Here is a 56,163-nt window from a genome sequence, read left to right on the forward strand (position 1 = left end):
GATCTTGGCCGACAGGCCGATGCCGCGGCCTTCCTGCCCGCGCAGGTAGATCAGCATGCCGCGCCCCGCGTGGGCGATGCGCCGCAGCGCGGCGTCGAGCTGCGCGCCGCAGTCGCACTGTACCGAGCCCAGCACGTCACCGGTCAGGCATTCGGAATGGATGCGGCACAGCAGCGGCTCGTCGCCGCCCAGCTGCGCCGGATCGCCCGCGATCAGCACCATGTGCTCGTTCGGGTCGCCATCGAGCCGGAACACCCGCGAATGGAAAACGCCGTGGCGCGTGGCCAGCGGCGCTTCGGCGAGCAGCACCAGCCCGGAGCTGGCATTTGCTGCGGAGCCCGGGATTGCTTCAGGAGTAAAAGGAGGGTTGGGGGTATTCACGATTCAGGGCCCAGTTGCCGAGTTCAGCCAGCTTGTAGTCTGCCGGATCGTGCAGCGTATGGGTACGCACATTCCGCCAGAAGCGATCCAGTCGCAGCCGGGCGTGCGTGGCGCGCGCGCCCATCACCTCGAAAATCCGGCTCGTGATGTCCAGCCCGGCCCGGTCTGCGGCGAGCTTGGCCGTCGCGGCCGCTTCGATGGCGAGCCAGAATTCGCCGTAATGGCGCAGCGTGTACGGGTCGCGCCGCGCCTCGCTGGCAGCGGAGAAATGCCAGGCCCGCGCCTGGCTGCGCGTGTAGTCGCCGGCTTGCGCCAGCGCGCCCTCGGCGATGCCCAGATAAATGGAGGCCAGAATCAGCTGCGCGAGCAGGGGCCGCAGGCAGGCGTAGGGCGAGCTGAGCGGGCCGGGGTCGAGCAGCAGCTCGGCATCGTGAACGGCCACCCGGTCAAAGCGTGCCGAGCCGCTGTCGGTCTGGCGCTGGCCCATATTGTTCCAGTCGCCGAACAGTTCGATGCCGGCGCGATCAGTGGGAACGACGGCGATCAGCAGGCGCTCGCTGCCTTCTTCCAGGGCCGACAGCAGCAGGCGGTCGGAATCCAGCGCGCCCGAGCAAAAGCTCTTCTGCCCGTCAAACAGGTAGCCGCCCGGCGCACGGGTCGCGACAGTGCGACGGTCGAGCGGATTGAGTGCATTGCCCCAGAACTGGCGCTGCGCGACGCTTTGCGCCTGCCAGTCCCGCCACTGCCCGTCGCTGCCAAACAGTCGCGTGGTCGCCAGCAACAGGTGATGGAAGGCGTAGACATGCGCCAGCGAGCTGTCCGCACGGGCGAGGATGCGCACCGTTTCCAGCGTCTGCCGCCAGCTTGCGCCGCCGCCGCCCAGCTCGACGGGGACGCTGATGTTCAAAAGACCGCTGTCCCTTAAAAGTTCGCGCTCGGCCTTCGGCGTTCCGCCGGCGAGATCGCGTGCGGCGGCGCTATTACTGAAACGGCTGGCGAGTGCTTCGGCTTGCGCGGCAAACAGGGGATGGGGCAATTCCGGTTTTGACATGGCGTATAGGGGCGTTGATGGATACCCGATCAACGCAAGAAACGGGCCAGCTAGAAAATGCAGCGAGACCGCCAGTTCATCACCATAAGTGCTTCCTGAGCAGCAGCACTTCAGCAAGTGTGCTGGAGAGCAGCCAATTGCTCCCCCCGAATACCAGCCTTACCCATCCCGGGTGAGTTGTGGCAAAGCCCCCTGCGGAATATTCAGGTTGGCGTCAATCGTGGACAGCCGTTTGTGGGGCATCACGCCCCGACAGAAGACCGGATTGCTGTTGCCGCCCTCACGGCCAAGCTGGCGGGCGGAACATCACCGACATTGGGGTGCAGAACGATCAGCCATCCTTGATCGGCCTGGGAAAGACAGCAACCCCGGCGCGGATAGCGCCCACCTGCCTGAGTTGGGCAGGCGCGCAATCAGACCGATGACGATGGGCATCTTGCAAGCCTTCATGCTGCCCATCTGAAAAATGACCAGGCGTTTCACCATCAGCCTCTGCGGCGTAATTCGCAGATTCGATCCCTGCTCGCTACACCTATAAAATCAGCGGGCCACTGTAAGATGCAGCAGCCCGCTTGTATTGCTCGTCACCAAGCGGGCCCAGACAGGCAGGCGATCAGTGCGGCACACCGGTCCAAATCCTGGGGTCACGGCGTCATGTGAGGCAGAAAAGGCCGCAGCGGCCTTGCTGCATGAATCGTCCACAACCTGTATGAGCTTTCCCGTCAGGACTATTGCCACATCAGTACTGAAACAAATTCGCTGACCGGCACTGCCGAGCCACTTGCTCAGGCATGCCCCCAGCGATTGACGCCCGGCCGATAGAACGCCAGCACTTCATTGCCGCAGCCCACGAACTGCATCCCCGCACACAAGGAACGCAGCAACAGGATGCCACGGCCGTGGGCGACGGTAGTCTGCACAGCCTCTTGCCTGCTCCAGCTTGCCCAATCAAAGCCCGGCCCGCTGTCCTTGACCCGGATTTGCAGCAAGTCCTGGCCTCCCTGCACCAGCCCTGCAAGATCAATCTCGATCCTGCCCTCCTCCAGTTGCGCCAGTCGCTCGGCTCTTTGCTGCAAATAGTCATCCATGCCGTTGGCGCTGTGCTTGAGCGAGGAGTCCATGCGCAGCAGGCCGTGGTCAACGGCATTGACGAACAACTCGGTAAGAATGAGGAAAACGTCGGACTGGGAATGGGTCAAGGCCTTGATTTCGTTCACAAAAGTCATCATGAACGGAACCGTATTGATATAGCGGAGCTCTTCAGCCCCCAGAACGAGACTGTAGCGCCACTTGCACTCCTCCAGGGCCAGCAAGGCCGGCATGGTAAAGTCCGAAAGTGCAGGCAAGGGCGAGACTCGCTCCAGTTCCACGGCATTGGCTGTCGCACCGAATGACAGGACCACCAGCGAAACATCGTCATGGTGAGCGCTACCCTGCAAAAAATCGGCAAGACTGTTCTGGATTGCTTCGACACGCAGCCCGTTTTTTACTCCGGACAATGCCAGCAAGACCCGCTCGACACCAAACGCCTCGCCACTGGGCGAACTGGCTTCGATCAAGCCATCCGAGCTGGCGACCACCAAACCGGGCTCTTCAAAGTAATGCCTGACCGGTACAAAATCCATGCCGTGACTGGGCACGATTCCCAGAGGCAAATTGGACGACTGCACCATCTTGATCGGCACACCGGCCGCATCGGTAATCTGCAAAGCGGGCATGCCGCCATTCCAGATCTCGACACACTGATTGATTTCATCAAGCGCCAGCAGCACCACAGCCACGAATCGGCCCACCGGCAGGACTTGGCGGATCTTGTTGTTCATTTCCGCAAGAATGTCGGAAATGCCATAACCCTTCTCGGTCATGCTGTAGAAGGGTTGTGTGAGTGGCAATACATTCAGCGCAGCGGTCAGGCCATGGCCAATTCCGTCGGCAAGCAGGACGTGCAGAACCTGGCCGGGCGTGCGTGCAGCGGCAATCAGATCACCGGAAAGGCTCTCCGCCGGAGAGAGCCAGTACTCGAGACAGGGGTCGGAGAGTCGCTCGGCATTGACCATCTGCTCGATCAGGTGCCGGGCAACCCTTTTTTCCTCTTCCGCCCGATCATAGTAATCGGCCAGCTTGCTGGATTGCTCGACAACCTGGCGATTCAGATCCAGCGTGCGACTGAAGGCCTTGAGTTTGGCCTCCAGCACACGAAAATTGACTGGCTTGTTGATGTAATCGTCAGCGCCCTGCTCGATGGCTTCGGCAAGGCGGTTTTCTTCGCCAACGCCGGTTACGAAGACTATCGGCACCCATAGGGCCCCAGCCTCCGCCTTGATCATGGCTGCGGCTTCCGGGCCGGACATGACTGGCATCATCATGTCCATCAGCACCAGGTCTGGTCGATGTGATCGCCAGTTTTCCACAGCCTCAAGACCGTTGCGCGCCTGAATGGCGGTATGCCCCAGCGCCTCGACAAATCGTGAAATCAGCAGAAGTACGGCGTCGGTATCGTCAACAACCAGAATTTTCATCAGATCGCCGGCGATCAGCGGATCGTGAAAATCTTGCCGAAACAGGCGATTTCCAGCACCTGCTTCACTGCGTCACGACAATTGACCAATGCCAATGTCTTGTTTGCAGAACCGATTTTCTCCTTGAGGAGCAGCAGCATACCCAGTGCCGAGCTATCCAGATAATTGACATTCTGGAAATCAACCAGCACTTCCCTGATTTCGGTGTTGGCGATCAGGGATTCACAAACCTGCCGGAATTCCCTATGAGCGCTGAAATCAAACTGCCCTGACAAAATCACACGTCCCGTACTACCTTCGATTTGTACTGTCGGCGTCATATCGATCAAAACCTCAAAAAAAGCAGATGTGTGTTTATATGTCTCTAGAAAGCGCTCACGAGCCTGTCTCGCCGGGCAAACTGTCACGTCGATCCAGGTTACTGCCGCTTACTAAGTTAGTATGCACGACTTGCAGAGGCAAGCGTATCGTGAATTCAGCGCCCTCGCCCAGCGTAGTGTCCACCTGAACGTCTCCACCCCAAGCTTGGACAAGATTACGGACAATGGCGAGACCCAGGCCCGTACCATCTTTGCGCGTTGTAAAAAACGGCTCGAACAAACGTTCCAGATCAGCCTCGGCGATGCCGGGTCCGTGATCCCGCACAGCCAGGCAAACCCAAGTTTCATCATTGCAGAGTCTAACTCGCAACTCCATGCCGGCGAAAGCAACCTGCAGGGCATTTTCGAGTAAATTACTGATCACGCCAGCCATTTCCTTGCGATTGACGCGAATCCAGCTTGGCTGCGGGCTTATTTCAATCACAAGACGGATTCCCGCCTGCTCCACAGCGGGTTGAATGTGCTGCAAGGTTTCTTCCAGAACCTCCCGCAAATCAAGCAATTCCACGGCCATCTGCTGACCGCGGACAAAGCGCAGCATGTTCTGGATCAGCTCTTCCAGATGCTGCAGGCGATTCTGTATCTTGCCTGCAACACGCACCCTGCCCTGCAACGGCAGATCAGGGAGCTCAAGGTGCCCCAGATAGAGCATGGCAGCAGCCAGCGGCGTGCGCAGCTGGTGAGCAAGCCCCGCCGCCATCTCCCCCATGGCCACCAGACGTTCATGGCGACTCAATGCATGCTGCATGGATCGATACTCCGTCATGTCATGCATCAGGATCAAACTGCTCTGCTCGCCCGGCACGGGGGAACACACAATCGAGAACCAGTGTTCAGCGGCCCCTGGCTTGCGGGCAAGCCAGAGATCAAACTCGGCAGTCGCAGTCATGTTGGCTGCCAGCCAATCCTGCCAGTTCATGCCATTGAACAGGGCCGGAGCAAACTCCCTAGCTGCACGATTCATGCTCACCACCAAGCCCCGCCCATCCAGCTCGATTACACCTGCAGGCAACTGCTCCAGCAAGGAAGTCAGCCGCCTTGAAAGAGCGGCCTTTTCATCCAGCTCGCGTTTGAGTTGACCATTGGCCAGCTGGAGCTGCTCTGTAAGCGAAACGACCTGTTGCTGCAGCTCGGCATATGACGATGAAAGCTGCCTGGAAGCTTCGGCAAAGAGTGAAAATGCGGCCTCCAACTCATGTGGATCAAGCTTTCCGGTCGGTTCTTCCATGCGCAGGCGTCCTTGTTGCGGTCATTCTTTTCGATTATAAAGAGGCGAGACGTCGTGTGAATGAGCTATCGGCGAAAGAAAAGCGATGTTTTCCTTAAACCATCCGGTTAAACTGCCGATAACAGTAAACTCTGATGAACGACCCTGAGCAAACCGGAGGTAGTTGTGTCTGATCTTCTAAAAAATATTGACGCCCGCACCAAGCTGGCAGGCACAAACAAGCTCGAAATCCTGCTGTTCACACTTGGGCTTGATCAACGCTCGGGCCGACGCGAGACCTTCGGCATCAATGTTTTCAAGGTGCGTGAAGTCATGCGCACTCCGGAAATTACCCAGGCACCGGAAATGCCCTCTTCGGTAGAGGGCATGGTCAGCCTGCGCGGCACGCTGGTCCCCGTGATTGATCTTGCCAAGTACGCGGGCATTGCCACTGAAAGCCGCCCGGAAATCATGATCGTTTCCGAATACAACGGGCACACTCAAGGCTTTCTGGTTGAAGCTGTCGACACCATTCTGCGCCTGGACTGGTCCGTCATGCGCGTCCCGCCCGACATGCTCACCATGCAGATGGGCGGCCTAGTCACGGCCGTTACCGAACTTGAAAGCGGCAAACTGGTCATGATGCTCGACGTCGAAAAGGTACTTGCCGAAACGACGGCTGGCGTATCGGAAATCGACGTCAACACCATCATTCAAGACAAGAACTTTGTCACTAAAACCGTTTATTTTGCCGATGACTCGGTTGTTGCTCGACGCCAGATTGAAATGACTCTTGACGCCATGCAGGTCAGGCACATGCACGCCATCAATGGCAAGCGCGCCTGGGATGACCTGTTGAGGCTGGCGCAATCTGCCGACATTCAGGGCAAGTCGGTCAAGGATCTGGTGCAACTGATCCTCACCGATGTCGAAATGCCCGAAATGGATGGCTACATGCTGACGCGGATGATCAAAAGCGACCCGCGCTTTGTCGGAATTCCGGTTCTCATGCATTCCTCACTCTCCGGCCTGTCGAACCAGAAGCTCGGGCAATCCGTCGGCGTGGATGGCTATGTCGCCAAGTTCGAACCGCACAAACTTTCCGAGACCATTGCCAATTTCCTGCTCAAGGATGCTTGAGTCCCTCCGGAACCAGCCAAAGATAGCGAGTACACATCATGGCCCAACAAGCAAACCTGCTCGAAAGTGTCGACGCCCGCACCAAGCTCGCCGGATCCAACAAGATGGAAATCCTCTTGTTCACCCTTGGCAGCAGGGAAATATTCGGCATCAACGTTTTTAAGGTTCGCGAGGTTTCACAAACCCCCAAAATCACCAAGACTCCCAATATGCCTCATGGTGTCGAAGGGGTGATCTCGCTGCGCGGCAACATCATTCCGGTGATTGCCTTGTCGCGTTTTGTCGCAACGCAGGATCCGGCAGATGGCGACACCACCAGCACCATGATCGTGACCGAATTTTCAAAGCATACCCAAGCGTTTCTGGTGCACGAAGTGGATCGCATCATCCGTGTTGACTGGGACAAGGTGCGCGCACCGGAAAGCATGCTGGCCGGCAATCAGGCACTCATTACCGCGATTACCGAGCTGCCGGATGGCAAGCTGGTTTCAATTCTGGATGTCGAGCAGATTCTTTCCACCGTCATCGGGGAGCCAGTCATCCCCGAGCTGCCCAAGGCAGCCATCGACCCGGACACCTTCATGTTCTTTGTTGATGACTCAATGGTTGCCCGCAAGGAAATCGTTGGGGTTCTTGACAAGATCGGCATCAAGTATCACCAGGCCAATAATGGCAAGGAAGCCTGGGACAAATTGCAAAATCTCGCCAACCGTGCCGTGCACGATGGCGAGCGCCTGAAGGACAAGCTGAAAATGATTCTGGTGGATGCAGAGATGCCGGAAATGGATGGCTATGTCCTGACCAAGTACATCAAATCGGATCACCGCTTCCAGGGCATCCCTGTTGTAATGCACTCTTCCCTGTCATCCAACGCCAACCGGGCCATGGGCTCAAGTGTTGGGGTTGATGCCTATGTGGCTAAATTTGACCCCCTGATTCTGGCCGATACACTGACCCCAATGCTTGTCGGCTAAATAAATATGAAAACAACAGCGCTGCATGCTGTTTGGAGTAAATGAGATGAATGATCAGAACATGCGTTTCCTCGTCGTGGACGATTTTTCCACGATGCGTCGCATCGTCCGGAATCTTTTGAAGGAATTGGGGTACTCCAATGTTGATGAGGCTGAAGACGGCCAAGTTGCCTTGCACAAGCTGAAAAATGGCGTATTTGATTTTGTCGTCACCGACTGGAACATGCCGAACATGACCGGTATCGAGTTACTGCGGCAAATCAGGGCAGACGCCCAGCTGAAGCATTTGCCGGTGCTGATGGTTACCGCAGAAGCCAAGAAAGAGAACATCATCGAGGCGGCAACGGCAGGTGCGAATGGCTACATCGTCAAGCCGTTCACTGCCGCGACACTGGATGAAAAGCTGAAAAAGATTTTCTCCAATATGGCCAAATAAGCTGAAACAAAACTGAAGCGCAGGAGAGAACTGTGAGCGACAAAGCCATGAATAGCGGTGACTCGGCAGAGCTGGAAGCACTTTTCGACAGCATTCTCGCGTCGTCCAAACCTGAGGAAGTACCGGCCGCACCGGCTCCGGTCCAGCAGCCTGTCGAGCAGCCTGCTGCTGCTCCTGCAGCTGCCGCAGCACAACAGGAAGAAAGCCACGAAGCCGATCTTGCCGAGCCCGCCAAGTCGATGTTCTCGCACATTGGCCAGCTGACCAGGAAACTGCACGACACACTCAGGCAACTGGGGCTGGACAAATCACTGGAGCAGGCCGCCTCGCAAATTCCGGACGCACGCGACCGCCTGTCCTATATCGCCACGATGACCGAACAGGCTGCCGAGCGCACGCTCAACGCCCTGGATGTCGCCAAGCCGCTGCAGGACAAAATTGCTGGCGACGCCGAGAAGCTCGCGGCGCAATGGGACAAACTCTACGCCAACCAGCTCAATGTCGATGAATTCAAGCAGCTCGTCGAACAAACCCGACAATACCTGCAAGCCACGCCCCGGCATTCCGAGCAGATCAATGCCCAGATGCTGGAAATCATGATGGCTCAGGACTTCCAGGATTTGACTGGCCAGGTGATCAAGAAAGTGCTTGGCATGGCCAAGGACATGGAACAGCAGCTGCTCGACTTCCTGCTGATGTTCTCGCCGCAAGGCATCAAGCAGGAAGACAACTCCCTGCTCAACGGCCCTGTCGTCAAATCCGAAGGGCGCACCGACATCGTAACGAACCAACAGCAAGTTGACGATCTACTGGAAAGCCTTGGTTTTTAATAAAGGCGCCATAGGAGAACTGGAATGAGTGACTTTGGCGGAATGGAAGACCTGCTGCAGGACTTTCTGACGGAATCGTCCGAGCTGTTATCGGAAGTCGACAACAAACTGGTCGAACTGGAAAAGCGCCCCGATGACCGGGCCCTGCTCAACGACATTTTCCGCGGCTTTCACACCATCAAGGGTGGCGCCGGTTTTTTGAATGTCGATCCGATGGTCAGCCTGTGTCATCGCACGGAAAACCTGTTCGACAAGCTGCGCAACGGCGAAATCACTCTTACCCCGGAAATCATGGATGCGATCCTCGCCGCAACCGGCGTCGTGCGCGACATGTTTGGCGCCCTGTCCCAGGGCCGCCAGCCGATCCCGGCAGATCCCGAACTGCTGCATGCACTGGACAATGTCCTGGAAGGCAAGCCGGCCCTGTCCGATGCTCCGCTGGTTGAGCATGTCCATGCCCCGGCCGCGCCCGTCCAGGCAGCAGCGCCGGCCAGCAAGCCGGTACCCGCTCCCGGCACTCCGGACTGGGATCTGCTCTACAACAGCCTCTTGGGCAAAGAGCCCCCCGCGCCTGCACATACCCAGCCAGCCATCAGCCCCGAGCCCATTATTGAACACGCGCCGGTTCATATACCCCAGGTCGCCCCAGTCAGCGCACCGGTCATTGCCGATCCGATGCAAACACTGAAACCGGCACCGGCCGCGCCACTGAACAAACCGGCGACATCCAGCCAGCAACTTGCGGCGCCGGAAACCACCATCCGGATTGATACCGTGCGTCTGGATCAGGTACTCAACCTGTCCGGTGAAATCGGTCTGACCAAAAACCGCCTGACCACGCTGCGTACCGACATCATGGCCGGCAAGATGGACGGCAGCACGCTCAAGGCGCTGGACGAGGCCATCGGCCAGCTTGACCTGCTGGTTGGCGATCTGCAGAACGCGGTCATGAAAACGCGCATGCAGCCAATCGGGCGCCTCTTCCAGAAATACCCCCGACTGGCGCGTGATCTGGCCCGCCAGCTTGGCAAGGACGTGGAGCTGGTCATCAGCGGTGAAGAAACCGAGCTGGACAAAACCATGCTGGAGGATCTGAACGATCCCCTGGTCCACCTGGTGCGCAACGCCGTCGATCACGGCATCGAGACGGCGGAAGAACGCGCTGTTAGCGGCAAGCCCAGCAAGGCGGTGGTCGAACTGTCCGCCACCCAAGTGGGCGACCACATCCTGATCGAAATCACGGACGACGGCCGGGGCATGCGTCCGGACGTCATCCGCCGCAAAGCAATCGAGAAGGGCCTGATCGACATCGAGACGGCCAACAGCCTGGATGACAAGCAAAGCCTGCAGCTGATTTTCCTGCCCGGTTTTTCGACCAAGGACCAGATCTCCAGCGTATCCGGTCGCGGTGTCGGCATGGATGTGGTGAAAACCAACATCCAGCGCCTCAACGGCCGCATCGACATCCAGTCGGTGGTCGGTGAAGGCTCGCGCTTCACCATTTCACTGCCGCTCACGCTGGCGATTCTGCCGGTGCTGGTGGTCAAGGTTTGCGATCAGCCCTTTGCCGTACCGCTGGCCATGGTGCGCGAGATCATCACCATCCGCCAGGAGCAGGTACAGGAGGTTTCCGGACGCGCCACCATCGTGGTTCGCGACGAAATCCTGTCAGTGCGCTCGCTGGCGCACCTGATCGGCTGGCAGGAAACCCAGCTGCCGCAGTTTGGCGTACTGATGCAGTCGGCCGAGCATTCCTTCATCCTGGCGGTGGACAGCTTTATCGGCCGCGATGATGTGGTGATCAAGCCCCTGCAAAATATCCGTCCGCGCGGCATTGCCGGCGCCACGCTGTCTGGCGATGGCTCCATCGTCCTGGTGCTGGACATGGAAGACCTGCTGGCATCCGCCCACGCGGACAATTCGGCAATCATGACTTCGCGGCTTGTTGAACAGTTTTGATATCGGGGCCGCTGCGCGGCCCGATCAGAACAAGCTGATATACTGACTGCAAGACATGGCACTTTTGCCATGCGCCTGCAACGCAATGGACACAAAAATGCAAGAACATGCATTCGTCGGGCGGCAGCCCATCCTCAATCGCCAGCAGCAGATCATCGGTTACGAACTGCTGTTCCGCCTCAACAAGGAATCCGTCTCTGCCGACTTCACCAGCGACATGCAGGCCGGTACGAATGTACTCGTCAACACCCTGTCGAACATGGGTACGGACTGGCTGGTAGGCAGCAAGCTGGCCTTCATCAACGTCGCCGAATCGATGCTGGAAAGCAATTTCCTGGAACTGCTGCAGCCCAATCGCGTCGTTCTGGAAGTGGTCGAATCCACCCAGCCAACACCTGAACTGTTGGAGCGCCTGAAAGAACTACGCACGCAAGGTTTTGGCATCGCGCTGGATGATTTCGTCCTGACGCCGCAAACCGTTCCCTTCATGGAGCATGCCAATTACATCAAGCTGGATATCCAGCAGCTGGGCATGCCGCAGATTCCGGGGCTGTCGAAGGAACTGCGCCGCTACCCGGCCTTGCAGGTCGCCGAAAAGGTCGAAACCAAGGATGAATTCAAGCAATGCCTGGACATCGGTTTCGACTGTTTCCAGGGCTATTATTTTGCCCATCCGGAAACCCTGTCGGCCAAGGTAATCAATCCCGGCTACGCCAACATCCTCAACCTGCTGAACATGTTGCGCAATAACGCCGAGATCCGCGATATCGAAAATGCGCTCAAGCGCGATGTAGCGCTGTCATTCAAGTTGCTGCGCTACATCAACTCGGCCGGTTTCGGGCTTTCCTGCGAGATCCAGTCTTTCCGCCACGCCGTCACCATTCTGGGTTATCAGAAGCTCTACCGCTGGCTGACACTGCTGCTGGTCACCGCCGGCGCGGAAACCGGCACCCCGCCGGCCCTGCTGAAAACGGCCGTGACACGCGGGCGCCTGGTCGAACTGCTGGGCGGGCATTTCCTGGATGGCCAGGAACGGGACAACCTGTTCATCGTCGGCATGTTCTCGCTGCTGGATGTCCTGCTCGACATGCCAATGGACCAGATTCTCGAAACGCTGATCCTGCCGGAAAACGTCTGTGATGCGCTGCTTCACCGCTCCGGCATCTACGGCCCCTTCCTGGAGCTCACCGAAGCCTGTGAAGATCCGGAAATGATCGAAGTGCCGCGTCTGTGCGAGCAGCTGCAGATTTCCCCGGAAATGCTCAACAAGGCACATGTGCAGTCGCTAACCTGGGTGGAAGAACTGGGGGTATAAACCACCAGCCCTTACTGAAAAATACCCACAAAGCCGTACCCGTCAGGGTACGGCTTTCCATTTCCGCATGATGGCCTGCTGCTGGCCACTGCGCTGTACCACCTCAAGACCGTGATCGAGTGCCGTGGAATAATCCTCGGCCTGCAAGCCATCCTTGTAAAAGGCCACAAACAGCGGCAATTCATCAATCACGCCCCAATCGCGGATGGCCTTGCGCTGGGCGGGCGGCAATGCCGCCAGCATGGTGGCCAGCGTGCCTTCCGAGAGCAGCATGAAGTCGATCTTGCCCTGGGCCAGCTGGCGGAAATTGCCCAGCTCGCTCGAGGATTCGACGCGCACCAGCCCCGGCTGGCTCAACATAGCATCCGGGTATTCATACCCCGTCGTCATGCCCACCTTGCGGCCGCGCATCGCGGCATACGATGGCGCCTCGGGCGGCAGACCAGCATGGCCAACCAGATGCAGCTTCATGATCAGAATGGGGCGCGTCGACCAGACGAACTGCGGCACACGCTCACTATTGCGCGCCACATCCAGCAAGCCGTCGTATTCCCCCTGCAGCGTCAGTTTCAGACAACGGTTGTAGGAGCCGCTTTCAAAGCGCGGGGTAATGCCGGATTGGGCGTAAGCGGCCGCCACCAGCTCCACCATGGCGCCGGCAGGCCGCCCCTTCTCGACCATGGCAAACGGCGGCCAGGCATCTTCGACGCAGATTTTCGGAGAGTCAGCACTGGCGACCGTGATGATCGCCAGACTCAACAAGGGCAAGATGCGCATGGTTGCAGCCGGAAGCAGAGAAACATTCCAGCATAGACGCTGGCGATGCACTCATGACATTTCGGTGACGACCGAATCAGGCAATGCCGCGTGCGCGCTCCGCGTGAAAACGCGCGACAAAGGCCGGGAAGGCATCCTGCTCGATCGCCGCGCGCATTTCCGCCATCAGCACCTGGTAGTAGCGCAGATTGTGGATGGTGTTGAGCTGCGCACCAAGAATCTCGCCACTGCGGAACAGGTGATGCAGGTAGGCGCGGCTGAAGTTGCGGCAGGTGTAGCAATCGCAGGACTCATCGAGCGGGCGCTTGTCCTGGCGATGAAAGGCATTCTTGATCTTGATGTCGCCATAGCGCGTGAACAGCATGCCGTTGCGCGCGTTGCGCGTCGGCATCACGCAGTCGAACATGTCGATGCCTTGCGAAACCCCGTAGACCAGATCTTCCGGCGTGCCCACGCCCATCAGGTAACGCGGCTTGTGCACCGGCAGCTTCGGCGCGGTATGCGCCAGAATGCGCGCCATGTCCTCCTTCGGCTCGCCGACGCTCAGGCCGCCAATCGCCATGCCGTGAAAGCCGATGTCATCGAGCCCGGCCAGCGATTCGTCGCGCAGGTCTTCATGCATGCCGCCCTGCACGATGCCGAACAGCGCATTGGGATTTTCCAGACGGTCGAACTCATCGCGCGAGCGGCGCGCCCAGCGCAGCGAGAGGCGCATCGAGTCAGCCGCCTGCTTGTGGTCGGCCGGATATGGCGTGCACTCATCGAAAATCATCACAATGTCGGAATTGAGGACCTTCTGGATGCGCATCGATTCTTCCGGCGTCAGCATCAGCTTGTCGCCATTGACCGGGCTCTGGAAACGCACGCCTTCCTCGGTGATCTTGCGCATGTCGCCCAGGCTGAAGACCTGGAAGCCGCCCGAATCGGTGAGGATGGGCTTGTCCCAGCCCATGAAGTCGTGCAGACCGCCGAACTGGCTGACCACTTCAAGACCAGGGCGCAGCCACAGGTGGAAGGTATTGCCAAGACAGATCTGCGCCTCGATTTCCTTGAGGTCGCGCGGCGTCATTGCCTTGACCGTGCCATAGGTGCCGACCGGCATGAACACCGGCGTTTCGACGACGCCGTGGTTCAGCGTCATGCTGCCGCGGCGCGCGCCGCCGCTGGTGGTTTTCAGTTCAAACTTGAGGCTCATGAATGTCCCGCAATCCGGATAAACAGTCCGGCGCAATATGGATAAAAGGGTATTTGCCCACAGCCCTTTACAAGAAAAGGCAGCAGAGCAATACCCTGGTCAGGCTTGCTTTTCCAGCAGCATGGCATCGCCGTAGCTGAAAAAGCGGTATTCGTTCTGCACGGCATGCGCATAGGCCGCGCGCATCGTTTCCAGCCCGGCGAACGCGGCAACCAGCATCAGCAACGTGGAGCGCGGCAGATGGAAATTGGTGATCAGGCGATCGACCACCCGGAACTGATACCCCGGCGTGATGAAAATATCCGTATCCCCTTCCGGCTCGGCCAGAAAACCGTGCTGTGATGCGGCCTCCAGCGCGCGCAGGCTGGTCGTGCCCACGGCGACGATACGCCCGCCCGCCGCCTTCGCCGCCTTGAGCCGTTCGACCACGTCCGGCGCGATGCGGTAACGCTCGCTATGCATGGTGTGCTCGGCAATGTTTTCGACCTGCACGGGCTTGAACGTCCCCGCGCCGACGTGCAGCGTCAGGAATTCGGTTGCCACGCCACGCGCGCGCAACTCCGCCAGCAGCGCATCGGTAAAGTGCAGCCCGGCGGTCGGCGCGGCAACCGCGCCGGGGTCACGGGCATAGACGGTCTGGTAACGCTTGGCGTCTTCATCATCCGGTGTATGGGTAATATAAGGCGGCAGGGGCAGCGTTCCCGATACTTCCAGCATGTCGAGCACCGTGTGCACACCATGCGGCGCCGCGGAAAAATCAAACTCCAGCAGGAACATTTCCTGCTGCCGCTCGACCATCCGGGCGGTAAAACCGCCCTGAAAATGCAGGATGGCGCCGGGCTTGGGCGACTTGCTGGCGCGAACCATGGCCAGCGCGCGATTTTCACCAAGCACGCGCTCGACCAGCGCCTCGATCTTGCCGCCGCTGGCCTTTTCGCCAAACAGCCGGGCCTTGATCACGCGCGTATCATTGAAGACCAGCACATCGCCAGCCCGCAGCAGATCGGGCAATTGTGCAAAGCGCAGGTCGGCCAACTCGGCGGCATCAACGTGCAGCAGGCGGCTGGCGCCGCGCTCGGCGGGCGGGAACTGGGCAATGAGCGCCTCGGGCAGCTCATAATCAAAATCGGCGATGTGCATCATGTGAAAACAGCTGGTAATAAAACTACGCAATGATACCATCTGTTACGGCCAGAACCCGCAGCCACATTAGCCCCGGCTACTACACAGCAGATGGGCGGCCCGGCCAATTGCAGGAAAATGCCGGCTTTTTCTGGACAAGTTCGGCCATCCTGCGGCAAACTCCCGCCGTTATAAGAAGATGACGAAGGGACGTTCACATGCCTGACCAGCAGTCCATCCTGGTATTGCATGGCCCGAACCTCAACCTGCTCGGCGTGCGCGAACCGCAACACTATGGCGCCGACACACTGGCGAGCATCAACGAGCGCCTGGTCGCACTGGGTCAGGCCCACGGCATCCGGGTCGAGTGTTTTCAATCGAACCGCGAATACGAGCTGATCGAACGCGTGCACGCCACGCTCACCGATGGCACCGCCTGGATCGTCATCAACCCGGCAGCATTCACCCACACCAGCGTTGCCCTGCGCGACGCCATTGCCGGGGTCAAGAAACCGTTCGTGGAAGTTCATCTCTCCAATGTGCATGCCCGCGAGGCATTCCGGCACCATTCCTATTTTTCGGATCTGGCAGCCGGAGTGATTTGCGGCCTGGGCGCCCGTGGCTACGAATTCGCCCTGCAGCATGCACTGGCTCAATTACAGACCGCTTCCTGACGAGAAGCGGCGTTCGAACTTTCTCACATTCAGTAGAGATAAGGGGTATTCATGGATCTGCGTAAACTGAAGAAACTGATCGACCTGGTCGAGGAATCCGGCATTGCCGAACTGGAAGTGACCGAGGGCGAAGAAAAGGTACGCATCACGCGCGTCAACCAGAATGTGGCCGCTTACGCCCAACCCATGCATTATCAGCTCCCGCCCGCCGCACCGGCTGCGGTTGCCCCCGCAGCCGCCGAAGCGCCCGCGGCAGCCGGCAACGGCCTGCCGGCCGGTCATGTGGTCAAGTCCCCGATGGTGGGCTCCTTCTACCGCGCCTCGGGCCCGGACAGCAAACCCTTTGTCGAAGTCGGCCAGACCGTCAACGTCGGCGACACCCTGTGCATCATCGAAGCCATGAAGCTGATGAACGAGATCGAAGCCGACGCTGCCGGCACGATCAAGGCCATCCTGATCAATAACGGCGAGCCGGTCGAATACGGCGAGCCGCTGTTTGTTATTGGGTGAGGAGTGAGGGGCTAGGAGTGAGGTGCAAAACCCGCTCCTTGCCAGCCGCGACATCGGCACACCTCACACCTGACGCCTCACACCTCACAGGCAGAAACTATGTTCGATAAAATCCTTATCGCCAATCGCGGCGAAATTGCGCTGCGCGTCCTGCGCGCCTGCCGCGAAATGGGCATCAAGACCGTGGTCGTGCATTCCGAAATCGACCGCGAAGCCAAATACGTCAAGCTGGCCGATGAGTCGGTCTGCATTGGCCCCAATCCTTCCCCGCAATCCTATCTGAACATGGCGGCTCTGATTGCCGCCGCCGAAGTCACCGGCGCCCAGGCGATTCACCCCGGCTATGGTTTTTTGAGCGAGAACGCCGATTTCGCGCAACGCGTGGAAGAATCCGGCTTTGTCTTCATCGGCCCGACCCCCGAATCGATCCGCATCATGGGCGACAAGGTGTCGGCCAAGGATGCGATGAAGAAGGCCGGTGTGCCCTGCGTGCCCGGTTCCGACGGCGCACTGCCGGACGACCCGAAGGAAATGCTCGCCATTGGCCGCAAGGTCGGCTACCCGGTCATCATCAAGGCCGCCGGCGGCGGCGGCGGCCGCGGCATGCGCGTCGTGCACAACGAGGAAGAACTGCTGCGCTCGGTGGAAATGACCAAGAGCGAAGCGCAGGCAGCCTTCGGCAACCCGGTCGTCTACATGGAGAAATTCCTGCAGACGCCGCGCCACGTCGAAATCCAGGTGCTGGCCGACCAGCACGGCAACGCGATCTACCTCGGCGAACGCGACTGCTCGCTGCAGCGTCGTCACCAGAAAGTGATCGAAGAAGCACCGGCGCCGGGCGTGACCGAAGAGCAGCGTCGCAAGGTCGGCGAGGCCTGCGTGGCCGCCTGCAAGCAGATCGGCTACCGCGGCGCGGGCACCTTCGAATTTCTGTATGAAAACGGCGAGTTCTATTTCATCGAAATGAACACGCGCGTGCAGGTCGAGCACCCGGTGACCGAGCTGATTACCGGCATCGACATCGTTCAGGAGCAGATCCGCGTCGCAGCCGGCCTGCCGCTGCAGTACACGCAGGACGACGTCGTGCTCAAGGGCCATTCGATCGAGTGCCGGATCAACGCCGAAGATCCGCTCAAGTTCATCCCCAGCCCCGGGCGCATCACCACCTGGCACACACCGGGTGGCCCGGGCGTTCGCGTCGATTCGCACGTCTACACCGGCTATTTCGTTCCGCCCAACTACGACTCGATGATCGGCAAGATCATCACCTACGGCAAGACGCGCGAGCAGGCGATGGCCCGCATGCGCATCGCGCTGTCGGAAATGGTCGTTCAGGGCATTTCGACCAATATCCCGCTGCACCAGCAGCTGCTGCTCGATGCCGAGTTCATCAAGGGCGGCACCAGCATCCACCATCTGGAACACCAGATGCCGGAAATCCGTGCCGTGCTGGAAAAGAAGCTGGCGGGCTAGCAGTGTGTTGAAAAAGTCGGTTTTTCGGCCGACATCAAGCACCGGGCAAAGCCCGGCGCAAATCATCACCTGTAAAATCAAGAACTTTTTTTGTTTTTCATGCGTTTTTTACGGCGAAGCCGTAAAAAACGGGCCACAGGCTGTTTTTCAACAGCCTGCTAGGCGCTGGCCGTGCAGCTCACCAAGGCAGCCGAAAGGCTGCCTTTTTCATACCCACAGCCCCATACCGCCATAACCCAACCTAGCGAATGGCCACAGCCACATACCCAAAGGCCCGGCACGGCACTTTCACCACTGCCACGGGAATGCGACAATGGCGGCCGTTTGCTGACCTTTGAGATTTCCCATGCCCTGGCAAGAATTGCGCATCACCACCGACTCCCGGCACGCCGAAGCACTCTCGGATGCGCTGTTCGATCTTGGCGCGCTGTCCGTGTCGATCGAGGACGCCGCCGCCGGCACCGACGCGGAAAAGCCCATCTTTGGTGAACCCGGTGAGCCAGTCGACCAGCTGTGGGATCACAGCGTGGTGGTGGCCCACCTTGACGACGGCATGGACGCCGACCTGACCGTGGCCGCCGCCGCTCAGGCAATCGGCCAGCCGCTAAGCCAGGTCGAGGTTCTGACCATCGAAGAGCAGGACTGGGTGCGCCTGACCCAGTCGCAGTTTGACCCGATCCCGATTTCGCAGCGCCTGTGGATCACCCCGACCTGGCACGAATGCCCCGATCCGGCCGCGGTCAACATCCAGCTTGATCCGGGCCTGGCCTTTGGCACCGGCAGCCACCCGACCACCCGCCTGTGCCTGCAATGGCTGGACGCCAACCTCCGGGGCGGTGAAAGCGTGCTCGACTACGGCTGCGGCTCCGGCATTCTGGCGATTGCCGCCAAAAAGCTCGGCGCTGGCGCCACCGTAGGCGTGGACATCGACCCGCAGGCCATGATCGCCTCGGAGCAGAATGCCGCGCAGAACGCGGTCGAGATTGCCTTCTTTCTGCCCGATGCCGCACCGGAAGGCCAGTTTGACGTGGTCGTCGCCAACATCCTTACCAATCCGCTGAAGGCGTTGGCGCCGATGCTGGCAGGACGGGTCAAGACGGGCGGGCGCATCACCTTGTCGGGGATTCTCAGTGAACAGGCCGATGAGGTGATGGCGATTTACGCACAATGGTTCGACTTTGCGCCGGCCAGCAGCCATGAGGGCTGGGTGTGTCTGTCTGGCACGCGTCGCTGACAATTGCAGCCAGACCCTGCCCGATCCAGCTAGAATAGCCGGCATGAGCCAGATTACCCGCTGCCCCAACTGCGCAACCTCCTTCCGGGTGACCGACCAGCAACTGGCGGCCCACCAGGGCAAGGTGCGCTGTGGCAAGTGTGCGTTTGTGTTCAATGCACTCAACTGCCTCGTCGATGCCGAGGCCATGCCGGCAGCACCAGCCACGATTGCAGCCAAGGCAGCCGAGCGCCCTGAGCCTGCCAGTCCGGCGGCGGCACCGCCCGCCAGAGCCGCATCAGCCCCAGCCACCGCAGACAGCCCGGCGCCTCCCGCACCGACGGCGCGGCCAGCTGCAGCCTCCTTGCCTGCCGGGATGACAGCCACGCCTGCAGCGGAACAGGTCGCGACGGCGGACAAGGCTGAAGCCCGGGCACCGAGCCGCGACGCAGCCAGTGCAGCTGTGGCGCGACCGATCACGCCGGCAACGCCACCAGCACCGGCCAAGCCACCGCTGCGGCAATCCGCCACGACGCAGGCGGCCAGCCACCAGCCCCTGCCGGGCAGCCGCAAACCGGTTTTGCCGGAGCTGCCGGCCAAGCCGGACCGCACACCTGCGGCTCAGCCCACCCACGACGCCCCAACCGACCCGGCGAGCGAAGCCCCTCCGAGGGTGCGTGCCGAGCCTGCCTACAACCCCATTCGCCTGCCCGAAGACGAGGCCCTCTTCCACCCGCAGCCCAAACCGCGCGGCAGCTGGTTGTGGTCGGTCGGCGCCGGGCTGGCTCTTGCCGTCCTGCTGGTGCAGGCGGCCTTCCTGATGCGGCAGCCGCTCACGATGAGCTATCCGATGCTGCGTCCCTATTTCGTCGACTGGTGCCAGCGCCTGCAGTGCAGCATGCCCCTGCCGCGCGAAGCGGAAAAACTGAAGCTCGAATACTCCGAGCTGAATTACGTACCGGACAATCCCAACCTGATCCAGTTGACGGCCACGCTGCGCAACCATGCCCAGTTCGAGCAAGACTTGCCGCTGATGGAATTGACACTGACCGATGAAAACCAGCGCGTCGTGGTCAAGCGCATCTTCAAACCGCAGGAATATCTGGCGCCCGGCGAAAAGCAGCGCCAGTCACTGCAGGCCGCCGACGAACTGCACGCCTTCCTGCAACTGGACCTGGGCGACGCGCGCTCGACCAATTATTCGCTGTTCTGGTTCTATAACTGAGCTGGCGGGCGCAGCCCCGCTGACCTAGGCTGATAGCACTGTTTCTTTCGCGAGGGCGTACTCCATGTCCACCGTCATGCTCAATGGCACCCCGATCAATGTCGGCGGCCGTTTTCCCCGCGCCGGCGATCCGGCCCCCAGCTTCATGCTGGTCGACACCAATCTGCAGGATGTCGCCCTGTCGAAATTCTGGGGCAGGAAAAAACTGATCGCGGTGGTGCCAAGCCTCGACGCGGCAATCGGCCTGACCATTGCCAAGAAAATGGAAAACCTGGGGTACGAGCTGGAAAACACCGTGCTGCTTACCGTATCGGTCGACACCCCCTACGCCCTGTCACGCATCAGCGAAAGCGACGGCTTTCGCAAGGTGCAACTAATGTCCACGCTGCGCGGACGCGATTTCCACAAGGATTACGGCGTGATGATCACCGACGTGCCCTTGTCCGGGCTGATGGCCACGGCGCTGATTGCGCTCGACGAAAACGATACCGTGGTCCACGCCGAGCTGGTGTACGACATCAACAGCGAGCCGAATTATGCCGCTGCCACGGCGGCCCTGCAGCCGGCGTCCGCCGAAGGCGAGGACAACGCCGGCTGAGCGCTGCGCACCCCAGGCCGCAACCAGCAAGCCCGCACACTGCGGGCTTGCTTTCTTGCGGTCCTATTGATAGATTCAATCGCTATCCTCATGGCAATAGCCACACTTACAACAAGGAGATTCTCGATGTCATCCGTAACCCTCGGCGGCAACCCGGTCGCACTCAACGGCAATTTCCCGCAAGCCGGCAGCCAGGCTCCGGCCTTCTCGCTGGTAGGCAAGGATCTGGCCGATGTGTCACTGGCCAGCTTTGCCGGCAAGAAAAAAGTGCTGAACATTTTCCCCAGCGTCGACACCGCAGTCTGCGCAGCCTCGGTGCGCCGCTTCAATGAAGCCGCCAGCGGGCTTGCCGACGTGGTCGTGCTGTGCATCTCCGCCGACCTGCCGTTTGCACAGAGCCGCTTCTGCGGCGCGGAAGGCCTCGACAATGTGGTTAACCTGTCGACGATGCGCGGTCGCGATTTCCTGGTCAACTACGGTGTAGACATCGCGGCAGGCCCGCTGGCCGGTGTTGCCGCACGCGCCGTGGTCGTGCTCGATGCCAATGACAAGGTGCTCTACAGCCAGCTGGTTCCGGAAATCAAGGAAGAACCGGATTACGCTGCGGCACTGGCTGCGCTGGCCTGAGCGGCAGGCAGTCGAAGCATCGGCTAACAGACAAAAGGGGCGCCCGTGGCGCCCCTTTTGTTTTGCGGCATTTGCGGCAATCGATTGGCAGCAATCAGTCTCCGGCAGCCTGTCCGGCCAGGGCCGGCTCCAGCTGCGCCAGCTCGGCTTGCGCCGAAGGCGTGAACGGATGCAGATGCGACAGGAACTGCCGCGTCGCGGCCGCCCAGGAATAGCGCTCGGCAAAGCGGCGCACCTCGGCGCGATCGATATGCAGCGCGGCCAGGCAGGCCTCGCGCAGATCGTCCTGCAGGGCTCCCGGGCCATCCAGGCCGATCACATCGATCGGGCCGGTCACCGGGTAGGCGGCGACCGGGCAGCCGCAGCCCATTGCCTCCAGCAGGACCAGGCCAAAGGTGTCGGTACGCGACGGGAAAACGAACACATCCGCGGCATTGTACACCTCGGCCAGTTCAGCCTGATTGAGCACGCCCAGCCAGTGCACCCCCTGCTCTTCACCGTATCGGGCCCGAAGGCTTGCAGCTGCTGGGCCATCGCCACATACCCACTTGGAACCGGGCAGATCAAGCTGCAGGAAGGCCTCGACATTCTTCTCGACCGCCACGCGGCCAACGTACACGAAAATGGGGTGGCGCGTTTGCAGGCGATCACGCGCGCCTGGCTTGAAAATCTCCAGATCGACGCCACGCGACCACATCACCACATTCTTGAAACCGCGCGCCTGCAGGTCCTCGACCACCACACGGGTCGGTGCCATCACCGCGCAGGCATCGTTGTGGAAATTGGCCAGGAACTTGTAGGTCCAGGCCAGCGGAATGCCAAAGCGCAGCTGCACATACTCGGGAAAGCGCGAGTGATAGGCCGTGGTAAAGGGCAGCTTCTTGCGCTTGCAATATTTGCGGGCGGCCAGGCCCAGCGGCCCTTCGGTCGCAATGTGAATCGCATCGGGAGCAAAGGCGTCGATGCGCTCCCGCAGGCGCGCATAGGGAAACAGGGACAGGCGGATTTCCGGGTAGGTCGGGCAGGGAATCGTGCGGAATTCCAGCGGCGAGAGCAGCTCGACCTGATGCCCGGCCTTTTGCAGCTCCAGCCGGGTTTGCTTGAGCGTGCGCACCACGCCGTTGACCTGGGGCTCCCAGGCGTCGGTAACGATCAGTACTTTCATGGGACAGCAACCTCGGTGGGGGTAAGGGAAGGGATCAGCGCCTGCAGTTCGGCGCTTTGCTCGGTGAAATATTTCTGCCAGGTGAGGATGCGCAGCTCCCCGCTGGGCAGTTCGACCAGCGCGGTGAGGCTTTCCACCCAGTCGCCGTCGTTGCAATACAGGATGCCGTCGATCTCGCGCAGCTCGGCCTTGTGGATGTGCCCGCAGACCACCCCGTCCAGCCCGCGTGAGCGTGCCTCGGCGGCCACCGCCTCTTCGAAATCGGTGACGAAGTTCACGGCGGTCTTGACCTTGTGCTTCAGGTACTGCGACAGCGACCAGTAACCCAGCCCCAGCCGCGCACGCAGGCGATTGAACCAGTGGTTGAGCTTGAGCGTGACGCCGTAGAGCTGGTCGCCGACGATGGCCAGCCACTTGGCGCACTGCACGACGGCATCAAAACGATCACCATGCAGGACCAGCAGGCGGCGGCCGTCGGCCGTGGTATGAATGACTTCATCCTCGATGCGGATGTCGCCAAACATCAGCCCGAGAAACTGCCGGGCCGCCTCGTCATGGTTGCCGGGAATGAAGGTGACCTTGCAACCCTTGCGCGCCTTGCGCAGCAGCTTCTGGATCACGTCATTGTGGGTCTGGTGCCAGTACCAGCCGCGCTTCATGGCCCAGCCGTCGATGATGTCGCCGACCAGATACAGATGTTCGGCTTCGGTGTGCTTGAGAAAATCCAGCAGATAGCCGGCCTGACAACCGGGCGTGCCCAGGTGCACGTCGGAAATCCAGATGCTGCGAAAGTGCAGGCGGGGTGTCTCGGCCATGAAAGGCTCCGTCGGGTAGACCGGAGAAATCATGACTGCGAAAAATGACGCTTGCGCGACGCGCTGATGACAGCCAGATGGAGCTATCGTGACAAATCAAAGACATGCCGCCATTCATCCGCGCCCGCTGCCGCAGGCGCGGCGGCACATGCTATCGTTACCGGTTTCCCGCCCTTCTTCTGCCCGCGATGAGCCAGACCACCCGCCCCGACACCCCCTGCATCGCCGTCTGCTCGACCGCGCTGGGCGACGACATCTGTCGCGGCTGCGGGCGCACGATGCAGGAAGTGGCCATGTGGGTCATGCTCGGCGACGCGGAAAAGGAAGCCATCTGGCAGCGCCTGGAAGCGCACTGGGCCGCGCGTGGCCAAACCCCGCCCTGGGAACGTCGCTAACACGGAGCTCAAAGCCCCTGACCGCCCTGCCGGCCGGCGGCCAAGGCCGGACGCAGCGACAACGACAGTTAAACAAGCAGGTATTGCCCTGCAGCCATTATTCAACAATGGCTACAGTCACATACCCTGCAAACAATCAGACTGCTAATCCGGCCTTCAGCAATTTGAATCCCTGCAAGCGCGCTCTGGCTGAGAGCATCAGCGGGCGGGATCAATAGGCCTTCCTGTTTCCATCCTCTCTTGCACAAGCGGACTCAAGCTGGCAACAGCGGCCTGGCCATCGCGCATGCCTCGCGCCCATATGCTGCTGGCAGTGGGCTGGCCAGCGCCAGCGGCGCAAAGCCGTGCCGCGCCCAATAGCCCGCCGCGCCTTGCACGGCAATCAGCGTCAGCCGGGACAATCCCGCCGCACGGGCCTGCCCTTCGGCCGCAGCGAGCAGGCGGCCGGCAATGCCGCGCCCCTGGGCCGCCGGCGCAATTGCCAGATCGTGCAGAAAGAGCTGATCCGCCTTGCCGGACAGCGGCTGGCCATCCTGCCCCCAGCAGGGCAAATCCTCACCCGCCCAGGGATGCGCGAGCAGATAGGCCTGCACCCGGCCATCGACTCGGGCGCACCAGCAGCTGTGCGGCCCCAGGCGCTGCTTGTCGCGCAGGACGGACAGCGGTTCGTGCAGGAAATCCGGATAGGCCAGTGTCTGCACCGCATGCACGGCAGGCCAGTCGGCGTGATCAATAAGGCGAAGATCAGACATGCATAACTCGTCCTGATTAGGTAGCCAGCTCAGCTTAAGAAAACTTACTGATCTATGCTGAAAGCATCTACCGGATAAACTGGAGGTGCACATCATGGCAATGAACCGTATTCAGTTTCAGCCAGGCCTATCACTCTCCGCCTTTCAGCAGCAATTTGGCGCAGAGAGCCAGTGCCAAACCGCACTGGAACAGGCGCGCTGGCCACAGGGCTTTCGCTGTCCGCATTGTCAGCATCCGGCCTGCTATCGCATCCAGGGCCGCACTCACCCCCTGTTTCAATGTCGCGCCTGTCGCAAACAGACCTCGCTGACGGCGGGAACACTGTTCGAGAAGTCGCCATTACCCTTGCGTCTCTGGTTTCTGGCGCTTTATCTGATTGGCGAGGCCAAGACCGGTCTGTCCGCACTGGCGCTCAAACGCCAGCTGGGGGTGAATTACCGCACCGCCTGGCTGGTTCAGCACAAGATCATGCAGGCCATGCTGGAACGGGATGCGAGCTATCAACTCGATGGTGTCGTACAGGTGGATGACGCTTATCTCGGGGGCGAACGCAGTGGCGGCAAAGCGGGACGGGGCTCCGAGAACAAGATTCCCTTTGTTGCGGCTGTGGCGCTGGATCAGTGGCAACACCCTCGGTATTTGAAGCTCAGTCCGGTGGCGGGATTTACGCAACAGGCCATTCGGGCGTGGGCGGAAGACGGCCTGCAGCCGGGAGCCCATGTCATCTCGGATGGCTTGTCTTGCTTTGGCGCAGTTACCCAAGCAGGTTGCACCCATGAGGCGCATGTCGCTGGCGGGAAGAAACCGAAAGACCTGCCGATGTTTCGCTGGATCAATACGCTGCTGGGAAATGTGAAAACCAGCCTGTCAGGGACCTACCACGCTTTTGCGTTTGGCAAGTATGCGGATCGCTATCTGGCGGCGATTGCCTATCGGTTCAACCGGCGGTACCGACTTGATACGCTGCCGCGGCACTTACTGACCGCTGCTGTGGCTTGCATGCCAAAAACGGAAAACAAACTTCGTAAGAAAGCTGAGGTGGCTACCTAATCAGGTAACTCGTTGATTGCAAATGATACGGCAGCACGGCAACCACAATGGCGCACAACAGCGCCGCCAGTCCGGCGCAAATGGGTTTGCCGTTTTGCCCGCGAGCTTCCTAGCATGAAAGCGTTGCGCCTCACAGCCAACCATGCAAACCGACTCACAGCCAGTTAATAAAACCAGGGAGACCACGGATGGAACTCGCCGAAGTATTCGACCGCGCCGCAAGCAAGCTTCCCAGTGTACCGAAAGTCGTGCAGGAACTGATCGCCAGCTTCGACCGCGACGACACCGACATCGATGATGTCGCGCGCAAGGTTTCGCACGATCAGGTGATCACGGCCAAGGTGCTGCGCATGGCCAACAGCGCGCGCATCAGCGGTGGCAACCCGGTCAAGACCATTGATGACGCCGTCGTGCGCCTGGGCTTTGATGCCCTGCGCGTGCTGGTCGTCGCCTCGGGCATATCGTCGATGCAGGTGCCCAACGACACCTTCAACCGCCAGGCCTTCTGGCGTCACAGTTTCGAGGTGGCCAACACCTGCAAGTGGCTGGCCAAGCACGCAGGGCTGGACGGCAACCAGGCCTATACCTGCGGCCTGCTCGCCAATATCGGCGAGCTGCTGATCCACGTGGCTTTTCCGGGTCAATCGCTGAAGATCGACCGGCTGGTGGAAAGCGGGGCCGACCGTATCCAGCTTGAAAGCATGGAGCTGGGGCTGGATCTGACCCAGGTTGGCGAAGAGCTGGCCAAACGCTGGCAATTCCCGGCCGACATCCAGCGCGCCATCCGCCAGCAGCGCAATCCGACAGCGCACACCCCCTTCGAGCCCTACGCCGGCCTGATCGCGCTGGCCGAGTTGCTGGTGCACCTGTTCACGCACCAGGCCAGCCCGGAACAGGTAGCCGACACCCTGCCGGCCAATATCCTGCAAATGCTGAACATCAATGCTGAAAAGCTGGTCGCCAATCTCGAACAGGGCCGGGAAATCTGCCTGGCCGTGGACGACCTGCTCTGAGCACCATGGCAAGCGGCGTAGCCTCGCTGCTTGCCCTCCCCAATCAGCCGCGCTTGCGCTTGCCGCTCTTGCTCGGGCGCTTGCCTGCATCGCGGCCGGAGGCTTTCACGGCCTTGTAATTGCCGGAGCGCGACGCCTTGCCGGCGTACTGCTTGCGCGAGGATTTCTTGCTGGCGTAGCGCTTGCTGCCGGCCGCTTCCACCCTGGGCGCCCTGCTGCTGGCCGCGCGCTGCTTGGGTGGCAGCGGCGTGGCTGCCGCCGGCTCGTCAAAGGGCAGGGGCGCGTCTTCGGCGCGGGCGCTGCCGGACCAGGCCAAGAGGCTGCAGCAGAGGGCCAGTACGGCCAGTTTCAATCCGTTCATTGCCGGTAATCCTGTTGAATGGCGTTGCAATGCAGCACCGATTATAAACACATGCCGCCTCAACCGCGGAGCAGCGCTTCACAGACAGCATCCAGCGCGGCCGGACGGTTGGCGAAGCAGCCCAGCCGGCCATTGAACATGGGCCACTCGCCCAGATCGCCGATGATGCGCCCCGCCACCAGCCAGGTGCGGGCCGCATGCTCGCGCGCCAGCAGCTGCAGGCACGCCTTCTGGGCGGGCTGCAGGCAGGCATTGTAGGATACGAACACGATCTGCCCGTAATCGGGGGCAATGCGCTGCAGCAGGGCCGTGTCCTCCACCCGCGGCACGACCGGCAGGTACAGCGCCCGCACCGGCACGCCGGCCTGCCCCAGCAACACGGCCAGCGTGTCATCGCGCGTGTTGACTTCATCCATCTCGCCATGCGTGCGCACCTCGCACTGCACGACCAGGGTCGCCAGCGCCGGATCGAGCTGGCGGCAGCTGCCTACGCGTTGCAGCGCACGACGGTGCACCGCTGCGGAGAGCGCCAGCGCCTCGGCACTGCGCAAGCCCGCCGGCACGGCCCCTTGCCAGTCCGCCATGCGGTACTGCTGCTTGACGGCAAGAATGCGCGCCAGTGAAGCATCGACGCGGGATTCGGGAATGTCCCCCGACAGCACGGCCTGCAGCAGCGCGGCATGCACGGCACGCTGGCGCTCCAGCCGGTGCGAGACCAGCAGGATGTCAGCCCCGGCCTTGAAGGCTGCCAGCGCCCCGGCCACCACACCCATGCCGGAAGCGATTGCTTCCATTTCCAGGCAATCGGTGAATACCAGCCCGCCAAAGCCCATTTCCTCGCGCAAGAGTCCGGTCAGTACCGCGTGGGAGCAGGTCGACGGCGTATCGCGATCGGCCTCGAAGGCCGGAAACACCACATGCGCACTCATGACCGCCGGCGCGCCAGCCGCCAGCGCGGCGGCAAAGGGCTTGAGTTCGACGTCCTGCAGGCGCTGCCGCCCGTGAGCAATCAGCGGCAGGCCCAGATGCGAATCAACTTCGGTATCGCCGTGGCCGGGGAAATGCTTGACCACCGGCAGCACGCCGGCAGCGTGAATCGCCTGCAACGCCGCCAGGCCAAAACGGCTGACCGTTTCGGCATCGCTGCCATAGGCGCGCACGCCGATGACCGGATTGCGCGGGTTGTTGTTCACGTCGAGTACGGGTGCAAAATTGACATTCACCCCCAGCTGGCGCAGTTCGGCATTGGCCAGCTGCGTGAGTCGGCGGCAATCCGCCACGCTGCCGGCGGCGGCAAAGGCCTGTGCCGACGGCAGCGGTGTCATCCCGGTTTCCAGGCGCGCGACCATGCCGCCTTCCTGATCCATGGCGATCATCAGCGGGACACGGCTGGCCTGGGCATTGCGCATCTGCAGCGCGCGCGTGAGCGCGGCGACCTGCTCTGGCGTATCGGCATTGCGGCGAAACAGGATGATGCCGCCCACCTGTTCTTCATCCAGCAGGCTTTCGATCTGCGCATCGGGAACCAGGCCGTCAAAGCCGACCATCAGCAGTTGCCCGATTTTCTGCGCCAGCGTCAGCACCCTCTCCATCATTTCACCCCGCGTAGACCGGCCTGCCGGCAAAAGCCGCCAGTATAAGCCAGCGCCGGCTGACGTTTCAGCTACCCGAGTGTCGGGTCCTGGCAATGCGCAAGCGCAATCTCCAGAAGGGCAAAACCCAGGGCATAGACGCAAAGGCGCAGACAAACCTCAGGTATATGGCCATAACCATTACTAGCAAAGGGCTTCAACCATATACCCTAAAGCCAACCAATCAGGAAGAAACCTGGTCTTATCTGCACCTTTGCACCTTTGCATCGGGTTTTGCCGTTCCGAGTGGCCGGCCTTGCTGGCCGCTTGCTGCTGCCGCGTCGTCCCGGCTTCAGTCGCCATTGCGCCAGGCGTCCCGGGCAGCCGGCCAGGCGGCTTCGGTGTCAGCCAGCACCTGCAGGCATTGCCGGTGCAGGACCTCGGCTTCCGGCTGGGCCTCCAGCGCGGCGCAGGCGTGCTGCAGCGGCAGTGCACCAATCTGCCCGGCAATCCCCTTGGCCGAATGCGCCTGACGCCGGCGCTCGGCGGGCTCCTGCGGCCATTGGGCGAGCAGCTCGTGTACACGCTGCAGGCCGCGTTCGACCACGCCAAGAAAACGCGCCGGCGCAAAACCGAGCGCATTGGCCGCCGGAGTCAGCGCCCAGAGCGCCGGCGTGCCGCTCAGCTGGGCAAACACATCCTCGCCCGACGGGCTTTGCGCGGCGGCAGCAGCGGCAGGCAGCTTGCGCGCCGGCAGGTGCGCCAGCGCGGAAAGCAGCTGCTCGCGATGGAAGGGCTTGGTGATCGAACCGTCAATGCCGGCCGCCATCATGTCGGCGACCTCGGGCAGGATGCCGGCCGTGCTCAGCAGGATGCAGCCGGCATAGCCGCGTGCGCGAATGGCGCGCGCCAGCTGCAGGCCATTCATCAGCGGCATGTGGTAGTCGAGCACGACGGCATCAAAGCCTTCGTCAAGTTGCATGATGGCCAGTGCGCCCGGGCCGTCCGCCTGGCAAACCACGCTGGCGCCGGCCTGTTCGAGCAGATCCTGCAAGAGATCAAGATTCATTTCCTGGTCATCGACGATCAGGACATGCAAGCCGGCCAGCGAAGAAGGCCGCACGGCCGCCGCGGCCGTGGCCTCCCCGGCGCTGTGCTGCACCGGAATCTGCAGGAAAAAGCTGCTGCCGCTGCCCAGCTTGCTGTCGAAATGCAGGGTGCCGCCCATCAGCTCGGCAAACTCGCGGCTGATGGCCAGCCCCAGCCCCGAACCGCCGGCACGCTTGCCGTCCAGCGACTGTTCGAAAGGCCGGAAGATGCGCCCGGCCGCTTCCGGTGGAATGCCGGGGCCGGTATCGCGCACCGAGGCATGCAGCCAGACATTCTTGCCGGCATCCAGCGTCTGCCAGAAATTGATGCTGATGCCACCGCTGTGCGTCATCTTGATCGCGTTGCCGATCAGGTTCACGAGGATCTGGCGCAGCTTGCCGGCGTCGAGCTGCAGTACGTCATCCACGCCGGGATCGACGCGCAGCTCGAAATACAGCCCCTTTTGCTGCGCCTGCTCGCGAAACAGCGCGTCCAGCTGCTGCATAAGCTGCACCATCGACAGTGTGCCAAGCTGCAGCTCGGCCTTCCCCACTTCGATGCGGCTGAGCTCCAGCACATTGTTGAGCAGCGCCTGCAGGTATTCGCCGCTGGCCGCGATGCGTTCCAGCCATTGCTGCTGGCGCGGCGCCAGGCCGGAAATCTCGCGCAGGCGCTGGCCGTAGCCCAGGATGGCGGTCAGTGGCGTACGGATCTCGTGGCTGACATGCGCCAGAAAGCGGCTCTTGGCTTCGCTCGCCTGCTCGGCGCGCTGCAGCGCCTCATTGAGCTGCCCGGCCATGCGCACCTGATCCTGCTGGCGCTTTTCCAGCCGCCACAGGGCCCAGAACATGAAGGCCGAGAACAGCGCCAGCAGCGCAAACTGCACCAGCGAGAGCACGATGCGCGTTTGCCCCAGCTCGACGATGCGCTGCTTGCGCTCGGCATTGCGCTGGGCGAACTGGTCGCGTGCCGCGCGCGTGATGAAGTTGACTTCACCTTCCTGAAGAAAAATGGCTTTCTGCACCTGCTCGGCGACCGGGCGGCGCGCCATGCTGGCGATCAGGCCATCGATGGCGGTGCTTTGTCTGGCAAGCCGCTGCAGATGGCTGTCAATGTCGGAATCCTTGCCGTACAGCGTGGCGAACGCCGGATCGCGCAGCAATTCGATGCGGCCGACAAAGATATCCTGGCGCCGGCTCAGCTCGCGCAGATCCTCGCTGCTGCGCGTGTAGCGCAGCTTCAGCGCGGCTTCGCGCAGAAATCGGTATTCATTGCCCAGCTGATAGACACTCCACAGCCGGTCTTCGACGGAGAATTCGGTTACCTCGGCCAGCTCGCGGCGCTGCTCGGCTTCCAGCCGCAGGATGGCGAACAGGGCAAGCCCCAGGCTGACCACCAGCACGACGGCAATCACTCGCAGGTGTTTCAGCAGGAAATTCATCGAATGGTCCGCCGCCCCGACTCAGCGCACGTCGATCTGGTTCAGCTGCCAGACGCAGCGGCGATAATTGTCAGGCGTGCGCAGCGCCTCATTGCGGTCGAAGGGAAACATCACGAACAGCGGCCCCTTGGTGCGCACGGTCAGCAACTTGCCGTTCTGGCGCAGCGCCAGGATCACGCCGTGTTTTTTCGCCTCTTCAACATCCATGCTGGCGCTGTAATCGTTGAGCGCGCGGAAGGTGACGGTCTTGCCGCTCGCGCCGGACTGCGCCAGCACATCGGCCAGCAAGGGCCCTTCGAAGGTTTGCGGGCCTTCCAGCCAGGGCAGCTGCACCGTGTATTTCTTTTGCGGCAGCTTCTCCAGCATGGCCTGGTCAAAGACCATGCGGTCGGCCTGGTTGGGCTTGGCAAGCGTGCCGTTCACGGTGAGGATCACCTCACCGTGAGGCGTGTCTTGCGCCAGCGCCGGGACGGCGTGCAGCAGGAAAAGGGCAAGGCAGGGCAATAGTTTGCGCAGCATGAAGCTTTCTCCAGTCTGTGATCAGTTTTTATCGTTTTATTAGACTGCATTGTTCGCTACCGAAGCCGGTTTACGCAAGCGAGCAGGGGCTGCTGCAGGTATAATTCGCGGTTTTTCAGTGCTGCATCAGGATCATGGCCGACAGGATCGTAACGATTGAATCGCTGGACCACGAAGGTCACGGCGTTGCCCGCTTCGAGGGCAAGACCATCTTCATCGACGGGGCACTGCCTTTCGAAACGGTGAGCTTTGCCAGTTATCGCAAGAAACCGAACTTCGAAAACGCCCAGGCCACGGCCATCCATCGCGAAAGCTATATGCGCACCGAGCCGCGTTGCCCGCATTTCGAGATTTGCGGCGGCTGTTCGCTGCAGCACATGGAATTCAACGCGCAGGTTGCCGCCAAGCAGCGGGTGCTGGAAGACAACCTGCAGCGCATCGGCAATGTATCGGCTGAAGTGTCGCTGCCGCCGATCTACGGCAGCCCCTGGGGCTATCGCCACCGCGCGCGCCTGTCGGTGCGCCACGTCGCCAAGAAGGGCGGCATGCTGGTGGGTTTCCACGAAAAGCGCTCGTCCTACATTGCCGACATGACCGAGTGCCATATTCTGGTTCCGCATGTGGCAAAGCAATTGCCAGCCATGCGCGAGCTGGTCGGCAAACTGTCGATTTTCGACCGCATGCCGCAGATCGAAGTGGCGGTCGGCAGCAAGGTCACCGTGCTGGTGTTCCGCAATATGGAAGCCATCAACAAGGACGACGAAGCGCTGCTGAAGGCCTATGCGGACGAGTGGCAGGTGCAGATTTGGCTGCAGCCCAAGGGGCCGGACACCGCCTACCCGCTCTACCCGCTCGATGCGCCACCGCTTTCCTACGAGCTGCCGGAATTCGGCATCGAAATGCCGTTCAAGCCGACCGAATTCACCCAGGTCAACCACCAGTTGAATCGTGTCATGGTCGAGCGCGCGATCAATATGCTCGACCCGCAGCCGGGTGAGACCATTGCCGACATGTTCTGCGGGCTGGGCAACTTCACGCTGCCGATCGCCAAGCGCGGCGCAAAGGTGTTGGGCATGGAAGGCAGCCAGCAGCTGGTCGAGCGCGCCTTCCAGAGCGCGGAGCACAACAAGCTCAGAGACAAGGTCGATTTCAAGGTCGCCAACCTCTTCGAGATGACCGAGGAATGGCTGAACAAGCTCGGCCATTTCGACAAGATGCTGATTGACCCGCCGCGCGACGGCGCCATCGAACTGGTGAAGGCCATCGACCCGATCAACGGCCCGAAACGCATCGTGTATGTGTCCTGTAATCCATCCACACTGGCGCGCGACGCCAATGTGCTGGTGAACGTGAAGGGTTACACGATGAAGTCGGCCGGGATCATGAATATGTTCCCGCATACCGCCCACGTCGAATCAATTGCCTGGTTCGAAAAAACCGGCCCGGGCCTGAATGCCGAAGAGCTGGCCGCACTGGCCGCGCGCGAAGAAGCCGAGCGCCAGGCCGCCAAGGAAGCGCGCAAGGCGGAAGCCGCCGCGGAAGCCAAGCGCAAGGCCGACAAGGAAGCCGAGCTCGCCGCCAACCGCGCACGCAAGGCGGCAGAGAAGGAGCAGCGCCGCGCCGAATGGGAAGCCAGGCAGGCCGCCGAGGGCCAGGGCGACTGAGCCCGCACAGCAAGAAAACGGGGCCGGCTGGCCCCGTTTTCATACCTGCAACCCTATGAACGTACAGCCCATGCCGTTGTTGACCTGCAGATCAATACCCGGCAAGTCCCTTGCCGCAAGCCGCCACGAGGGAGCGCAGTTCAAATCATGACCGCCGTGACACGCGGCTTGCGCCAGCTTGTGGATGCCGCACCCGGAATGAACGGCTTCGGCGCATGCCTTGCAGATTGCCGCTGATATCCCTAACAGCAACCCTTTCCTCATACAGGAAGCGCCATGATTCCCATCCACCCACTTGATCAGGACCCCAGGCTCACCCTGCCCGCGCTGGAGGAGGGAGACTTTTACGCCTTCCACGTCATGATCAAACCTGCGGGTGCGCAGTGCAATCTGGATTGCGCCTACTGCTTTTATCTGCACAAGGAAGACCTGCTGCAGCAGGGCAAGCTGCCGCGCATGAGCGAATCGCTGCTGGAAGCCCATATCCGGCAATACATCGCCGCACAGACCGGGCCCGAAGTGGTGTTTACCTGGCAAGGCGGCGAACCCACGCTGATGGGGCTGGATTTTTTCCGCCGCGTGGTCGAGCTGCAGGCGCGCCATGCCAAACCGGGGCAGGCGATCGCCAATGATCTGCAGACCAACGGCATTCTGCTCGATGACGAGTGGTGCGCATTTTTGAAGCAGCACCGCTTTCTGGTGGGCCTCTCAATCGACGGCCCGGCCGCGCTGCACGATGCCTACCGCTACAGCAAGGGCGGCAAGCCGACATTTGAGCGCGTGATGGCGGCGGTGCAATTGCTGCACCGGCACGCGATCACCTTCAATGCGCTGTGCGTGGTGAACCGGCTCAATGCCCGCAAACCGATTGATGTGTACCGCTTTCTGCGCGATGAAGTACGCCCGCGCATCATCCAGTTTTTGCCGGCGGTGGAGCCGGTCAGCTTCCGGGCAGTCGCCCCCGGTTACTGGAATCCGGACGAACTGCCGGTCAGTGGTTCACCGCGCGCAAGGCCCGGCCAGCCGGATTCGGTGGTGGCCGACTGGTCGGTCGATCCGGAAGACTGGGGCTATTTCCTGACCCGCGTATGGGAAGAATGGCTGAAGCGTGACTTCGGCCGCGTGTTTGTCGACCAGTTCGAGAATGTCATCAGCCAGTTGCTTGGCCGGGGCGCGCAGAACTGCGTGAGCGGGCAGATTTGCGGCAAGGCGCTGGCCATTGAACACGATGGCAGCCTCTACAGTTGCGACCATTTTGTCTACCCGGAATACCGGCTGGGCCATATTCGCGAGGTGCATGAGGGCGATATGGCCTTTTCCGAGCGGCAACAGGCTTTCGGTTTTGCCAAATACCAGACCTTGCCGGCGTATTGCCGAGGCTGCCGTTATCTGCAGCTTTGCTGGGGCGAGTGTCCGAAAAACCGCTTTGTGAAAACCCCGGACGGTGAAGCCGGGCTCAATTACCTCTGCCCCGGTTTGAAGAAATTCTATGCCCGCATCGTGGCCGACCGCGCCGTGTTTCTTGGCCGCATGGGCATGAGTACTGGCAATTGCATCATCTGACCAGCCATCTAGGTTCTGTTGACGTTTTGTTTGCGCTGCCCGTTTGTGCTGTTTTTGGCCTGAAACAAGGCGCGAAGCCCGCCGCATAGTCGTTCTATGCAAGGGCTTTGCAACGCAGGGTCAGGCCAAAAACAGCCAAACCCGGCGGGCTGGGCGCTTTTTGCGCCGACTCCGCGTTGTTGCTTCGCTGACATAACCCGTTATGCGGCGCTCGCAACGCCTTGATTCGGCGCAAAAATCGCTCCAGCGGGAACGCAAACAAAACGTCAACAGAACCTAGCCCACTCAGCAATTCGTCATTCCGCCCCCCCGCAGGGATTACCCGCGCGATGCCGGCATGACGATTGTTACTTTGCTGAGGTCGCTCACTAATCAGGTGCGGTCATGGGCTGTGGTTCATCCGGCTTGCGGCGCAGCGTGTCGGATGGCCGCTCGCCAAAGCATGCACGGTAGAGGCGGGAAAAGTCGCCAAAGTGCCAGAATCCCCAGTCCAGCGCGACCGCCGAGACGGTCGTCGTGCCTCTGGATGCGCTCTGCAAGGCCTGGCGCGCGCGGTGCAATCGGATGCGGGTGAGGTAGGCCAGCGGCGTCATCCCGAGGATGGCCTTGAAGGCATTTTCGAGGGTGCGCTCGCTCACTGCGGCGACACGGCAGAGATCGCCGACCCGCAAGGGATGGCCGACCAGGGCTAAAGCATGCGTCTCGACCTTGCGGATCAGCTGGCTATACGCTTGCCTGGTCTGGCTTTCGCGAGTGTTTTCAGCGCCATGGGCATGGTGCAGCGCGGCAATCAGGGTATCGAAGAGTTCGGCTTCGACGGCCATCCTGACATCCACGCGTTCGTTGAAGCGCTCCGGCTGCCGTTCAGCGGTATCGACCAGGCGCTTGCCCCAGGCGAACAGGCCAGCTGCCGCGCCTTCGGCAAGCTGCAATGCCTGCAGACCTGCCGGCAAAGCAAGCCCGCCAACGCTTTGGCGCGCGAGCAGCTGTTCGCTCATCATCCGCGGCGCGACCAGCAACGTAATGCTCTGCCAGCCAGGCTCGGTAACAAAACGGGCCTCGGCGCCAGGCTCGACCGCCAGCAGCATGTCTGCGCCAACTTCACGCCCGTTTACCGTCCCCCTGACCTCTGGACCGAACACCACATAAGCCAGACAGCCATTGCCGGCGCTGCTATTGGACCTGACGCGCTGATTGGCCGAGTGATAAACCAGTGCCGACTGGCCAAGACGGACGATGACGCGCCTGACCCGCAGCGGGGTGGACGCCAGCTGCATCGCGTCTTGCTCCAGCAATTCGATCCCGTTGCCTGCCTGACTGGCATCTGAAAACTCAAACACCTCGACGGCCGGCAGTGGGGGCGGATTCCTTGCATTCATGCTGTTTCGGGGCTCCTTCTTGCGGAAATCCGATAGACCCCGATGGGGAAATATTGAATTCTCCGACTCTGGACTTATAGCGCACCCGGTTATTGTTTTAGGTCAAGCAATCGCAAACCATGCATTGCGCAAGGAACGGCGTTCTTTATAAACACATCAGGGCCTGCTGCGGTCTGGCCAGGCTCGGCAGGCGATCTCCGCTGCGTTGCCGTTTCTTGGCGGGCTTTGCAAGGTGGTGACAAACCCTGAACAGACCAATCCGGCAGCCAGACGCAATTGCGCCAACACGGCCTTGCTGCTTCGCCGGCCTTGACGTCTTGGCGGGCAATCAGCTACAAGACATCAACAGAAACCGCTATCAGCGCCAGTACAGCGCCGATGCGACAGCAATCCAGGACACCCGCAGGAAATGGAGCCCGCATGAAAACCGCAACACTCTCTGTCATCGCTGCGACGATGGCGACGCTATTATGCGCGCCAGCCAGCGCGCAAGCAGAAACACCTCGCAAACGCCCCAATATCGTCGTCATTCTCGGCGATGACCTGGGCTATGCCGATCTGGGCGCCTTCGGCAGTGAAATCAAGACGCCCAATATCGACGCACTGGCCCGTGATGGCGTGCGCTTCACCAATTTCTACACGCATGCCTCCAGTTCGCCGACCCGCTCGACACTGCTCACCGGCATCGATACGCACCGCAACGGCATGGGCAATATGGACGAATGGATCGCCCCCAACCAGCGCGGCGTGGACGGCTACGAGGGCTATCTGAGGCCCGGGATACCGACGCTGCCCGAGGTGCTGAAGAATGCCGGTTATCACACCTACATGGTTGGAAAATGGCACATGGGCAAGGCGCCCGATCTCATTCCCCGCGCCCGCGGTTTCGAGCGCGACTTCAGCCTGCTGGATGGTGCGGGCAGCTACTGGGACATGACCAATTTCACGGCCGCGTCGCCCAAATCGGTGTTCACCGAGGATGGCAAGTACCTGAGTAAACTGCCTGACGATTATTACGCCACCAAAACCTACACGGACAAGATGATCAGCTTCATCGACGCCAACCGCGCCGATGGCAAGCCCTTCTTTGCCTACGTGGCCCACCAGGCGCCACATGATCCGTATCACCTGCCGAAAGATTGGCGCAACCGCCATGTCGGCGAATACGACAAGGGCTGGGACGCGGTCAGGCAGGAGCGGCTGCAGCGGCAGATCGAGCTGGGCATCCAGCCGGCTGGCACGGAGCTCTCCGAACGCATGTGGTTCGTTCCCGACCCAATCGTGCTGGCACCAATCTCTCGTGCAATGATGGGCAAGAAGATGGAGTTGTATGCTGGCCTGGTGGAGAACCTCGATCATCATGTCGGCCGCCTGGTCGACCATCTGAAGAAAATCGGCGAATACGACAACACCATTTTCCTCGTTTTTGGCGATAACGGCGCCGAGGGCACCGATCTCTTCGACATGATCGCTGGCTCACCCGGTTCGCGCGACTATCTGTTCAGCGCGATCAACTGGTCACAAACCCACCCCAATTCCTGGGGCGACCCCGGTTCCTATCCCGCCTATGGCCCGATGTGGGCGCAGGTGTCGATGACGCCGTTCAGCCAGTACAAGGGCTGGATGGCCGAGGGCGGCATCCGCAATGGCCTTATCGTCAGTGGCCCCGCAGTCCAGCGCACGAAGGGCAGCATCAATCATGGTGTGATGCATGTGGCGGACATCATGCCAACGATGATGGACATCGCCGGTGCAAGCTATCCCAGGGTCGGCGATGACAAGAAAGCGCCCGCGCTGATGGGCAAATCCTGGGCGCCCATGCTCGCCGGCCAGAGCGAATCGCCCCGTACGGAGCAGGATTACCTGGCCTGGGAAGTTTTTGGCAATCGCGCGGTACGCCAGGGTGAATGGAAAATCCGCTGGCAATACAAGCCCTACGGTACTGAAAGCTGGGAGCTTTACAATCTGGCAAATGACCCGGCCGAGCGCAAGAATCTGGCCGCGGCAAATCCTGACAAAGTCAAGGCCATGACGGCGCTCTGGGATCGCTATGTGCAGGAAAATAACGTGATTCTGCCAAACCGCTCGCCGTATGAAACGCTGGAAGATGTAATGCCGCCACGGGTTCCGGACGACAAGGCTTTCCCGCCGCTGATCTACAGAAAGCAGTTTGTTCCTCCGCAAGACATGATGGCGGATCCCAAGCCCTGATTTTTCTGCCCGGAAAACTGACACCCACACAGGATGAAATTCATGACAAGCAACAAGAAAAGCCGTTTTGCACGTTTCCCGCTGCTCGCCACCGCCTTGCTGGCGATTGGCGTGATCGGTTCGGCGCACGCCGAAGTACCGGCCCGTTTTTACTGGAAATCGCTGACCGGCGGGAGCGCGGTGCCCCTGATCGTTGAATCCATCAGCGGCAACGCCAATCCTTTCGATCCGTCCCATCTGGTCAGCGATGATGCCAATTTCGATGCGACACTGGCTCTGGCTGGATATGCGCAGACATTCTCGCTGCTGGATCGCCCGGCGATGGCGGCCATTCTTTTCCCCATGGGGCGCATTTCTGGCGAGGCGCGAGCAGTGAATGGCGCTTCGGTCTCGCAGTCCGCCAGCGGTTTTGGTGATCCGACACTGGAGCTGAACGTCAATATCATCGGACCGAAACCGCAAGTCGATATTCCCGGTGCCATGCGTTACGAGCCGGGCTTTTCGCTGGATCTGCTGGCAGACCTCGCCGTGCCGATCGGCGAGTATGACAGCAAGCAGTCGCTCAATCTTGGCCAGAACCGCTGGTATGGTCGTATTGGCGCGCCGATGATCATGCAGCTGGGTGCCTGGGTGCCCGGCAGACGGACCACACTGGAATTGCTGCCCGCGGTCTGGCTTTTCGGTGACAACAACGATTTCGTTGGACGCAATCTGCAAACCGACCCGCTATTGCAAATCGACGCCCATCTGACGCGTGATTTCACGGCAAACCTCTGGGGCTCGGTGGATGGTTCCTGGTATAAGGGCGGCAAGGCCACCATTGATGGCGTAGCGGGTAGCGATCGCAATGATGTTACCTTGGGCTTTACCCTTGGCTATACGATCAACAGCAACATCGGCCTCACTGCCAGCTACCGCTCGACAATCAACGACAGCGCTCCCGGCGATATGCGTATGGACAGCTTCATGATGACGCTGGTCTTTGGCTGGCATCCGCTCATCGAAGGCTTTGGCCGTCTGAAGGAGTAAGCGGCGCACACACCGGCAGCGCCTTACCCTGCCGCACGACACAAGGCCCGCAGCCCACACTGCGGGCCTTGTGCATGCGGCTTGCCGGCTGACGCCCACGACTACAAATACACGGGTATAAGACCACAAGCAAACATGCTAAAAGGCTGCTGGCAATTACATCACAGGGTATTCAGCATTTTCCCGACCCCGTAGATCAGCAGCCCGATCAGGCCGCCCACCAGCGTGCCGTTCACGCGGATGTACTGCAGGTCGGTGCCGATATTGAGCTCCAGCCGGTCGACCATGGTGCGGTCATCCCAGGCCTTGACCTGGCCGGCGATGAAGTCGGCAATCGGCTCGCGCCAGCGCGCCAAAAGGCGCGGCGCGGCGGCCTCGACCTGTTCGTTGATCCAGGCGCGCATCGCCGGGTCGCGGCGCAGGCGCACCGCCAGCGAGCCGGTCACCGTGGCCAGCTGGCGACGCAGCGCCGAATCGGGCTGCTGCAGGTCATCCTGCAGCCGGTCGAGCAGCGCCAGCCACACATGGGCCAGCTGGCCGGTAAAGCCGGGCTGGGTCAGCAGCTCGGCCTGCGCGCGCGCCAGCCGGGCCTGCAGCTGCGGGTCGTGGCGCAACTGCTGGGCGAGCTCGGCCAGCCAGTCGTCCAGCCGCCCATGCAGGGCATGCTGCGGATCGCGGCAGGCCTCGCGCAATTCGCGCTGCACGCCGTGCACCAGTTTTTCGGTGAGGTAGCGCCCGGCCGCCCGATCGAGGCTGACATAGCGCAGCACGCTCATTTCGGCTGCCACGACCGCAATCAGCCGCTCGCGCACCTCCGGCTCGTCGAGCTGGCGGTCCAGTTCGCGCAGGATTTCATCGAGCACGCGGTGCTGCTGCCCATCCTTCCCGCGACCTTCCAGGCTTTCCAGCAAGCCGGCCAGCAAGGGGGCGAGATCGAGCCGGCGCAGGCGCAGCAGCAGACCTTCCTGCAGGAAGTGCTGGGCGCGCGGGTCGTGCAGCGCCAGCAAAACCTGACCGAGCAGCGTCAACAGCAGCTCATCCAGCCAAGCCTGGGCCTGGGGTCTGGCCAGCCAGCGCACCAGCTGGGCCGCCGGGTTGTATTCGCGCAGCGCGGCCAGCACCCGCTCGGTGGAGAGAAAATTGCCGGTGATGAAGCTGCCCAGACTGTCGGCAATGCGCGCCTTGTTGCGCGGAATGATGGCCGTGTGCGCCAGCGGAATGCCCAGCGGATGCCGAAACAGCGCCACCACGGCAAACCAGTCGGCCAGCGCGCCGATCATGGCGGCCTCGGCAAACGCCGCCACCCAGGGCCAGAGCGGATGCTGCTGGCGCAATACCTGCGCCAGCACGAACAATGCCGTCACCACCAGCAGCAGCAACAGCGCCGTGCGGCGCGCGCGCGCCAGCCTTTGTCGTTTTTCCCGTGTTTCCGCTGTCTCGATGCTGCCCACGCCCGCCCTCCCCGCTTTTATCCGCAGGATAGCGCAAGACCCGGCGCGGGTCGTGCGGCGCGACATGCGAGCAACACCGTTCACGGTGGCGGCGAATTCCTGCCGCAGCGGCACGAGCGCCATATTAAGCTATGCGCTGTTGCGAATTGCGGATGGCACCGGCATGTCTGAAATCGAATGGTATGAGCGCATCCAGGCGCATATGGCCGAGGGGCAGTTCTTTCTCGCTTACGATGCCTATCGCGAAGCGGCCAGCACGCAGGCACCCAGCCTGCGCCTGAGCCTGCTGGGTGCGCTGAGCCTCTTGCGCAGCGGCGCCGAAGCCGAGGCGCGCAAGCTGATGGGGTCGCTGTCGGGCCGCCTCCTGAGCACCGAAGAACGCGAGCAGCGCTTCGCCGACGCCCTGCACAGCGCAGTCGCGCAGCAGGCCGACGCGGCCGGATTTGCCGGCGCCGCACGTGAATTGCTGGCGCTGTTCGACGCGCAAGGCCGGCAGGGCGGCCACGGTGGCGAAGCCGATACGCCGGAAGTGCTGCGCCTGCTTAGCCAGATCCGCGTCGAGCTGTGGGCACGACTGGGCGACGCCGCTGACCTTGAGCAGGCCGCGCTCAGCGCGGCTGCCGCCTTCCGGCTCAGCGACAGCCTGGCCGATGGTGTCGACGCGGCAGGCCTCGCCGCCATGCGTGGCGAACTGGCCGCCGCGCGCACACTGGCCGCCAGCCTGCAGACGCGCTGGGCAGCCCAGCCGGAGCCTCCCGCTGCAGATGCCGCCCGCGCGGGCCCCTGGTGGCTGCAGGGCGCTGAGCTGGCCCTGCTGCTGGGCGACACGCCGGCCCTGGAAGCGCGACTGGCGCAGGCCGCGCGCCTGCAGCCGCGCCACCTGCCCTCGGTGGTGGCCTGCCTGCGCCGCATCCGTCTGCTGGCGCAGAGCGGCTTTGCCGTGCCGGATACGCTACCGGCGCTGCTGCCGCCACCGCGCGTCGTGGTGTTTGCCGGTCAGGCGCTGGATGCGCCCTGGGATGACAGCCCCTGTTTCCCGCCGGCACTGGAAGACACCGTGGCGCGCGCCATCGCCAGCGAGCTGGACGCACTGGGCGCCGAAGTCGGCTTCAGCTGCGCCAGCGCCGGCGCGGAGTTGCTGTTTGTCGAAGCCATGCTGGATCGCGGCGCCGACGTGCACCTGTTTCTGCCCTTTGATCGCGAGGACTTCATCCGCCACCGCGTCGCCTACGCCGGCGGCCACTGGGAACGGCGCTTTCGCAATGCCTGCAAGCTCGCCACCAGCGTGAGCTTCGCCACCGAGGAGCCCTTTCTGGGCCACGCCGCGCTGCTGCGCTTCAACAATCACCTGATCCAGGGCATGGCCCGCGCGCAGGCCTCCCTGCAGCAGGCCGAACCCAGCCTGCTGGTGCTCTGGGATTACGCCGCCGCCAGCGATGCCGGCAGCACGGCGGATTTCATCGACAACTGGCCGGAAATCGAGCGCCTGCGCCTGATCGACCTCGACGAACTGCGCGAACGCGCCAGCGCCGAGGGCCTGCCGGCGCCGCGGCAAATTCCCGCTCCCGCCCTGCCGGACAGCAGCGTCGTTGTCCTGCCGCAGCGCCGCATCAGCACCATGCTGTTTGCCGACATCGTCGGCTACAGCAAGCTGGGGGAAGCCGAGCTGCCGGCACTGTGGGAGAGCCTGGCCACGGTCAAGCCCCTGCTGGCCGGGCCGGCATCCGCGCTGCGCCTGATCGAAAGCTGGGGCGACGCCATCTATGCCGTGATGGACACCAGCCTCGCCATGGCCGACTACGCCTTTGCCCTGATCGATGCCATCGGCGCCATGCATGCCAGCGGCAGCCCGCTGTCGCGACCGCTGCAGGTGCGCATCGGCCTGCACGCCGGCCCGGTTTTCGCCGGCGAGCATCCGCTGACCGGCCGCCCCATCGTTTACGGCAGCCATGTCAGCCGCGCCGCGCGGCTGGAACCGGTTTCGCTGCCGGGGCATGTCTACGCCTCACAGCAATTCGTGGCCATGCTGCTGGCCGAGGAAAACGCGCTGCGCCACGAGGCGCAAATGACCGGCGGCGACTACCGGCCGCGCTACGCCTGCGAATACGTCGGCATGCTGTCACTGGCGAAGAACTACGGCCGCCAGCCGGTGTATCACCTGCGCAGGCTGGGGTAGCGCTCACCGTCGCGCAATTGCACGCATCCGGGTGGCAAACGCGCCTCCTGATCAGGTCACCAGCTCGGCAGCTCGTCATGCCATCGTCCCACGGGGTTTCAGCGCCTTCGGCGCGATGCTTTGATGCCGGGGGTGCCCGGCAGCACGTCAGGGGGCTTGTCTTGCCAAGCCCCCCGACACCCCCAAGGCGCGCCCGATCAGCCGCCCCGCTGCGCGGGGTTCCTTGCGATGCTCGTTTTTCCGGGGGCTCGGGACAACTCGCCCTGCGGGCTCAGACACGTCCCGCGCCTGATCCCGGAAAATCTGCGCTTCTCAGCGGCTTTTAGGGCTGAACGAACTAACCAGCGTTATTGTTGCTCGGACTTCCCGAAGGAAAGACCCAATCAGGCCACAATAATGGGTATGCCGCTCAAGCCTTTTCGATCAAAGGGCTTGAGCGACATACCTCAAATAGAACCCAATCACCTCTTACAGGAACTTCTCTTCGATGTCGGTCGAGGATTCCACCCCCACCTTGGCGTAATGCTGGCGGATGAATTCCTCGGCCTTGTTGCGGCCCAGCTCGAACAGCCCGCCGATGTAAGTGCGGTCGAGATTGGCCTGGCTGGCCGCGCCAAGCTTGTTCATCGTGTCCTCGGCGTCGATGGTGTGGATGTAGGCTTCCTTCAGCTTGCCGCCGTCGTCAAAGCCCTTGCGCACCAGACCGTTGATGAAGTTCACCACGCGCATTTCGCGCATCAGGCTGGAGTTGAAGCTCAGGCCATTGATGCGGTCGAAGATGGCCGTGGCGGTGGTCGGCAATTCGGCGAGGTTGATCGGGGTGATCTGCACGATCATCACGTCGCGACAGTCGCTGTTGTAGAAAATCGGGAAGATCGGCGGGTTGCCCATATAGCCGCCATCCCAGTAGAACTCGCCGTCGATTTCCACCGCGTGATACATGAAGGGCAGGCAGGCCGAGGCCAGCACGGCTTCCACGGTCAGCTCGTCGCGCTCGAAGACCTTCACGCGGCCGTTCATCACATTGGTCGCGCACAGGAAAAGCTTCGGGCCGGTGTCCTTCAGCGCGCGCAGGCGCTCGAAATCGATCACCTTCTCGATGGTCGGCTGAATGGGATTGAAACCCATGGGATTGAGCTGATAGGGCGAAACGACACGGGTCAGCGCATCGGCAAAGGCAAACACCGGCGAATACTTCATATTGCCGTCGCCAATCGCGCGATCCATCAGCGAGGGCCAGGGCGCGAAAGCGCCGGTTTTCATCATCAGCTCCCAGTATTCCGCCAGGCAGTCGCGCGCCTTCTGGGGGCCGCCGACCTTGAGGCCGTAGGCCAGCGCCGCGGCGTTCATCGCGCCGGCGCTGGTGCCGACAATGCTGTCGAAATCGAAGCAATCCTCCTCAAGCAGGCGATCAAGCACGCCCCAGGTAAACGCGCCGTGGGAGCCGCCGCCCTGCAGGGCCAGATTGAGGGGTTTGCGCTGTTTCTTGCTGCTGCCTGCCGCCATGCTGTTTCTCCTTTCAAGACTGTCCAGAACGACAACGTGCGTGTCACCTTGCGGGGTGCCATTTGCAGTTATCTTTCGCCAAATTTGCTGCGCTGTAGTAAAACATGCGCTGGCAAGGCTGTCGATGCGAACGGCCAGCCTGCGCCCCCGGCGAGACAAATCCTGCCCTGCCCCCGGCTCCGCCCGGCAGGGCGCCCCCTGCAGACTGCCAAGCCATCACCATGAGTTCGAGCGTTTCTCCCGCACCATCCAGCCATCTCCACAATCCGGAGCTGCGTCGCCCGCTACTCATGCGCATGCTGCTGGCCAGCATGATCATCCTGGTGCTGGCCCAGGGACTCAATGCGGTGCTGATGCTGGCCGCGCAGCGCAACGCCAGCCTGCAGACGCTGGCCACCGCGATCCGCATCAGCGGGCATGAACAGGTGTTTCACATCGAAAATGCCATGCGGCTGGGCAAGCCGCTGACGCAGATGCATGGCCTGGATGCAACGCTCGCCGGCCTGCGCGGCAGCCTGCCCTTTGTGACGGCCGTCGCGGTCAGCGATGCCGGCGGTACGCTGCTGCAGCAGGATGGCGGCGGGCTGACGGATGGCCTGCTGGCGACGACACTGGCGGAACACCAGGGTGCGGCGCTGCTGCAGCGCCGCACCGATGCCGGTCAGCTCTATCTGCTGCCCATTCATGGCCAGGGACGGCAGCTCAGCGGCTTCCTGGTCTTCCTCTTGCCCGATTCCGCCGTGACGGCCAGCCTGCAGGACAGCCGCGCACAGACACTGCAGAGCCTGGCCAGCAGCAGCGCGCTGGGCCTGCTGCTGCTGTTTGCGGCCACGCTGCTGCTGCAGCGCTGCCCGGAGCGCCTGTATCGCCGCGCGCTGTTCATCGCCCCCTTTGCCGCGGTGCTGATCGCGCAAGCGGTGTTTTCCTGGCATCACGTGGCCGCGTTTCGCGCCAGCTATCTGACGGGTGTCAGCAGCAATGTGCAGCGCGCCAGCGACAGCCTGGGCCGCGAGTTTGAACGCCTGCTGGCGCTGGGCGTGGGGCTGGAGCGCTTTCACGGCCTGGATGCGCCCTTTCAGCGCATGCTCGACGACATTCCCGAACTTGCCAGCGTCGCGCTGCTGGACGCGCAGCAGCAGCCGCTGTTTCGCCATGTCCGCAGCGGCAGCACGCCGACCGACGCCACGGGCGCGCCCATCCTCACTCCGCTGCGCACCGGAGCAGGCGATGCGGCAAAAACCGTCGGGGTATTAAGCGCCAGCCTTTCGGCAGATGCGCTCTCCAGAGGTATAGGACGGCGGGTATTTGATGCGCTCACCGTGGCGCTGACCTCGGCGATTTTTGTCGGCGAGCTGCTGATCCTGCTAGCGGCGCTGATGCACCGGCACCAGCAGGCCGCACGCCAGCCCGCCTCCGGGCGGCCGACGGCGCGGCCGCTGCTGGCGCGCACGGCGGCCTTCACCCTGCTGTTTGCCTGGGCGCTGCCGCTGGCCATCGTGCCGCTGCATATGGCCAGCCTGCTGCCGGCCGGCGGCCCCGTGCCCGCCGACCTGCTCAAGGCGCTGCCGGTGTCGGCGGAAATGCTGTTCGCCCTGCTGGCCACGCTGTTTGCCGGGCGCTGGGCGGACCAGCGCGGCTGGCACTGGCCCTTTCTGGCGGGCACGCTGATCTGCGCGGCGGGTGGCCTGCTGGCGGCGCTGACCGCTAGCGCGGGCGCCTTTATCGTGGCGCGCGCCTTGGTGGGCCTGGGTTATGGGCTCGCCTGGATGGGGATTCAATCGCATGTGTACGCCGCCAGCAGCCCGCGCACGCAGATGCACGCCATTGCCAGCCTAGTGGCGGGGATTTTTGCCGGCCACCTGTGCGGCAGCGCCACCGGCGGCATGCTGGCCGAGCAGTTCGGCAATCCGAGCGTCTTCCTGCTGTCGGCCTTGCTGGGGCTGCTGCCGCTGCTGTTCGCCATCGTGTTCATGCGCGAGCACTTCCGCACGCCGCCACCCGCCACGCCAAGTGCTGGCAGTGGCGGCTTGCGCGAGCTGCTGGCCGATCGCGGCTACCTGGCGCTGCTGGCGCTGTGCGTGGTGCCCTTTTCCATCGTGCAGGTCGGCCTGCTGTATTACGCCCTGCCCGTGCATCTGGGCGCGCAGGGCGCCTCGCCGGCCGACACCGGGCGCATCCTGATGATTTACGGCCTCTCGGTCATCTATCTGGGACCGCTGCTGGGGCGCTGGCTGGGGCGCTTTCGCCAGCGCCAGCGCTTTATCGTGCTGGCCGGCCTGCTGGGCGGCGGTGGACTGGCCGCGCTGTATCTGGATGCCGGCCTGTGGGGGATGCTGCTGGCGGTGTTTCTGCTGGGCGTGGCCAGCAGCTTTGGCGGCCCGGCGCAATCGAGCTTTGCCCTGCAGCTGCCCGCCGTGCAGCGGGCCGGAAAAAACCGCGCCATGGCCATCCAGCGCACGGCCGACAAGCTCGGCCAGCTGCTGGGCCCGCTGCTGATGGGCGGGCTGTTTGCGCTGCTGGGCAGCCAGGCGGGCTTGAGCCTGGCCGGCCTCTTGTACATGCTGTGCGCCGTGGCTTTCTGGCTGCTGACGCGTGATGCGCAGCACCACACGGTGGTGAAGCCATGAGCACGCTGACCAGTCTCAGCGTCGGACTGGAGCTGGAGCTGCCGGTGGCGCGCAGCGCGGACGGCAGCACGGGCGATGCCCGGCCGGCGCTGGCCACGCTGCTGGCCGAGCGGCGCGCCCGCGCGCCCGCCACCGCCGCGCTGCGCACCACCGATGGCAGTCTGCTCGGTGTTGCCAGCCCCTGGGGCCTGAGCTCCTTCGATAACGGCTACAACAATCTGGAAACCTCCTTTGCGCCGGTCTTTGGCCGCACGGGCAGCCTCAACCGTCTGGCGCGCCAGGTCGCCGCCGAGCAGGCCGAGCTGGAAAGCGCGCTGGCGGCTCACGACCTCTACGCCCTCAATCTGGCCGAACACCCCTGCACCGCATCGACACCGCAGCGCTACGCCAGCCTGCGCGCGCCGCGACCGATTTACGACTACTGGATCGGCGCGCGCGGCTGGGATCATGCCGCCGGCATCGACGCCAAGGCGCAGAATGGCCCCACCACCGGCGTCGCCGTCGCGGACGCGGTCGCCGGTCTCAACCTGCTGCTGCTGGCCGCCCCGGCCTTTATCGCCCTGTTCGCCAACAGCCCGTTCGAAGCGGGCCAGTACAGCGGACACCGCGAAAACCGCCTGCAGCTGTGGCGGCGCATGTTTGCCCGCGCGCACCATGCCGCCGATCGCCGCCTGTGCGAACTGCCCGCGCGGCCCTTTGCCGGGCTGGCCGACTATCTGCGCTGGGTATTCGCCCCCGATACGGTGATGCACGCCATCGCCACGGACGCCAGCTACAAGACCTTCGATGAACTCTATGTGCTGGATGAACCGCAGTCGCTGCTCAGCTTTCTGGCCGGCCCGGCGCAACAGGCGCACGGCATCAGGCTGCGCCAGGGCTGCCGGATCACGCCATCGCTGGCGCATCTGGAGCAGCTGCAGTTTGCCCACTTTCTCGATGCCCGCATCCGTTTCGCCTTCGCCAGCCTGCCCGGCTGCACGGAGTTTCTGGCCACACTGGACCAGGACGGCGCCACCGAGGCGCTCTTTGCCCGGCATTGCCGCCACGTCTATCTGGAAGGCCGGGTGGCCGGCAACACGCTCGCCGATGCCAACCTGCTGGCCGAGGCCGGCGCAGGGGTTGCTGCCAGCTGCGTGATGGCGCCCAGCGCCGTGCAAACCGGCCTGCTCAATGCGCCCGGCGCCTGGGAAAAACTGCATGCGGCCCTGCCATGGGCGCAGCTGGGCGGCTTGCGCGAAGCCTGCATCCGCGACGGCCTGGCCGCCGAATCTGGCGGAATCACGGGCCGCGACATCGCCGCGCTGGTGGTCGAGCTGGCCAGCAGCGGTCTTGCTGCGGACGAGCAATGGTTGCTGGCCTACCCGCGCCATGTGCTGGCGAGCGGCGCCAACGCCGCCGACCGCGCGCTGCAGCTGGTCGCCAGCCATCCGGGCACGCAGGACGAGGCGCTCGCGGCGCTGCTCAAGGCCCGCAGAATGGTCGTCGTCCCGCCGCCGCTTCTCTGTGACTGAATGCAAAACCCAACGCAGAGGCGCAGAGACGCAGAGGAAAGGCGGAGAAGAAAATACCTTTCAGAAAACCGATTTTTGTTTCTTGAAAAAACCGGTAGCGCAGCTGTTGAGACGCAAATTAGAAACACTTTTGTTGTCATGCTCGCGCAAGCGGGCATCCAGAGCAAAGCTTGAGTTCACATGGCATTCTGGATTCCCGCTTGCGCGGGAATGACGCATCTGACGCAGAGGCATGACCAGACTTTTCAATGGGTATACACCTGCAGGCAAATATAATTAATGCCTGCGGTTGAATAGCTTGGCAGGTATATTGTTTTCTCTGCCCCTCTGCGTTGACAGATTATTACTGTTTGATCACAGCAATCAGCGCGGCGCCGGCGGCGGGCTGATGCGGGCGTAGATCTCGTCGCTGGCCATGAGAATGTCGACCGGCGGGTTGTAGCCGATGCGTTCGGCCGTTTCGAGATTCAGCGCGATTTTCGCCGGTGCCTGCCAGACTTGCGGCAGCGCGCGCGGACTGGCGCCGTTGAAGATGCGCGCCATGGTTTCGGCATGAAAGCGCCCGACATACAGGTAATTGAGCTGGGCGATGCTCATCAGCGCACCCTGGCGGACTTCCTGCTCGCCCAGCATCGAAAAGGTCGGCAGCCCGCGGGCGATCAGCGGCTCGAGCACGCCCGGCAGCGATTGCGGGGTGATGCCGCGATGGACGGTGAGATAGACCGCGTCGGCCACGGTGGCAATTTCGCGGTAGCAGGCCGTCACGCGCGCTTCGGCCTCCTGCTGGCTGACGCCATTGAAGGGCGCATGGCAGGTCTGCACCGCAAAGCCGCGCTTGCCGGCGATGGCCGCGATTTCGTCGACGGCGGCAAAGCTGCGACCTTCGACGCTGTCTTCGTAAACAATCCCCAGCTTCCTGAAGCGGAAAATGTCGTGAAACAGCGCCAGCTGGCGGCCATAGCGCCCCGGCTCGGTCTTGGCGTGCAGGTGGTCAAAGCCGGAATCATCGTCGCTGCGCACAATGCCGCTGGCCACCGGGTTGCTGGTGGACATGACCACCACCGGCGTGCTGATGCCGGGGCGGGCCAGATCCTGCCCGGCCCAGGTGCCCATGGCGATCACCAGATCAATGTCGCGGCGCTCCTGCAGACGCTTGAGCAGCGCAGCGGCCACCACCGGGCGCTGCTTGGGGTCGAAATCGCCGGCGGCATGGTAGCCATCGGGCAGGAATTCGAGGTAGTCGCTGCGCGCATTGGCCGCCAGCCAGCGCCAGAAGCCACCCGCCTGCGGGTTGTTGTCGGCGGGCAGCGGCATGTCGCGCAGCCAGCCCAGCGCCATCAAGCCCCGCACGGTGGCCTTGAGGATGACTTCATAATCGCGGTATTGCCCGCCCTCGTAATAGGCGATGCGCCACTTGCCGCCATCGGCCTTGCGGCGCGGCGTCAGTGGCCAGCGACTCGCGGCCAGCACGTCCGATGCAACGGCGCTGGCGTTCGCCGGCGCGGTGCCGACGGTACTGGCAGCCGGAGCCAGCGGGCGGATCTCGGCGGCGGGGGCACTGGCGGCATCAGGCCCGGACGGCGCGGGCGAGCAGGCACACAGCAGCAGTGCAAGTGGCAGGCTCCAGAATTTCACGTTTGTTCCTTGTCGTGGTCCACACCCAGATAGCGGATGGCGAGCAGCGTGATGTCATCGGACTGATCCGTTCCGCCGGCATGCAAGGCCAGATCGGCCATCAGGGCGCGGATCAGGCTGGCGGCGCTGCCCTGCGGGGCCAGTGCGGCAAATTGCGCCAGCAAGCGCGCTTCGCCATAGAGCCTGCCCTCGCCATCCATGGCTTCGGTCACGCCATCGGTATAAAGCAAGAGCCACTCCCCCGCTTGCAGCTGCGCGGCATAGCCGGTGTAGTCCATGTCTTCAAAGGCGCCCAGCGCCGGCCCGCTCACGCTGCGCAGGACTTCGCAGCGGCCGTCGGCCCGCAGGATCAGCGGCGGATTGTGACCGGCATTGGCATAGCGCAGCGCACCGCTGTGCAGGTCGAGCACGCCATTGAAGGCCGTGACGAACATCAGATTGGGATTGTCGCGCGCCAGATGGTCGTTGACCTGGCGCACTGCTGCAGCTGGCGTGGCGCAGCTTTCGCCGGCCGTTTTCATCAGCGTTTTGGTAATCGCCATGAACAGCGCAGCCGGCACGCCCTTGCCGGCCACATCGCCAATCGTGAAATTGAGCGTGTCGCCGGCCAGGAAGAAATCATACAGGTCGCCGCCGATCTCGCGCGCCGAGACCAGCGTTGCATGCAGGTCGATTTCCGGACGCTCGGGAAACGCCGGGAATACCTTGGGCAAGAGGCCAAGCTGGATGTCGCGCGCCACGCCCAGCTCCCCCTCGATGCGCTCGCGCTCGCCAGTCACCGCCAGCAGCGTGCGCACATTCCGATACAGCGCGGTTTCCATGCTGGCGAAGGAACGCGCCAGCTCGCCGATTTCATCCTGGCGCTCATCCAACAAGGCGGCCGGCATGGTTTGTGTGCGCTCGGCAGAAAAATCGGCGCCGGCCAGTCCGCGTGCATACTGGCCCAGACGCACCAGCGGACGGGCGATGCCGCTGGCGACGGCCCAGGCCAGCAGCAGGCCCAGCAGCAAGCCGCCGGCAAACACCAGCGCCTGGCGGGTGACCAGCTCGCGCGCCGGCGCGGTAAGTGCATCTTCCGGCGCGGACACCGCGACATACCAGTCCAGTGCGCGCACATAGGTGGCCCAGCCCTGCATGGCGCGGCCATCCTGCCCGCGAAAGCGCGCGGTGGCGCGATTGCCCGCCGCGGCCCGCAGCGCGGCCTGCGCCTGTGCATCAATGTCGCCATTCGCGGCAGAAGGACGGACAACCCATTGGCCCTGGCCATCGAAGACAAAGACCGCGCCATTGCCAATCACTTCGACCTGCGCCAGGCTGCGCGCCAGCTCGGCACGGAATTGCGCCAGACGGGCATCGGCCTCGCCCTGCACCTCGTCAACCCGCCCGACCGAGGCCACCATCCAGTTCCATGGCCGGTAGGGCAGAAAGTGTCCGTAGCGCTGCACCAGTCGATCCGAGCCAACGGCCTTCCAGTCGTAGATCAGCACCGTCTCGCCATACCGGTCGGCCTCGTCCCAGGCGGCAGCGACCACGCTGCGCCCCTTGAAATCGGTATAGCCCGACAGCTGCGTGCCCAGGAGTGCGGGTTCGGGGTACACCAGCGCCACACCGTCACGATCGAACACCAGCAGGTATTCGCCCCCCACCGGGCGGATTTTCTGCAGCCAGGCCAGTGCCAGTGCCTGTGCCTCGGCCTCGCTGAGCCTGCCCTGCTGCGCCAGCGCCTGATAATGCGCCAGCGTTTGCAGCACCACGCGGTCAAATTCGCGAAAACGCGCCTTGCGCTCCTGCACCAGCGCCACCTTGCCGGCCAGCAGGGTGTGATATTCGCTGCGGATCGCCAGCTCGGCCATGCGCAGCACGTTCTGCACCGAACGCTCTTCGGCGGCAATGGCGGAGGCGCGCACCGCCAGCAGCGAGTACACCATCACCACGCAAGCGACCAGCAGCAGGATCGCCGCCAGCGCGAGGAAAATCCTGGCCTTCAGCGAACGGATGGCAAAGCGCAGCGGCATGGCGTTCAGCCGGCGAGCAGCGCGCGCCCGTCCGCCACCGTCGGCGCCAGCTCGAGAATGCGGGTGAAGCCGCTCATCTCGAACACTTCGCTGACCTGCGGCTGCAGGCCGCACAGCACAAAGCGCCCGCCCGCCTGCTTGGCGCGCTTGGCCGCCATCAGGATGATGCGCAGGCCCGCACTGGATACATAATCCAGCGCAGCCAGATCAAGCAGCACCCTGCTGCCCGCGTCGGCCAGCAAGGGCAGCAGCGCCTTTTCCAGTTCCGGCGACGTTGCGCCGTCGAGCCGGCCGCTGGCCTGCAGCAGCAGGGCCTCGGGGAGGTTTGCCAGGGTGGTGGTGATTGCCATGGTGATGCTTGTCTCCATAATCCGGGCGGCGCGAAGCGCGCCATTAGTGCGGCGCCGGCGCGCCGTCGGGCAACTGCTTGCGCAGCAGCACGCGATTGTGCCCGCCTTCGCGCACGACGCGATAGTCGTCCATCAGGCTGCGCACGAAATGCACGCCCAGACCGCCTGGCGTGCGCGCATCCAGCTCGGCCTCCAGATCGGGCTCGGGCACTTCGGCAAAGGGATCAAAGGCCGGTGCATCGTCGGTAATCGCGATCTCCAGCCAGCCACCGGCCAGCGCCAACCCCACGCGAATCTCATGCCCGGGCTCGCCCTTGAGGCCGTGGGTGATGGTATTGGTCAGCAATTCATCCAGACAGAGGTTGACCTGCATGGCCAAGTGCGGCCAGGCCGCCAGAAAGGCCGTAACGGCCTCGGCCAGCCCGGCAATCGCCGTCAGCTCTGCGGACAGCCGGTATTCGAGAACACTGCCATTGCTTGTCGTCACCGCCCCATCCCGAAACAAGAATCGCCACGCCACCCGCCGGCCGGCCGGCAACGCAATGTGTGCACCAGCTTAACAGGCTGTTGAGCAACTGCGCCAGTTACTGAGGGTCTGCTCGGAAATCCCCAGGTCGCGGGCGACCTGAGCGGGAGATTTGCCTTCGGCTTCGACCAGACGGACTGCTCCTTGCTTGAACTCGGTGGGGTAGCTCTGCTTCGGAATTTTGCACCTCGATACCTCCGTATACCAGTTTATCTGGCTACGCTTGGTATCCGGAATTCGCGGTCATCCTCAATACCGGGGGCCTGTGGAAACCGGCCTCGAGCCCTCGGGCGGCAGCTACGTGCTTATGAGCACTGGCGCGTGTTGTTGCGGGTCAAGCTCCTAGCAGGCGGCGAGCGAGCAAGGATTGCATGTCACGACGTCCGTCCGCAATCAGGTAAACAATGACCTGGCTGCCTGTGACACGGTAGATGACGCGATAGGGTTTGAATAAGGTCTGGCGGTATTCTTTGATCCCAAGGCCGACGAGTTCCTTTGGATAACTGCCGCGCGCCGGGAATTGCGACAGGCTATCCACAACGACCATCAACTCATCCAGCACCTGGTTGGCGTTGGTCACACAGTCGAACTCGGAGATGTAGTCGTGGATCGCCTCCAAATCCTGCTCCGCCCCCTCGGTGAGCAGGACCTCAAACCTGGCAGATGTGTCTGCCATCAGTCTGAGGCTCGCTTGGCGCGGAGGCGGGCAACGACATCAGCCACAGGCTTGACCTTGCCAGTCACCACATCCTGATTACCCAGCGCGAGAATCTTTAGCAAGGCCAGTGTTGCTTGCGTCTCTTCAAACGAAGCGACGTCCTGCAGGACAGCCTTCGCCTCACCGTTTTGGGTGATGACCATCGGTTCGCGCTGCTCCGCGAGGTGAGCCAGAACCTCGGCTGCGTTGGCTTTGAGATAGCTGATCGGTTTGACTTGTGATGAGTAGCGCATCGCGATGCTCCTGCCTTAAACAAGACTTAATATAGTCTTTTTCTGGTCCACATACAAGGCATGCATCAGGTCGTCATGACGGGGGGGCGGCACAGGGCAATGGCGCTGGCGTGTTTTGCTTGAGTACCCACCAGTGTGCCACGGCAGAAAAAGGCAACAAAAAAGGTCTTGGCGAAAATTGCGCAAGACCTTGATTTTGTTGGTGGTGCCGGGGTCGGACTCGTCTTCTCGCCGCAAACCCTTTATTTTCAATGCTTCGCCCTTGCGCAAACCACAAACAGGGGTACAAGCAGGGGTACATACGGCAGGCGGTAGGCTGGTTTTCGCCTGTGCGATCCCCCCTCGCACAGCGTCGCACACCCGGCGCACATCGCCGCATTGCCGGCCTTGATGCCCGCTGCTAAATTGGCAAAGCGCCCCGACTGTGGGGTTGAAGTCGGGCCAGTTTTCTGGACAGTCGAGTCAACCCACTCAATCCCGGATTTTTCCGGGGCCCACCTTTCGGGGCGCATTCTCTCTTCGCCTTTGCCAGCTCACCCCGCACCGCCTGATCCTTGGCTAACCCTAGCCATGCCTCGTTGCAATCTCGCTGCTCCCAGGCCATGACCCTTACCCCTCAGCTTGAGGGTCAGCAGTCGAATTGATGGCTTGCCCGCGCAAAAAACCCGCCACGGTGCTTGGCGTAACAGGTCAGCACCAGTCACACAGGGCGGTAACTACCGGAAAGCAGGCGGAAAACCGTCGTGCCAGCAGTCCCCCAGCTTCGCACTGCCTCGCGCGCGCGTAGGGGGTGGTAACCGTGGAAACCTCACTGGAAACCGCCGCCCTGGATACCAGCGCCCACGGTCAGCGGCACGCGGCAATTTCCTTCAGCGCTTTGTAGGCAATGCGGCGGCGCTTGCCGGCCAGCCACACGGCAGCCAGGTAATTGCCGGTCAGTGCATCCTGCCCGTCCATGCTCAGGAACAGGCAGGGCGTGCCGGTCGGCAGTTCGCCCACATCCACGAACCGGCAGGGCCGGCAAAGCCTGTGCGTGCTGTCGGACAGGCTGGCATGCATGGCTCCCAGCATCTGCTCGGCTTCATGCTTGCGCTCGGCAATGGCCTGCCGCGTGGCCTGCATGTTCGCCCTGCCCCTTGCCCGCCTGAGCTGCTGACGGCGCATCGGGGACAGATCAGCCCATGCCGAGTCATCGCTGTTCTCGTAGCCCTCCGGCTCCACCCATACCCCCACGCCCCCCGCTTCGTCCTCCGGCTCGATGACGGGCAGCGGCTCAGGTTCCGGCAAGGGCAGGCCAGCGCCAGCCAGCGCAATCCGCGTAGTGACGGCGGGCAGGATGTCGACCAGTGGGCGCAGTGTTTCCTTACAGCCTTGCAGGTAGGCCAGCAGGTCGGGCTTGTGCTGACGAATCAGCGCGGCCTGCTCCGGGGTGGGGCGCGGGCTGACCTTCAAGCCGCCATCATCGGACAGCGCCAGCGACAAACCCGCGCCGGTCAGGGTGGCGAGCAGGTCAGAAGATTTCATAGTCCACCCCCTCGATTTCGATGCTGTTTTCTTTTCTCTCGGCTGTTTGGGGTGTTTCTCCCTCTAGAACTCTAGAACCCGCATGGTTATTGACCTTCAGCGGTTTTCCTCCCTCTAGAGGGCTGGGGGTTCTAGAGTCAGAAAAACGGCTGTAACCCGCGTGGTTATTGGCGTCTAGAGTTCTAGAGGGAGATTTTCCGGAATCAGCCGGAGAAAGAAAAGAAAGCCCGTCGTCCTGCTGCTGGTGTTGGTTGGGGGGTGGAAAAT

At 62.3% G+C, this 56,163-nt stretch carries 50 protein-coding genes and 1 pseudogene; 23 read left to right on the top strand and 28 right to left on the bottom strand.

The genetic code is table 11. The annotated features are described in order from the left end of the window. The 5 genes from C515_RS0117815 to C515_RS21885 all read right to left on the bottom strand — a co-directional run. Positions 1–309, bottom strand: a 309-nt coding sequence (locus tag C515_RS0117815) for a GTP cyclohydrolase II (protein ID WP_505621805.1), incomplete at its 3' end; no start/stop codon positions are given. A 40-nt stretch (positions 310–349) separates the two neighbouring features. Further along, positions 350–1,417, bottom strand: coding sequence for an acyl-CoA dehydrogenase family protein (locus C515_RS0117820; protein WP_245575060.1), 1,068 nt, complete (start codon positions 1,415–1,417; stop codon positions 350–352). 800 nt (positions 1,418–2,217) lie between these two features. After that, positions 2,218–3,951 (bottom strand): ATP-binding SpoIIE family protein phosphatase, encoded by a 1,734-nt coding sequence (locus C515_RS0117825; protein WP_028456597.1) that lies wholly within the window; start codon positions 3,949–3,951, stop codon positions 2,218–2,220. Between the two features lie 14 nt (positions 3,952–3,965). Then, on the bottom strand, positions 3,966–4,271 hold the full coding sequence (locus C515_RS0117830) for an STAS domain-containing protein (RefSeq protein WP_028456598.1): 306 nt from the start codon (positions 4,269–4,271) through the stop codon (positions 3,966–3,968). Positions 4,272–4,326: 55 nt separating this feature from the next. Then, entirely contained in the window at positions 4,327–5,559 is a 1,233-nt protein-coding gene (locus C515_RS21885; protein WP_051305082.1) for a sensor histidine kinase, read from the bottom strand. A 165-nt stretch (positions 5,560–5,724) separates the two neighbouring features. On the opposite strand from C515_RS21885, the gene C515_RS0117840 reads away from it, so the two are divergent. The 6 genes from C515_RS0117840 (at position 5,725) to C515_RS0117865 (ending at position 12,192) form a co-directional block, all read left to right on the top strand. Next, complete coding sequence (locus C515_RS0117840; protein ID WP_028456599.1) at positions 5,725–6,678, top strand: chemotaxis protein; 954 nt, start codon at positions 5,725–5,727, stop codon at positions 6,676–6,678. A gap of 38 nt (positions 6,679–6,716) precedes the next feature. After that, positions 6,717–7,652: a chemotaxis protein gene (locus C515_RS0117845; protein WP_144290547.1), complete on the top strand. Its 936-nt coding sequence runs from the start codon at positions 6,717–6,719 to the stop codon at positions 7,650–7,652. A 46-nt stretch (positions 7,653–7,698) separates the two neighbouring features. Then, the gene (cheY, locus tag C515_RS0117850) at positions 7,699–8,088 is read left to right on the top strand and encodes a chemotaxis response regulator CheY (protein ID WP_028456601.1); all 390 of its coding nucleotides are present in this window, start codon (positions 7,699–7,701) and stop codon (positions 8,086–8,088) included. 32 nt (positions 8,089–8,120) lie between these two features. Then, positions 8,121–8,918, top strand: a complete 798-nt coding sequence (gene cheZ, locus C515_RS0117855) for a protein phosphatase CheZ (RefSeq protein WP_028456602.1) — start codon at positions 8,121–8,123, stop codon at positions 8,916–8,918. Between the two features lie 24 nt (positions 8,919–8,942). Beyond that, on the top strand, positions 8,943–10,877 hold the full coding sequence (locus C515_RS0117860) for a chemotaxis protein CheA (RefSeq protein ID WP_028456603.1): 1,935 nt from the start codon (positions 8,943–8,945) through the stop codon (positions 10,875–10,877). A gap of 97 nt (positions 10,878–10,974) precedes the next feature. After that, the gene (locus C515_RS0117865; protein WP_028456604.1) at positions 10,975–12,192 is read left to right on the top strand and encodes an EAL and HDOD domain-containing protein; all 1,218 of its coding nucleotides are present in this window, start codon (positions 10,975–10,977) and stop codon (positions 12,190–12,192) included. A 42-nt stretch (positions 12,193–12,234) separates the two neighbouring features. Here C515_RS0117865 and C515_RS0117870 read toward each other — a convergent pair whose 3' ends face one another. From C515_RS0117870 to queA, 3 genes are all read right to left on the bottom strand, one after another. Continuing rightward, positions 12,235–12,969, bottom strand: a complete 735-nt coding sequence (locus C515_RS0117870; RefSeq protein WP_028456605.1) for a substrate-binding periplasmic protein — start codon at positions 12,967–12,969, stop codon at positions 12,235–12,237. A 76-nt stretch (positions 12,970–13,045) separates the two neighbouring features. Next, entirely contained in the window at positions 13,046–14,164 is a 1,119-nt protein-coding gene (tgt, locus tag C515_RS0117875) for a tRNA guanosine(34) transglycosylase Tgt (RefSeq protein WP_028456606.1), read from the bottom strand. Between the two features lie 99 nt (positions 14,165–14,263). Continuing rightward, positions 14,264–15,304: a tRNA preQ1(34) S-adenosylmethionine ribosyltransferase-isomerase QueA gene (gene queA, locus C515_RS0117880; RefSeq protein ID WP_028456607.1), complete on the bottom strand. Its 1,041-nt coding sequence runs from the start codon at positions 15,302–15,304 to the stop codon at positions 14,264–14,266. 200 nt (positions 15,305–15,504) lie between these two features. Between queA and aroQ the strand changes: the two genes are divergently transcribed. The 7 genes from aroQ to tpx (C515_RS0117915) all read left to right on the top strand — a co-directional run bounded on the left by aroQ (position 15,505) and on the right by tpx (C515_RS0117915) (position 21,606). Further along, a complete protein-coding gene (gene aroQ, locus C515_RS0117885) occupies positions 15,505–15,960 on the top strand; it encodes a type II 3-dehydroquinate dehydratase (RefSeq protein WP_028456608.1) in 456 nt (151 codons plus the stop codon). Between the two features lie 51 nt (positions 15,961–16,011). Beyond that, complete coding sequence (accB, locus tag C515_RS0117890; protein WP_028456609.1) at positions 16,012–16,470, top strand: acetyl-CoA carboxylase biotin carboxyl carrier protein; 459 nt, start codon at positions 16,012–16,014, stop codon at positions 16,468–16,470. Between the two features lie 99 nt (positions 16,471–16,569). Further along, entirely contained in the window at positions 16,570–17,943 is a 1,374-nt protein-coding gene (gene accC, locus C515_RS0117895) for an acetyl-CoA carboxylase biotin carboxylase subunit (RefSeq protein ID WP_028456610.1), read from the top strand. A 346-nt stretch (positions 17,944–18,289) separates the two neighbouring features. Next, positions 18,290–19,177, top strand: coding sequence for a 50S ribosomal protein L11 methyltransferase (gene prmA / locus C515_RS0117900; RefSeq protein WP_028456611.1), 888 nt, complete (start codon positions 18,290–18,292; stop codon positions 19,175–19,177). A gap of 43 nt (positions 19,178–19,220) precedes the next feature. Next, positions 19,221–20,381: a DUF3426 domain-containing protein gene (locus C515_RS0117905; RefSeq protein ID WP_158380882.1), complete on the top strand. Its 1,161-nt coding sequence runs from the start codon at positions 19,221–19,223 to the stop codon at positions 20,379–20,381. A 64-nt stretch (positions 20,382–20,445) separates the two neighbouring features. Further along, entirely contained in the window at positions 20,446–20,979 is a 534-nt protein-coding gene (gene tpx, locus C515_RS0117910; RefSeq protein WP_028456613.1) for a thiol peroxidase, read from the top strand. 126 nt (positions 20,980–21,105) lie between these two features. After that, positions 21,106–21,606 (top strand): thiol peroxidase, encoded by a 501-nt coding sequence (gene tpx, locus C515_RS0117915; RefSeq protein ID WP_028456614.1) that lies wholly within the window; start codon positions 21,106–21,108, stop codon positions 21,604–21,606. A 94-nt stretch (positions 21,607–21,700) separates the two neighbouring features. Here the strand turns inward: tpx (C515_RS0117915) and C515_RS21890 are convergent, their stop codons facing one another. After that, positions 21,701–22,771 carry a glycosyltransferase family 4 protein gene (locus C515_RS21890; RefSeq protein ID WP_051305083.1) on the bottom strand — a complete coding sequence of 357 codons (1,071 nt, stop codon included), beginning with the start codon at positions 22,769–22,771 and terminating at the stop codon, positions 21,701–21,703. Next, positions 22,768–23,586 carry a UDP-2,3-diacylglucosamine diphosphatase gene (locus tag C515_RS0117925; protein ID WP_028456615.1) on the bottom strand — a complete coding sequence of 273 codons (819 nt, stop codon included), beginning with the start codon at positions 23,584–23,586 and terminating at the stop codon, positions 22,768–22,770. The genes C515_RS21890 and C515_RS0117925 overlap by 4 nt, the downstream gene beginning before the upstream one ends. 188 nt (positions 23,587–23,774) lie before the next feature. On the opposite strand from C515_RS0117925, the gene C515_RS21895 reads away from it, so the two are divergent. After that, a complete protein-coding gene (locus C515_RS21895) occupies positions 23,775–23,981 on the top strand; it encodes a DUF1289 domain-containing protein (protein ID WP_051305092.1) in 207 nt (68 codons plus the stop codon). Positions 23,982–24,235: 254 nt separating this feature from the next. Here the strand turns inward: C515_RS21895 and C515_RS0117935 are convergent, their stop codons facing one another. After that, positions 24,236–24,733 (bottom strand): GNAT family N-acetyltransferase, encoded by a 498-nt coding sequence (locus C515_RS0117935; protein ID WP_028456616.1) that lies wholly within the window; start codon positions 24,731–24,733, stop codon positions 24,236–24,238. A gap of 94 nt (positions 24,734–24,827) precedes the next feature. On the opposite strand from C515_RS0117935, the gene C515_RS0117940 reads away from it, so the two are divergent. Next, positions 24,828–25,784: an IS1595 family transposase gene (locus tag C515_RS0117940; protein ID WP_028456617.1), complete on the top strand. Its 957-nt coding sequence runs from the start codon at positions 24,828–24,830 to the stop codon at positions 25,782–25,784. A gap of 188 nt (positions 25,785–25,972) precedes the next feature. Next, entirely contained in the window at positions 25,973–26,797 is an 825-nt protein-coding gene (locus tag C515_RS0117945; protein ID WP_028456618.1) for an HDOD domain-containing protein, read from the top strand. 43 nt (positions 26,798–26,840) lie between these two features. Here C515_RS0117945 and C515_RS0117950 read toward each other — a convergent pair whose 3' ends face one another. The 4 genes from C515_RS0117950 to C515_RS0117965 all read right to left on the bottom strand — a co-directional run bounded on the left by C515_RS0117950 (position 26,841) and on the right by C515_RS0117965 (position 31,778). Further along, on the bottom strand, positions 26,841–27,158 hold the full coding sequence (locus C515_RS0117950; RefSeq protein WP_028456619.1) for a hypothetical protein: 318 nt from the start codon (positions 27,156–27,158) through the stop codon (positions 26,841–26,843). Positions 27,159–27,217: 59 nt separating this feature from the next. Next, positions 27,218–28,753 (bottom strand): beta-N-acetylhexosaminidase, encoded by a 1,536-nt coding sequence (gene nagZ / locus C515_RS0117955; protein WP_245575061.1) that lies wholly within the window; start codon positions 28,751–28,753, stop codon positions 27,218–27,220. A gap of 328 nt (positions 28,754–29,081) precedes the next feature. Further along, complete coding sequence (locus C515_RS0117960; protein ID WP_028456621.1) at positions 29,082–31,259, bottom strand: ATP-binding protein; 2,178 nt, start codon at positions 31,257–31,259, stop codon at positions 29,082–29,084. Positions 31,260–31,280: 21 nt separating this feature from the next. Continuing rightward, positions 31,281–31,778, bottom strand: a complete 498-nt coding sequence (locus C515_RS0117965) for a putative pterin-binding protein (protein ID WP_043650335.1) — start codon at positions 31,776–31,778, stop codon at positions 31,281–31,283. Between the two features lie 134 nt (positions 31,779–31,912). Between C515_RS0117965 and rlmD the strand changes: the two genes are divergently transcribed. Together rlmD and C515_RS0117975 are read left to right on the top strand one after the other, a co-directional pair. Beyond that, a complete protein-coding gene (gene rlmD / locus C515_RS0117970) occupies positions 31,913–33,442 on the top strand; it encodes a 23S rRNA (uracil(1939)-C(5))-methyltransferase RlmD (RefSeq protein ID WP_028456623.1) in 1,530 nt (509 codons plus the stop codon). A 276-nt stretch (positions 33,443–33,718) separates the two neighbouring features. Beyond that, complete coding sequence (locus C515_RS0117975; RefSeq protein ID WP_028456624.1) at positions 33,719–35,005, top strand: anaerobic sulfatase maturase; 1,287 nt, start codon at positions 33,719–33,721, stop codon at positions 35,003–35,005. Positions 35,006–35,373: 368 nt separating this feature from the next. On the opposite strand, the gene C515_RS0117980 is transcribed toward C515_RS0117975, so the two are convergent. Then, positions 35,374–36,384 (bottom strand): helix-turn-helix domain-containing protein, encoded by a 1,011-nt coding sequence (locus C515_RS0117980; protein ID WP_028456625.1) that lies wholly within the window; start codon positions 36,382–36,384, stop codon positions 35,374–35,376. A gap of 420 nt (positions 36,385–36,804) precedes the next feature. Here C515_RS0117980 and C515_RS21900 point away from each other — a divergent pair, with 420 nt between their 5' ends. After that, positions 36,805–38,595, top strand: a complete 1,791-nt coding sequence (locus tag C515_RS21900; protein ID WP_051305084.1) for an arylsulfatase — start codon at positions 36,805–36,807, stop codon at positions 38,593–38,595. Positions 38,596–38,706: 111 nt separating this feature from the next. Continuing rightward, positions 38,707–39,624: a transporter gene (locus tag C515_RS0117990; protein ID WP_211234109.1), complete on the top strand. Its 918-nt coding sequence runs from the start codon at positions 38,707–38,709 to the stop codon at positions 39,622–39,624. 161 nt (positions 39,625–39,785) lie between these two features. Here C515_RS0117990 and C515_RS0117995 read toward each other — a convergent pair whose 3' ends face one another. Beyond that, positions 39,786–41,075, bottom strand: coding sequence for a DUF445 domain-containing protein (locus C515_RS0117995; protein WP_051305085.1), 1,290 nt, complete (start codon positions 41,073–41,075; stop codon positions 39,786–39,788). Positions 41,076–41,238: 163 nt separating this feature from the next. Here C515_RS0117995 and C515_RS22825 point away from each other — a divergent pair, with 163 nt between their 5' ends. Then, complete coding sequence (locus C515_RS22825; protein WP_051305086.1) at positions 41,239–43,251, top strand: adenylate/guanylate cyclase domain-containing protein; 2,013 nt, start codon at positions 41,239–41,241, stop codon at positions 43,249–43,251. A 468-nt stretch (positions 43,252–43,719) separates the two neighbouring features. Here the strand turns inward: C515_RS22825 and C515_RS0118005 are convergent, their stop codons facing one another. Continuing rightward, positions 43,720–44,757, bottom strand: coding sequence for a patatin-like phospholipase family protein (locus C515_RS0118005; protein WP_051305087.1), 1,038 nt, complete (start codon positions 44,755–44,757; stop codon positions 43,720–43,722). Between the two features lie 221 nt (positions 44,758–44,978). On the opposite strand from C515_RS0118005, the gene C515_RS21915 reads away from it, so the two are divergent. Further along, positions 44,979–47,384, top strand: a complete 2,406-nt coding sequence (locus C515_RS21915; RefSeq protein ID WP_144290549.1) for an MFS transporter — start codon at positions 44,979–44,981, stop codon at positions 47,382–47,384. Then, positions 47,381–48,895: a glutamate-cysteine ligase family protein gene (locus C515_RS21920; protein ID WP_051305088.1), complete on the top strand. Its 1,515-nt coding sequence runs from the start codon at positions 47,381–47,383 to the stop codon at positions 48,893–48,895. The genes C515_RS21915 and C515_RS21920 overlap by 4 nt, the downstream gene beginning before the upstream one ends. 60 nt (positions 48,896–48,955) lie before the next feature. On the opposite strand, the gene C515_RS24220 is transcribed toward C515_RS21920, so the two are convergent. The 10 genes and pseudogenes from C515_RS24220 to C515_RS24435 all read right to left on the bottom strand — a co-directional run. Further along, on the bottom strand, positions 48,956–49,144 hold the full coding sequence (locus C515_RS24220) for a hypothetical protein (RefSeq protein ID WP_158380881.1): 189 nt from the start codon (positions 49,142–49,144) through the stop codon (positions 48,956–48,958). A 114-nt stretch (positions 49,145–49,258) separates the two neighbouring features. Further along, entirely contained in the window at positions 49,259–50,530 is a 1,272-nt protein-coding gene (locus C515_RS0118020; RefSeq protein WP_211234110.1) for an ABC transporter substrate-binding protein, read from the bottom strand. Continuing rightward, entirely contained in the window at positions 50,527–52,545 is a 2,019-nt protein-coding gene (locus tag C515_RS22830) for a SpoIIE family protein phosphatase (protein ID WP_051305089.1), read from the bottom strand. Before C515_RS22830 ends, C515_RS0118020 begins: the two co-directional genes overlap by 4 nt. Before the next feature lie 5 nt (positions 52,546–52,550). Further along, positions 52,551–52,895: an STAS domain-containing protein gene (locus tag C515_RS0118030; RefSeq protein WP_051305095.1), complete on the bottom strand. Its 345-nt coding sequence runs from the start codon at positions 52,893–52,895 to the stop codon at positions 52,551–52,553. Between the two features lie 43 nt (positions 52,896–52,938). Next, entirely contained in the window at positions 52,939–53,382 is a 444-nt protein-coding gene (locus C515_RS0118035; protein WP_028456632.1) for an ATP-binding protein, read from the bottom strand. A 90-nt stretch (positions 53,383–53,472) separates the two neighbouring features. Further along, positions 53,473–53,601: pseudogene (locus tag C515_RS23850) on the bottom strand (transposase); the annotation flags it as partial. A gap of 154 nt (positions 53,602–53,755) precedes the next feature. Beyond that, entirely contained in the window at positions 53,756–54,097 is a 342-nt protein-coding gene (locus C515_RS0118040) for a type II toxin-antitoxin system RelE/ParE family toxin (RefSeq protein WP_028456633.1), read from the bottom strand. Then, the gene (locus C515_RS0118045; protein WP_028456634.1) at positions 54,097–54,372 is read right to left on the bottom strand and encodes a type II toxin-antitoxin system Phd/YefM family antitoxin; all 276 of its coding nucleotides are present in this window, start codon (positions 54,370–54,372) and stop codon (positions 54,097–54,099) included. The genes C515_RS0118040 and C515_RS0118045 overlap by 1 nt, the downstream gene beginning before the upstream one ends. An 846-nt stretch (positions 54,373–55,218) precedes the next feature. After that, positions 55,219–55,896 carry a hypothetical protein gene (locus C515_RS0118050; protein WP_028456635.1) on the bottom strand — a complete coding sequence of 226 codons (678 nt, stop codon included), beginning with the start codon at positions 55,894–55,896 and terminating at the stop codon, positions 55,219–55,221. Then, a partial coding sequence (locus C515_RS24435) for a hypothetical protein (RefSeq protein WP_211234039.1) occupies positions 55,883–56,163 on the bottom strand: 281 nt, incomplete at its 5' end. The genes C515_RS24435 and C515_RS0118050, both read right to left, overlap by 14 nt.

It is taken from the genome of Chitinilyticum litopenaei DSM 21440 (genome assembly GCF_000428145.1).
Lineage (GTDB): Bacteria > Pseudomonadota > Gammaproteobacteria > Burkholderiales > Chitinibacteraceae > Chitinilyticum > Chitinilyticum litopenaei.

Bases quoted from the DNA above. Each gene is read 5' to 3' on its own strand.
- tgt (WP_028456606.1), bottom strand. From the start codon at position 14,164: ATGAGCCTCAAGTTTGAACTGAAAACCACCAGCGGCGGCGCGCGCCGC.
- accB (WP_028456609.1), top strand. From the start codon at position 16,012: ATGGATCTGCGTAAACTGAAGAAACTGATCGACCTGGTCGAGGAATCC.
- C515_RS21915 (WP_144290549.1), top strand. From the start codon at position 44,979: ATGAGTTCGAGCGTTTCTCCCGCACCATCCAGCCATCTCCACAATCCG.
- C515_RS22825 (WP_051305086.1), top strand. From the start codon at position 41,239: ATGTCTGAAATCGAATGGTATGAGCGCATCCAGGCGCATATGGCCGAG.
- cheY (WP_028456601.1), top strand. From the start codon at position 7,699: ATGAATGATCAGAACATGCGTTTCCTCGTCGTGGACGATTTTTCCACG.
- aroQ (WP_028456608.1), top strand. From the start codon at position 15,505: ATGCCTGACCAGCAGTCCATCCTGGTATTGCATGGCCCGAACCTCAAC.
- queA (WP_028456607.1), bottom strand. From the start codon at position 15,304: ATGCACATCGCCGATTTTGATTATGAGCTGCCCGAGGCGCTCATTGCC.
- C515_RS0118030 (WP_051305095.1), bottom strand. From the start codon at position 52,895: ATGGCAATCACCACCACCCTGGCAAACCTCCCCGAGGCCCTGCTGCTG.
- C515_RS0117975 (WP_028456624.1), top strand. From the start codon at position 33,719: ATGATTCCCATCCACCCACTTGATCAGGACCCCAGGCTCACCCTGCCC.
- C515_RS21885 (WP_051305082.1), bottom strand. From the start codon at position 5,559: ATGGAAGAACCGACCGGAAAGCTTGATCCACATGAGTTGGAGGCCGCA.
- C515_RS0117980 (WP_028456625.1), bottom strand. From the start codon at position 36,384: ATGAATGCAAGGAATCCGCCCCCACTGCCGGCCGTCGAGGTGTTTGAG.
- prmA (WP_028456611.1), top strand. From the start codon at position 18,290: ATGCCCTGGCAAGAATTGCGCATCACCACCGACTCCCGGCACGCCGAA.
- C515_RS0118005 (WP_051305087.1), bottom strand. From the start codon at position 44,757: ATGGCGGCAGGCAGCAGCAAGAAACAGCGCAAACCCCTCAATCTGGCC.
- C515_RS0118040 (WP_028456633.1), bottom strand. From the start codon at position 54,097: ATGGCAGACACATCTGCCAGGTTTGAGGTCCTGCTCACCGAGGGGGCG.
- tpx (WP_028456614.1), top strand. From the start codon at position 21,106: ATGTCATCCGTAACCCTCGGCGGCAACCCGGTCGCACTCAACGGCAAT.
- C515_RS21900 (WP_051305084.1), top strand. From the start codon at position 36,805: ATGAAAACCGCAACACTCTCTGTCATCGCTGCGACGATGGCGACGCTA.
- rlmD (WP_028456623.1), top strand. From the start codon at position 31,913: ATGGCCGACAGGATCGTAACGATTGAATCGCTGGACCACGAAGGTCAC.
- C515_RS0117860 (WP_028456603.1), top strand. From the start codon at position 8,943: ATGAGTGACTTTGGCGGAATGGAAGACCTGCTGCAGGACTTTCTGACG.
- C515_RS22830 (WP_051305089.1), bottom strand. From the start codon at position 52,545: ATGCCGCTGCGCTTTGCCATCCGTTCGCTGAAGGCCAGGATTTTCCTC.
- C515_RS0118050 (WP_028456635.1), bottom strand. From the start codon at position 55,896: ATGAAATCTTCTGACCTGCTCGCCACCCTGACCGGCGCGGGTTTGTCG.
- C515_RS21890 (WP_051305083.1), bottom strand. From the start codon at position 22,771: ATGAAAGTACTGATCGTTACCGACGCCTGGGAGCCCCAGGTCAACGGC.
- C515_RS0118045 (WP_028456634.1), bottom strand. From the start codon at position 54,372: ATGCGCTACTCATCACAAGTCAAACCGATCAGCTATCTCAAAGCCAAC.
- accC (WP_028456610.1), top strand. From the start codon at position 16,570: ATGTTCGATAAAATCCTTATCGCCAATCGCGGCGAAATTGCGCTGCGC.
- nagZ (WP_245575061.1), bottom strand. From the start codon at position 28,753: ATGATGGAGAGGGTGCTGACGCTGGCGCAGAAAATCGGGCAACTGCTG.
- C515_RS0117950 (WP_028456619.1), bottom strand. From the start codon at position 27,158: ATGAACGGATTGAAACTGGCCGTACTGGCCCTCTGCTGCAGCCTCTTG.
- C515_RS0117945 (WP_028456618.1), top strand. From the start codon at position 25,973: ATGGAACTCGCCGAAGTATTCGACCGCGCCGCAAGCAAGCTTCCCAGT.
- C515_RS0117940 (WP_028456617.1), top strand. From the start codon at position 24,828: ATGGCAATGAACCGTATTCAGTTTCAGCCAGGCCTATCACTCTCCGCC.
- C515_RS0117865 (WP_028456604.1), top strand. From the start codon at position 10,975: ATGCAAGAACATGCATTCGTCGGGCGGCAGCCCATCCTCAATCGCCAG.
- C515_RS0117925 (WP_028456615.1), bottom strand. From the start codon at position 23,586: ATGGCCGAGACACCCCGCCTGCACTTTCGCAGCATCTGGATTTCCGAC.
- C515_RS0117960 (WP_028456621.1), bottom strand. From the start codon at position 31,259: ATGAATTTCCTGCTGAAACACCTGCGAGTGATTGCCGTCGTGCTGGTG.
- C515_RS21895 (WP_051305092.1), top strand. From the start codon at position 23,775: ATGAGCCAGACCACCCGCCCCGACACCCCCTGCATCGCCGTCTGCTCG.
- C515_RS0117870 (WP_028456605.1), bottom strand. From the start codon at position 12,969: ATGCGCATCTTGCCCTTGTTGAGTCTGGCGATCATCACGGTCGCCAGT.
- C515_RS21920 (WP_051305088.1), top strand. From the start codon at position 47,381: ATGAGCACGCTGACCAGTCTCAGCGTCGGACTGGAGCTGGAGCTGCCG.
- tpx (WP_028456613.1), top strand. From the start codon at position 20,446: ATGTCCACCGTCATGCTCAATGGCACCCCGATCAATGTCGGCGGCCGT.
- C515_RS0117830 (WP_028456598.1), bottom strand. From the start codon at position 4,271: ATGACGCCGACAGTACAAATCGAAGGTAGTACGGGACGTGTGATTTTG.
- C515_RS0117965 (WP_043650335.1), bottom strand. From the start codon at position 31,778: ATGCTGCGCAAACTATTGCCCTGCCTTGCCCTTTTCCTGCTGCACGCC.
- C515_RS0117905 (WP_158380882.1), top strand. From the start codon at position 19,221: ATGAGCCAGATTACCCGCTGCCCCAACTGCGCAACCTCCTTCCGGGTG.
- C515_RS0117825 (WP_028456597.1), bottom strand. From the start codon at position 3,951: ATGAAAATTCTGGTTGTTGACGATACCGACGCCGTACTTCTGCTGATT.
- C515_RS0117935 (WP_028456616.1), bottom strand. From the start codon at position 24,733: ATGTCTGATCTTCGCCTTATTGATCACGCCGACTGGCCTGCCGTGCAT.
- C515_RS0117845 (WP_144290547.1), top strand. From the start codon at position 6,717: ATGGCCCAACAAGCAAACCTGCTCGAAAGTGTCGACGCCCGCACCAAG.